Source organism: Vibrio sp. 10N.286.51.B11, from assembly GCF_041469245.1.
In the GTDB taxonomy this organism is placed as follows: Bacteria; Pseudomonadota; Gammaproteobacteria; order Enterobacterales; family Vibrionaceae; genus Vibrio; species Vibrio crassostreae_C.
In genome coordinates, this window is sequence record NZ_JBFRKI010000007.1 from 230,686 (window position 1) to 271,435 (window position 40,750).

Below are 40,750 nucleotides of genomic sequence, written 5' to 3' on the forward strand. Positions count from 1 at the left end.
ACGCTTTCGTCACAAAAAGTTGTACATTCATATTCAATTGAAAGGCGAATCCTAGAACCTGTAATATAGAATGAGAAACCCGCCGATGACGGCGCTGTGATAGAAGCAACACTATTACGAGTTCGGTTTGAAGTTTCAGTTTTGTCTTCTGGTAAAGGTCGGAGCAATCCAACATGGAATTGCTTGAGAGGATTTACCTTAAGCTTTTCACTTTTTGTTCTAACTAAATTATCTTCGACAAACTTTACAAAGCCAGCTCTTTCAGACGTAATATTCACAAGCTCCCCACTCCAAATACTAAAACCAAGCCACTAAACGCCTAAAAGATTAACTCCGGCACACCTTTTAGAACGGAAATATCATCATCCATACCTGAACCACTAAATATTTAATGAAGCAAGGTAAGTCGCACCCAACAAACTTCCTGATTATTGGGTTGTTTACTATTCGACTCGCCATTTATTCATCCATAATGACGATCGTTTGCATTTAGACAAAGCACTAGACAGCCTATGAAATACAACTTTAAAGCACAAAACATCAATAGCTTAGATAGTTAAAATACCATTCAAACATAATGAATTTATAGAGGTTGTCCGCTTACACTTAGAGAATACCATGCGATTAGTGTAAGATGTAGCTTGAGATATAAGAACTTGGTTGATTTGAAGCTGTTACATACAACCCTTTAATCGCACGAGTAGCCGCTACATGAAGTAGTGCCCTCTCATTAAAGTCATAATCACGCTTTTCAACAGGGTCTTCCGTCAACAGTCGTTTCAAAGGAATTACTCCATCGTTCACACCTGCAATAAAGATGTATTGAAACTCCAGCCCTTTAACACGGTGCATGGTTGCAACACGTAACCCAGGTTTATCACTGTCTGCGCTGTCAACGGAAAGAGCGTGATACTGAATACCTCTTGCCTCAAGCTCACGTGCATAGTTATCTCTCATCGCCTGTGTCCTTGCCACCAGGCAGATATCTTGCAAGGGTACTTCCACTGTTAACAGGCTATCAATTTGAGACTTAATAAAGTCAACCTCATCACCAAGAGTTTTACCCAAATGCACTACAGGAGCATCACCGTGGAACAGCGACATATAATCCGTAGACTTATCCTGCTCACCATCTAGGTTATCCACATCAACATTTTCAAGAACCCCGGTGGCAAATCTGCGCGTCTCTTCCGTTGTACGATAGTTGATTCTTAGCTTTTGAGAACGTCGCCCACGAACGTTGATTCCGCAACGTCCCAGAACCACTTTATTTCGATAAATCCGTTGATGGCCATCACCGACGATGAACAGATCATTCCCCTGCTCTGGAACGATAGCACGAAGTAATGTGAATGCCTGGCTACCGATATCCTGAGCCTCATCGACCACAATTGAACTGTAAGGGAGAGAAATTTTCTGCTCCTTGAGGATTTTAATAGCATCCATCATTGCGTCATTCATTTCGCGAATGCGCTTACGGTTCATTTGATTTCGAAACTCTTCAAATACAGGCCAGATTTTTGCTCTTTGAACTCGGCTTAATGCAGTACCGCGACCTACACGACTTACACGGAAGTATTCTGCTTTCGTTTTTACGTCATGACCTTGAATTATATGACGCCACTCTTCTTCATAAAATGACTCTGGCAAACCCAGCTCTACGGGAATCTGGTCACTCGCAATCTTCCAACACAGCTCACGATCCTTGTGGTTGTCATAAACCACCGTGTAATCATAGTTAAAGCGTTTGAGGAAACGTTTAATCCAACCATCAATATTTGCGACTTCAATTCGTTCCATTTGTTCTTCTGAAGCGATCTTCTTTAGATTTGCTTTAATATCAGCTGCAAGGTTGCGCGTGAAAGTAGTAAACAAGATTTTACCACTTGGGGTTGATTCGAGTTTTTCTGCCAACCAGACAGCCCTGTGCATAGCAACGACAGTTTTACCAGTACCTGCCCCTCCAAGTACACGTATTGGACCTTTAGCCTCTCGCGTGACTAATTTCCGTTGACTAGGGTGCAGGAAAACACGCCATTTTTCTAATGGCGCATTCATCATTTTCTGTAGCTCAAGGTCATCAGTAACAATACGGAAATTACGCTGAGATGAAGTTCTCTCCAAGGCGGCGGCAAAGTCATTGGTGTCTACAACTTCGTCCTCTTTAACCTCATTGTACGACGCCAATAGCTCATCGTAGTCCTCTCCAGCGGCTAGCAGATATAACGGTTCATACGCTTCGGGTGGTATGCGAGGCTCTAGTTTTTCAAGTTCAGCTTCTGATGTGACAGCAAGTACAGATTCAACAAAGCTTTCCGGTACACCTAACGCCATGATTTGTTTAGCGTTGTACACTTCAAACAGCGCCTTTCTAACCTCTGTCACGATAGCTTTCTGAACTGAAACTTCCTCGACGTGCTCTACATTAATAACCTGTATCGCACCTGTGGAGGGGTGAATCTGGCAATCATGCCTTCTGGCCCAATCATATGCATCATCATGATGCGCAACCCACATTAACATATACAAGTTGCCAGTTTCAGGTTTTAGAACAATACCTCTGTAAGTCTGATCAATTCGAACTGAATGGACATTCGCAGTTTTGGCGTCTCGGACTTTCTCATAGTTGATGCCAGAGCTCATTGGGTCTTGACGAAATTTACTAATAAACTCTTGAACTTTCTTTTGTTGCTTCTTGGGGATTTTGGCAAAAGCCGCTAAAAAATCACCGGCGATAGCCACTTTAGGCATTTCCATTACACTCATTCTCTACTTCCCCATTAAGTCTATTAAATTATTTATTGTCATTTCGTCTAGCTCACCAACTACAGTCTCCCAGCCTTGGCTTATAAACTCTGACTCAAAGCTATCCAACTCTGAAAGAATCAACGCCACTTTTCTATCCAGCCATGCAAATTCGGCTTCTGCGATGATCTCACCCATTGCATTTTTAATTTCCAAGCCTACTTCTGGAGCTGCTAAACCTTTAGATATCATTAACTCAACGAGTGTGTTCTCTACAAGCTCTAACTCAATAATTTCCTGCCAACCGTCAGAAATAGCATCCTCATCCCTCGTATTTTCTTTAAGTTTTGGCTTGGTTTTAACTACAGGTTCGTCAAGCAATGCTTTTCGCGAAGTGAAAGAGAAGTCAGACATAAACTGGCCAATATTCACTAACTTCCAATATCCGGCAAGCGCCTGCTCATAGCCGTCTTCATCGATGTAGCGATCATCGAAGCATAGGTGAAGCCTAGTAACTGACTCAGCATACTCCGCTGGTTCTAACCCTTTCACTTGCTGCTTCACTACAGAGATATAACACTGTGCTGGCATCACTGTTGCGACTTCAATCAGCCTTTGAGATGTGCTTGTTGCATCAAGTAAACCACCAAAAAAGAAAGGAGCATCCAAACACAGATCTTGCTGACGATATGTGTCACAGTTCTCTTTCATTTCATAAATGAACTTGTTTCTGGTAGCAGGATCTTTCGAACCTTTTATCGATAACCAGTAAAAGCTGTTCGCGAATGCGGCCTGCTTGAACAAAGTACCCATTTCTAATGGTTGGTGTATCCATTGTTTAAACAATAAAAAGTTGTTCTTACCATCATAAACATTACGTAACGTTTCGTAGTTTCGTTGATTGAACAGCGGATAGTGAGGCTCTTTTTGCTTAACTTCCATGCGATTCAGACCGAATACTTCCTTTAAGTGTTTCGAATCTGGGTTAACCAAATCATGCCAAGTAAGTGTCCAAACCTGATACTTCCCACTACTGATTACAGCAGTCCGTTTAAGTACGTCGTCATGCACACTATTTTGGTGGTGTTCGAAACCATCAAGATAAATCGCGGCAGGCTTTGCATTTAAGCTTTCTGATGCAGGATAAAGAACAAAATCAGGTCTTGTATCTACTGCAACTCCGTCTTTACTACTAAGGTGAACTTGCGGAACAAGATGCCAGCTCACTGTTTTGTTGAGTTTCGACAGTAACGACCAACCTGCCTTACCGTGAACGAAGTCTTTAGAAATAATGAACTCTGACGTCGATTGTTGCAGTGTATCGATAAACAGGCGTTCAAGCTCTGACTCCAACATTACATTAATCGAAATATCAGACAGCGATTTGATCGGTTTAAGTTCATTCTCATGATCCAAGATTGTAGTGAGCAGCTTTCTTGCATGATCACGAGAAATCGCCCTCATCTTTCCTCGATCACGATAGGCATAGACACACTTGTAACAGCCATCTTTCTCTTCAAAGTTACATTCACATTGATTGATGTGATCAAGTGCTTTCCTCAACAACTTCAGAAGGTTGCCTTCATCTTGCATCAGCTCTTTCAACGCACCTGTACCGCCCGGAACAGAATCATAGATCACCAAATAGTGACGATAGCTTTCGCCAGCATCTTCAGGTTCACGATAAATCGTACCTTTAATGTGATCTACACTACCCTTAAAGTATTCCTTCATGCCTAGCTGAAGCGCAGCACTTAACGATGCTTCAGTCACTTGGCCCATGCCATAATTACTCACAGGCAAGAGAATGCGAATGGCCTCTGACTCTAGTTGACGATAGAGATACAAGAAGTCTTCAAACTTTGTCTCTTTGGTACTACCTCTGTATTTACAACTAATGTCGTGCTTTTCTTCTGTGGTATATGGTTTTTGCACAAAACCACAATCCGAGCACACCTTAAATCCGGTTTTTTTCTTAATGTCACCCGCTACATAAAACTCTGTTGCGTCTTCCGCTACCGAACCAAAGTTAATATCCCTAAGAGATACTTTACTCAAATATTCAAATCCAAATGGTACTTCATCGTTGTCTACTTCATATGCGTATTGAACATCTTCAGGCTTATAGGAGACAAGCAGTTGACGCTGGAAGAACGATGGTGTGCGGCTGTCCGCATCATCGGTAATCCTTGCTTCTCGCGCATTGGAACGAGCATAAACCTGACGAAGCTTAAGCAACCTCATTTTTTGTTCTGCATCGCTCCAGCCTGGGTGACCACATTTAGGACAAGTTGAAAACTGATCAGCTTCTAGCAATTCACTGTGATTACAATGGCTACAAACACGCCAAGTTTCAGGCTCTGACACCTTCATATCAATTTGTTCGATCTCTACCTTATGTCCACCAGCATAGAAATGGTTTGTTGGTGCGAGCTCAGAGATCGCCGCAGCAGCTGGCCGCTCGTACTCAAAGGTTTTCGTAAGATACTGACTTTGACCGTCTTGTTGTTCTACATTTTCTTTCTTACGCCAAAGAACTGAGCGAAGAGTAATGCCAGCTTCGGGAAACGAATAATTGGGCAGTAAACCCTCATCCGTCATAAAATTGAGGGCATCTTTACCGTTGATTTCACGAATCAGAGCAAGTAACGCATTCCTCTCATTCTCAAGTTCATTTAAATCATCCTGATAGTTCTTATCTTTTACCGGTGATTCTTTTAGCTTATTGATGCTTCTTTTGAGCTTCTCAGCACGGCCTTGCAAAGACTTACGATCCTTTACCAGCATTTCCAAGCTTTGCTGGATTTTTGCTGCTAACCCATATTGTTCGTCGCTACCTATAATAAATTCGCGCAACTTGGCCATCGAGTGCTCGGATATGCTGTTAAAAACCAATACAAACTCATTAAACAGGTTATCTTTATTGGATTCGACGTAATTAATGAAGTTAAAAGGATAACGCTCAGTCTGGTTTCCCTCACTGGCATCAAGCATTTGTTTTACGCGCTTCGATATTTGATCGCTACCAATCCCTGTCTGTATCCAACAGTCCATACAAAACGCAGTGAGTTGCCTTTCTAAAATAGCGGAAGCGTCAAGGAAAACCCCCGGTGCTGAAACGCTACCCGACATCATATCTAATGGATCTTGGTAGAAATAGAGGTCATGTGGGTTACCCTCTGCTACCGTCATATTGAAAGCGTTGCCGTCTTTACGGCCAGCACGCCCGATACGCTGAAGATAGTTCGACTGCGCAGGAGGAACTGAACAAAGTAGTACTGATGAAAGATCACCAATATCAATCCCCATTTCCAAAGTCGGTGTTGCCGATAGCAAGTTCACCGACCAATTGGCCTCTCCTTTTATAAATGACTTCTCGGTATGTTCCCTAACGCTTCTCTCCAGAAGACCCGTATGTTCCTGTGCATTAACTCGATAAGCTTGGGAGTAAGACCACTCCTTGTCTTGCAAACGTTGTTCAACGACATAACGTCCTCTACAGTTTTCGTTGTGACAAGGCTGATTACGCCATACATTGACCGCCTCTTGTGCCACCGATACTGAGCTGGTGCAGCAATCGCAGCCAAGATTCGTAACTTGGTTAGTAATGAGGAGAGCACTGGGCTGAATACCCCATACCGATTGCCCCTTTGACTCAAATTCTTGAGTGACCCCCACTCTTCGCAGCGTCTTCATTAACAACGTGTATATGGTCACAGCGTGGCTACTAATCATGACATTACTGCCATTGTCGAAACAGCGTTCAACCCAGTTCTGATACCAGCTTTTTCTCGATTTTGAACCTATAAGTTCGTCGAAACGCTTATTTTTACCAAACGTCAAAAACGCCGGAGTGCGTGTTTTATTACTCCAGTTGGGCATGTACTTAGAAGTGTCTTTATCGATTTTAGTCAGGTAGTACGTTTCACCACCTTCTCGAATATAATGGCCCAGAGCTTCATGTGTAACTGCACCTTTGTGACGCATGCGATGCAATACGCCAAATGCGAAATGAATTACATCTGTATCCGTGACACCATGGAAATCCTCACCGAGCTCCTCGTGCAACTTGGTATGCAACTTAGATAGCTCGCTCATGAGATCACCAGAGCAGATATCAATGGTTGCCTCAGAGGTTTTTTCTAATGTTCGACCAATACTGGCACGCATCCCAAACTCCGCAAACACCTCCCAGCTGAGTCGCTTTCTGACCCAATCCGGTAGCTTGCTATTTGGTTTTAGCTTACCGTCATCACCCGCCTCTAACATGTCACGATATTCACCTAACCATTCCATGTTAGGAGCGATGAAATTAGCAACAAATGACTCCAAAGAACCGGACTGCATCTCAGCATTTTTAATTACTAGATCTGCATACTCGCCAAGACTAAAGCCTTGGGCGTTTTGCGCCACGCTACCTAGATGGCTTCGCACCATAAGGGGCCAAGTTCTCGCTGCAAAGAATCCAGCACGATGAGCTGCATCTTGAACGGAATCTGAAAAAGTAATCAGTTTCTTGTTTTCGTTGTAACGACTACCGTATATTTGATTGATTGCGACACTCGATAAGGTTGCAGACTGTGCCCCGATGATCGATAGCCCATTTTTACTGTTGCAATAAGGGCAACTACTATCGAAATGGGGACCTTTCTTCTCACTTGTTTTAATGAGATCAGGAATAAACACGCGAATCGGCTTCTCATAGCCACACTGATTGCACTCATCTTTATCGCTGTCTTTATTTGTTGCTAAGCAGCGAGAACAAATACGTCGGATTATCCCTTTCGCAGGTGGATCTTGTTCCTCCTCCAATGGAATCGCAATGCGTACACTTTGATGACGGGCGAAAAAAAGGCGATAAAATACGTCTAGTTCAGTTTCTAATTGCTCACTGTACCCATGTACGTATGCTCCCCAGCCTGTCACATGACAATCACGACAGTTCACAACAGGGAGGTATTTTTCAGAGTGTTCTCCTGAAATATCATCACCAAAACTGAGTTTTGGCACAGCATCAACACTAGCGACCAAACGTCTCAACTCACGTAGCCAAAGTTGGTTTCTTACCTGAAGAAATGGCAATACTGGTCTTGGCTTCCCTCGATCTAAACGTTTCTGTGTCTGTTCTTCATCTTCAATGATTTCTCGACGTGCAATAGAGACAAGCGATACAAAGCTTTGCACCACTCGCTCTGCTTGTTGCTCAGAAATAGAGAATGCAGGGCTTATTTCGGCAACCAAAGACGATAGAGGTTTAATTTTCCCATCAAGCATTTGTAATAAAGAATGGAAAAAGCGATGAGACATTAATCTCTTACCAAGTTCAATACGACACAAGCGCCCATCATCAGACTCGATGTCATCGGGTAGCGAGTATTCAAACTCGGTAAACCAGCATCTTATTTGTTGGTTTAGAAAGCTAACTTCTGACTCAAAGCCACTCGGGTTCAGAGGCTCAACTTCATCAAACGGAGGATAAGAATATTCAGAGATATCCGCTTTGGACAGGTACTCTTCATACAAGTATCTATCTTCTTTAACAACAGATTCCTCAATGAATTCAGCATCAAAGATGTTCTCGGCGTAATTCAAAAGAGGATCAAGTTCGTCACCGACCGTCGCTGAGGTACCAATACATGCAAACTTGTCAGATTCAACTTGCAGGTGATACTTCAAACGGCGTATCAAACACGCGAGATCTGACCCTTGAGCACCATCAAAAGTATGCAGTTCATCTACAACCAAATAGCGCAGCATACCAGGCTGATTATACAACCATAGAGCTTGGTCCTCAGGGCGCATCATTAAATAGTCGAGCATTTTGTAGTTGGTGAGTAAGATATCTGGTGGGTTATTGCGTAGATGATGCTTGCACGTTATCACTTGCTCAGCGCTCATCGCAGTATTAGCGCCCTCTTTTTCTTGTCCTCCCACGAATAGTCCAACTGTCACCTTGCCTTTTAAGCCTTCGTTGGTATAGATGGTTTCAGCAAAACGCTTAGCTTGATCTGTGGCCAAGGCATTCATAGGATAGATGACTATAGCCTTAACACCAGGCATGGGTTCACCAGCACAATGGTTAAGTAGCGGGTATAGAAAACACTCTGTTTTGCCCGAGCCAGTTCCAGTCGCGATCAAGGTAGATTCTGGCTGCGGTTTACCTAAACGCTGATATGCAATGGACTGATGCGTATAAGGAGGAAAAGGTAACTCAAAGTGCTCAAAAAACTGTTGAGACAGGTTACTTTGTCGAAATGGCAGTTGCACCGACAGATAAGGTCCTTTGATAAGGTTTTTTGTATCAGACAGAAATACATCTATCATCGAATGGTTCTTATCTTCAAACCTCGGGCTATTCATGTTGAATGCCGCCTTAACGTATTTTTTAAGGCTATTTACAACTTGATCACTCAATACTGACGGTAACATCGCAGAATTCCATACTTTTCTAATGTGTACTATTTTATGCAATCAGTGACGCAAGTTACACTCTAAAATCAAACTCTTGTTGAAAAATCAGATCATTAGGATGTTTTTTAGTCATACAGGATGCTTTAAAAGCATTTTTCGGCACCGTACGTTTACTGCGGCAGTATTTACAATGGCTCTGAATGCCCGTTGGATTGCAGCTATTGATGCGGGCCGTCGAACAACCAAACATCTCAGGTGCGGGATAGAAAACATGATATCCCGCGTCTTCTGAACAGCGTGGACACGACTTCATTAAGGACTCAGTTTCGTTGTCAAACTGGTATAGGCTTTGGTTTAGTGGCTTATCGCAAAATTGGCACATGATATTTACCTCACTTTAGTTATCTATACAGACTATTGCGAGACCTATGCCAATCACTAAGATACTGAAAATAAATGAATTTTACCATAAACAGCTTAGCTAAACGTAATAATAATTACCAAATGTAATAAGTATTACCCAAACACCGAGAGCAATAATATGTGCTCGGCGTTTGAGAAATTACTAGGGCTAAAGATATTTAAGCATCCAACCAACTTAGATCTTCTAGCACCTCTTCAACAGTTTTGAACTCCCAACCTTGAAACCAAGGTTTGTCATCCCCTGTATAGACCCCTTTTTTGTGCTTCGGCCAAGCTAGTTCGAGTTCACATATGACTTCATGATAGGGATCTTGTAGTTCAAATCCCACATCTGGCATACCAACTCCAACCTCAGCACATTTGAAGTACAAATCTTTATGCTTTTGACAGTAGAAAAAGTCTTCATCAATCATTTCTTCCCCATCATCGCACTCTGCAGAACGTTGTCTGCCTTCACTCGATGAATTTTCAAAAACAACAACTTGTTCCGCTATGTGCTTCCAATTTGAGTCAAAACAATAAGCGTCTATTTTTTCTGCTGGGTTTATTAGTTGATAAAGTTTAGGTTCATTGACCACGTTTTCTACCACTATTAACCAATAGTTATCAGCGTAGTCTCGGCACTTCTCCATTTGAGTGTTTGAAAGTGCAAAACCCATCAGGCTCCAGGTTCCGAGCATACCTTTTACTTCAACAAAATAAGTCTCACCTGTTTTAGTATCTGTTGCTCGAATATCAAAGCCTGGATTATTGCCACCTAAATGCTCAACATCAAAACCCTCTCTCTGTAGCCATTTCACTACAATAACTTCGGCTTTGTCGCCTACTTTCTTGGCACGCGCCTTTTTGTCCTTATCACTTACTGATTGATGCTCATTTTTCTCCACATAGCTGACCATACGGTAGCTTGGTGACCGAGAAGACGTGCCATTTACCTCGTTATCATTTTGCCAACCCTCGCCGGACGATGCTCTTCGGCCATTAGAGTGCTTTCTTCCAGCTGTTGAACCTTGTGAGCTTTCTTCCCGATTGGGCTTCTCTGATGTGTTAGAACCCGCTCCTCTTGAACCTTCGTCAGTACCTTGAGAGTCAAATCGATTCGAACCGTCATTACTAAAAGCGCCACCACCCATAGAGGTACGCGAACCACCGTTGGGTTCCCCCTTATTTTCAGAGTCTTCGTTAGGATCTTCAGCGGAAAACTCATTGAAATCCGAATTCTCCCTTTCTTTACGAGTCCTTGTTTGATCATCAGAGCTATTGTCGCTGGAATTAGTATAATCGACCGTATCCTCGACTTCGGTCTCGTTGTCTTTCGCCTTAGATGGATCGTCATCTTCCGTTTGACGTCTAAGTGATTTGATTATCTGAACTTCTTTTTTAGTTAAAACATTCTCCCAATGCTTCTTCTCAATTCGTTTATCAAACCGCCTACGACTGGTCACATTTAACAGAGGCCGAATGTGGTCTTGTTCCTCAATGAATGCTTTTGTCACAATCAACTTGCTAATCTCTTCGGCTAAATCATCCACGAGATCTTCGGTATCTTTACCTGCGACGTTGTAAAGCAATACCGCTTGCTCATCATCGAATAGAACTTCTACGGAGTCATAAGCAACACGATCGATCAGCTCATAGGAAACCGAAATATCTTCTGAAATACAGTATTCGTTGACTGTTAGCAGATCAAAAATCTCTGGTTTGTTGTACCAATCTTCCACTACCGAGCCAGACTTGGATAAATACTGTTTATAATAGTAAGCAAGCAACAGTCGGCTATGGCTAGTCAAAATAGGCTGAGGGGGCGAAGTTAACTCTGCTGTGTCTAAGTCAACTTCTCGATACACTTCTTCACTTACGCCCTTAAGGCGCAGTGCACTATACAAAAGATCAAAATCAGCGTGTGTTTTGCCTCGAGTCCGCCAAAAGAACTCAACCCTGCCTTCAAAGAGCTTGGCAACTCTCCTGTCATCACTAATGTATGTAGTGAGTCTGCTTTCCCATCGATAGTTCTGTGTAAAACAGCGAGCTTGACTAACAAACTCTTCAAACCACGGTTCAAGATTATTAATACCTGTTACTTTTATATAAGAAATCAGACGTTCATAGATAGCAGCCAACTTGTTTCGAACATTTCTGCTTTTATCTTTATCAATAACTGGCAAGGTTTGAAGATGAAGCCACGCATCTGCAAAACTCCGAGGCTTAGGGTGCTGAGAGACTTTTACGGTGTTCAACCAAAACTGCGTTTTGTAGTCTGGATAGACATCTGACAGCCAATGAAACAGCTGTCCTAGCACCTCTTTTTGCGATTTCCAAATCGCCTTTCCTGACTTACACCAATTCCGCTCTCCTGAAGGGCAGTAAATCAATGCTTCTTTTGCAAACAAATTTTCAAGGTCGGAGCCCGTGTCGGCAAGTCGGTCATAAAGCTTCATCACATCGTCAACATTGGCCTCATCATTATGGGCTGACCAGCTTCTCAACACTTTTAACACAGTTTTAGAGTTCACTTCAGAGGCCACTCCTAGCTTCTCGGCTAAGGGTTGGCTCAAGGTAAAGTCATCATCTAAAAAGTTGACAGCATTCCCATACAGCTCACGGCTCCCTTGAGTGGCGATGAAAGTTTCGTCCGGCCTTTTTAATCCATTTTGTGTCGGCAGCCATTTACTATCTTTGAGCCATTGATAAAGCTCACCATCTGCTCTCTGCGCGTAGCTGGTTCGATAGAAATACCTAATTAAAATGGGGCTCAACAATTTGTTTTCTAATGCAACTAACCATTGAACAAAAGCCTTCCCTAACGCTTTACTTGAAAAGGCATCTGGAGATAAGCAAACTGCAGGTAGTTTGTAGCAATCGGCCCTAATCACACCCGTAGAGTCTAATCCATCAATCTTATTTCTTAAGTAAGTTTCATAGTTGTCACTGAAGATACCTTCAGGTAGTTGTGTACGACCATAGCGGGAGGATTTCGTTACCGTAAAAGTCTTTGGGAGCGGAGTCGCAGATACTCCAACAGCGCCATAAAAATCACCCTTGTTTACTTTTTCGAACTTATCGAACAGTTCCAAATAGTCATTTGATAACACTAAAAAGTGCTCTTGCTCCTCTGAGTTAAAAAGAGTTTGCCAGACAAAAGAGCTTTCATCCCCCTCAGGCGTGACTAACTGCTTTTCTTCTTTTAACTCGAAGCTTCCTGCTCGGTTTTTGAAAGGTAAATTTTTATCAAGAGTTCTCTTGGTATGGTCATTGAGGCTAAACCAATGCTGAACAACAAAATAGTTCAAGTTCCAAAGAGATTCATGTTCTATTTCCTGCCAGTGATCCTCACAAAATGGCAACGCTACTTTTGCCAAGTACTCACTCTGGCTTAAAACTTCAATGTCGAAGTACTCTTTGACGAATGCCAACGTACCTGGTTGTTCTTGTAGTAACTTTTGGAAAGATGTCGAAATTAAACCGTGATTAGTCTTATGAGATGGTGTTGATAACACTGGATACTCGATATGAGTATTCGATGACAAAAATAGCGCTTGGTTATGGCTGGAAAACACTCCGTTTTCGGTAAGAAATAATGGTGCCTGATGCAAAAGCTCTAGCCCATTGTCATCGGTCTTGTAATGAAATTCGTCATCTTGACGTGATAACCAGTGGAGCATGGAAACAAACCAAGCTTCAGGCAGGGCGGTTAATTCAACTTGAGCCGCGTTTAGATAGCTTAATATCTCTTCTGCATCGAGTTGAAGCTCATGAAATTGTCTCAACAACCGCTCATAAGGTCTTACGGATTGAGACAAAACCCTAGCCGGTAGTATGTCTTCGTTACTATTTAATCGTGACAGTAAGTCAGTCACTTCTTCATCAGCAAAGCAGATATCATTTGGTAAGTTTCTCATCCCTGTAAGTGAAGGAATGAAAGAAGTTTGTTCAAGGGACTCAAGAATTTTTTTGAAAATCGGCCGCAAAAATTCTTCGGTGCAGTTGTCAAGATGTGGAATTTGAGAAAAGTAATCAGCTGTCTTACTTTCTACCAATAATCTGGATAGTGATTCTGAGGCAAAATCAGCCACCTCATCACGCATCCAATGGTTCCATAGCTTGTCCACTAACACGGATTCACGACTGGCAGGCAATAGAAAATCTGCGTTTACGAGAAATGGTAACCCTGTATGTAGCTCTGTTGGCAAATAGGCGTAAAGCTTATGATTTGGCCTCTCCTCTGGCTTAAGATCTTTTCTAAACGCAATACAAAGATCGCGCCTAACAACACCGTCACGCTTCTCTTCAGTTAGAGTAGAAGGAACATCAATCGACTTCTTGACTACCAAATAGTCGGTTGATTCGATAGCCTCCCCCTGCTGGTTTATCAAGGTTGTAACTGCACCATCTAACTGCTTCGAGTAACGACGTAGCTTGCCATCGACTCTTACCGTTAACTCATCAAGCTTATTGAGAAAAAGTAGTATCGACGCATCAAGATTGTTCAGTTCATGCTTGATCTTTTTCTGGATATCGCGCTCTTTATCTGCCCTTAGTGGCAATAGGATACAAGTGTTGTAATCCTGCAGTTTCTTTTGCACCAAGGCAGGAACGCCATCAACCCAATATGGGATGATGTAACCAAGTCCTGCGACATCATCTTTATCTTTAAACAGAAAGTGATAGCCATTAGAAAAGATATGGGGGCTTGGAGATACACTAAAGACCGACTTAAAGCCGATGCCCTTTTCACCAATATAACCCGCATCTTTGTTGCCTGCCTTAGTTGATTTACCAATGGAAGAAACGGCCTTGATGTTTTTGATATTGAAGCCAAGCTCATTGTTAAAGATAGCGAGACAACCGTTCGAACCATCAGTCCCAGTTGGATCATACTCCAACAGTTCAAAATGGAGTTTTGGTGCTACTCCCTCCTCGTAATGGTTGTCTTCGGCGTTTTGGATGAGCTCAAAAACAAAATGAACGTCTTTAGAGTAGAGCTGTTCGGAAATGATATTGACACTGTTATGCAGATCAGACTTCGCATCTTCTTGAAGCATGCTTTCGCCAGTCATCTCATTAAGCTGATATTTGTCTTTTCTAAACTGTTGCAACTCTGCTTTTTGCAAACTCATTAACACTTCTTCCTTAAAATGATTTCCACCACCGCATAAAGAATGAGCCCATCTATGGGCTCAAACTCATCGTGGGATACACAATATCTACTTTACCAACGTTTTTTCAGCAAACCGGCGCTCAAACTCTGCCCATACCATCTCGCAGTCCTGCTCTCGGTCGCATTTATCGAATGGTGCCACATACTCGATAGTGCGCTCGACTGGGCCACCTGGCTGAGTGTCATCCATATAGGTTTTATAAACCTTACCTGATTTCAGTTCTCGGATATCTTCCCAACCTAGCTGAAGGTTAGCGCCAGTCAACGGCTCGAGTTTTGAGCCTATACCTTGAAAACGGTCTGAATAGACCCCTTCTTTGATAGCTGTGGAAAAAGCATTCTTCTTGTTGAACTTACGATCTAGGCCAACACCAATTAAACCTTTGGACGAAGTAAACACGATGCGGCCGGTTTGGTCGTACCACGTATCCGCCTCGTACTGGCGCATTACTGGGAACTGAACACGGTAGATGGTTTTCAGCTCTTCTAAGGTCATACCCAGAGCCATTGCAACCAGCACGTCAATTTCGACCAACGCCTGACGACGAGCGTAATCTGTACGTAGCGCACAATCTCGATGCCATTCAGGGGTTAAGTTTTGGAAGAAACTATTAGGTAGGCGGGTGTCCTGTTTTGCCCACCGTTCCTTTGTAAAATTCTGCAATGAAAATACTTCATACCATAAATCCTTATAATCAAGAGTGAGAGCATTTAAACTCAGTGCGCGAGAGTAAAGCGCTGGCTTATAAATATCATCATTAAGAACCGGAAGCTGATTAATTAAAGAAATATTAGCGTGTCCTGAACCTGTACTTTTCACACGAAAGTCAACGGGTATTGATACTGTATTACAGTAAAAACTCATTAAATCATCAACTTCCTTAAATATAGTCGTTAAACATGTATGTATATGCCCAACTCCTTTCGGAATAATAGCTGAAATCATTGTTCGCTCAGAAGATGGTCCAATCATTTCACGATTCACAAAACGATAGTAATCCGTCACTGGACGCGGTTCCGGCTTACTTACAGGATCTGAACCCTCAGACTTCCATTTAGCCAAATCCTTTTCATCAACCCATGGAACCCTTGGCGTACGCTTCAGATACTCTTGCTCATCACATGCTGGGGCGTAGTTTGTACGCGGGAGATATTGATCACTAATGGTTGTTAGATCAATACCATCATAGTCACTACTCAAGTTACACTCTGCTCTAGGGGTTTTATAGAACGGAGTACCTACAAAGAAATGAGGACCAGACACCACCCACTGGTTAGATTTGTCTACAAAAGTAGTCAAACGATCTATCGTCCCATCCTTCTGAGCATTCGTTTCATGCCACATTTCTAAAGAAAGATAGTCATTAGACAAGTCAGACAACTTCATTGATTGGGAAGCGAACTTTTCAAGAACAGATAACAATTGCGAAGAATGCAATGCAGGTAGACGAGCTGACAAATAATGAGTACCTGTTTGGTCATAAAGCGAAGCAAACAACCTCAACTCATTTTCACCAACAGCGAGAATCCTAGATGAGTGAGCTTTTACGCTCCAATTGACACCTACTTTACCATCAATAGTTTCGATGTCTTTTAATCCAGGAACAGGCTCGTCACCCACATATTGATAACAAGTATCGATTGTGCTCGGGGTAAATAAATTTGCAATATGCTCAAAATGAACTTCATCTCGATGCGGACCATAAACGTTTATCGAGTACATCGTCGCATGATGTACTTCAGCAAATAGACTCATCTCATTATGAAACTGAAAATGCGCTTTAAGTCTTGGATAAATTAGTGATCTTAATTTACCCCCCTTAGGATCATCATACGTCCCCTCTGGATGCAAGAAGCCACTTACTCCGGTTTTATTACCGATACGCCATGCTTGTGGCAAGAAACATTTATATAGGTTAGTTTGAATCCCCTTTAACTCTGGATAATTTACCAATCCGTTCAGGAAGTTCTGAGTCGCAGAGGCTTCTTCAAACTCTCCATAATAGTTTTGCTCAAGCATTGGCAGTCTTTCAAAAGTCTCTGCTCTTAACGTGTTTAGCTTTGATGCGGAGAACTTACGCAGCACAAACTGAGGCTCGTAATCCCCCATCACGCCACCTTCTTGCCACTCAACTTTCAGCCATGGTGGGTTACCAAGGATCAAGTCAAAACCACCATTGTCTGCAAACAGATCTGCAAACTCGAGCTCCCAATGGAAAAACTTATAGCGTGTTGCCAGCGTATCGACTTTGCGTAAGCGAGGAAATACATTATATAGGAACGCCTTATCCACCACACCTTTACTGTCAGTTGTGAACAGGTCTTGCGTATTCTGGCTACCTTGTTCAAACATGGCCATTTGACCTGAGCTTTCTATGGTAACTGACTCTGTCTCAACATAGCCTTCAAGGACTTGTTCCAACTCACCAAAGTACTCAGCTCGACTTGGCAGGTCGTTGGCACCATCAATAGGCCAGAACCAAAGCGCACACCAGTAGTCCATCACCATTTTTAGACGTGGATAGACTGAGGCACTCGATTGTTGAGACTGAGATAGCAACCTATCTTTATCGCTGGTCGAGCTTTTTTGCGCAGAGTTGCTGGAATCTGGCCAAACTTTTAGCGCATCAGTAGTAATACCACGTTCTTTTCGACGTTGTTCTGTGTGCTGCTGCCATAAGTCATCAATTTTCGCTGAAATGCGCTTTAGCTGCGCGACTTCATCGAGTGTTAATGACTTCACAAAGCCTTTGCGCCATTCATTAATGGTTTTGATTTCGAACTCTTTCAACGCTTTGACGACTTTATCGTTGTAGTTCGCCATGCCATTGTCTGGCAGAAGGTAGTGATATATCTCTTGTTCATTACGTTGCTCACTATGAGCGAGGCGTTTAGGTTCACTATTAAGCCAACTTGGGTCTTTAGCTTTTTTGTAGCTTAGGTCACCCACCGAGAACACTTGACGACGCGCACCAATCAATGAGTTACCGTTATACAGCTGATATCCAAACCAAGGTACAAACGCCTCATCACTGATGGCGTTCAGCCAAAGTGACACCTCTGCCAGCTCGACCGCAACTGGGTTTAAGTCGACACCGTAAACGTTGTTGTCAGCAATAAACATTTTCACTCGTTGCAGTTCACGAGTGTAGTTTTCTTGAGGGATCCGAACGTCTTCCGCAAGTTGTTTAAGTTCTAGATATTTTTCTGCCAGTTGGTTGATCGCTTCGTTCAAGAACGCCGCACTACCCATTGCAGGCTCACATACCTTTAGCGACAAGATTTTATCGGCCTTGGCGTGCAAGCCCTCAATCGGCTCTATCTGTTCTTTGTACAGCTCTTTGAGCGCATATTTCACTAACGATTGAGTGAGTACTTCGGGAGTATAGTAAGAGGCCGATTTCTCGCGATCTCGCCCTGCCATACGGTAGATAAAACTGCCACGGGGGTGACATTTAAGCGTTCCATCTTTGTTGAAGACTTTTTCATCTTCTGTGTATTCTTCCAACTGCGCAGCTGAGACGAAATAGCCTGTCTCAAGTTCATTGACTTCTTCTTTGGCCTTTTTGACTTCATAAAGGTCAGTTTTCGCAAAGAAACCTCGATACGAAAGTAGTGCCTCATAAACTGCGCCTAATTGGTTAATACCCAATTGTGCGTAAGAAATTCGACCACGGCGTTTACCCTTGCCTTTTCCTTTGGCATTACTTGGGCGACTCAAGGACATGAGTTCAATGACACGCTGCAGTGTCTCGTTACGGAACACGACCTTACTCAAATTAGGCATTCGTTTGGAGTCAAACAGATGACTCTCTAGTTTGCGAATTGAAAAGCTATGAGTAATAACGTGTTTTGCATCGCTATCAAAGAAGTCGGTATCTTGCTCACCATACTTTTTCGCCTGACGAGCGTCTTTCTTTTGCTTGCCGCTGAACCCTTCCGATACTAGACGGAAAAGCATTTGAAGGCTGTCATGAATGTAACGACCATTACGCGACTCTTCCGTGGTCAAATCAACCATTTCGAGTTCGCGAAGCGCTTCTAAGCTGTAGCCTTTCAAATAGGTTTCTGAGTCCGTAGGTGCGTACTGTAACTCGGGCCGGGCTTCGATATAGAAAAGAAACAACATACGATACATATAGCGCAAACACTCAAGACTGAGTTGATTTGGGTCTATATTGTTTTGGCCATCGTACGTAAAGCCCTTTTCGATGAGCTGCTTCGCGGCCTCGTCACCCAGTAATTCAATGGACTCACGTAGTGCATATTTCAGGTCTTCCGAAACAGCAAACGCATGCTTGTGTGAGTTCTCATCTAAGCTATCGAGGAGGTTCTGACCTTGTTCAGGGCAAATCGAATCTTTATGCAACAGAGCAGCCGTTGCCTTTAATGTCTCTACTTCTTTTCTGCCCAGGATTTCCTCAAAATCAAAGCGCAGGAGTCGGTTTTGCGCCCATTTTGTTCGGTCTAACAACAAGCATTGTCTGTTGCCCAGCAATAGGACCCACCTTGGTGGCTCTTCTGCGCTAAACACTTTCTTGGAAATAAGATCCTGCCACGTTAGCGCATCTTCGTTATTGCCTAGTGAAATTTGCTTACGGTGTTCTTCATTTATTTCAGCGAGCTGACTCGGTAACAGCGGCAACGATAGTGGATCGGCACAATCATCATTAGACAAATCGTGTGCTTCCACTATCCAAAGTAATGGTGACCCATTGGTATCTTGATACGCCGACAGTACTGGCAACTCCCCGCCCTCAATTAATACTTGAGTCGGTTTTAGTGCATAGCCTAAGGCTTCAAGAATCGGTGTCCAACGACTACGCTGGTTGCTTAGCCGCTTCTGCTCTGCCTTGATCTCTTTGTGCTTGTTTAGTTCGCGGAAGTACTCTGTTGAATAACTATTTAACGCCACATGTGGCGCACGATAGCCGGTACTAGGGTTTCCACCCTTGTCACGCTCTTGGCGCTCCGCTTCTCTAGCTTGCGTTTCTTTTTGCTGCCATACATCCAATACACCACGGATATCGGTGACGAAAATCTCACTTAGATAATGGTGTGAGTAGAAGTCATTTTCGTTGTAAATACCTACAAGTGCCATTTTAATAACCCTCTGTGCCGGTTAGAACTGCCACTACCTGGACGTATGGCGTTGTTTCCGTTGTCATGGTGTCTTCAATCCAATGTAGATATTCATCAAAGACTTGCTCAATCTCTCTTTCACGCTGTGCTTTGCGATCCTGAACAACTTTCTGAGCTTGTTTGCTATCGTCAAGATCCAGTTCAAGTTGACGCAGCTGCTTACCCTTCAATGCTTCAAGTTTCTCTATTTGATCACTCAACTTCTGGTTAAGTTGCTGGTCAACGTCATCGCGCATTGCCTTAAATTGCGGAAGCGCATAGTCAATAGCTTTAGGCAGCAACTGAGCCTGGCGTTCACTATTACGCTCGCCCCCTGGGTTAGCCAATGAGCTAACGTGGAACGGGTACTTTTCTACAAAGCGTTCGAACGTTTCAATACCGCAAAGCTCACCCTCTTCAAAACTGACCACCAGCCATGGGTTAACCATTGGATGAGACTTACGATTTGGGAACAAGCCGGACAAAATAAAGTGGTCTTCATACGATTCGAACATCTGTGTCATACGCAACACTGGGGCCTGATGACGACCAAACACACTCATCATTTTGTCACCGAGCCATTGAGCAACCGGGTTGATCTGCCACAAATATTGGATCGCTGGCCAAGCCGTTTGCTCGCTTCGGCAACGAACGATCTCTTGATTGATAATATCGAGTTTATTACTCAACCTAAGCGTATATTTATTCTCTTCACGCGGTTGAATTTCGGGTGGTAAGAATTTGAACCGCTGACGAAGATCGCGGGGCGCAAACAGCTCTAAAACACCATTTTTGTCCACATCAAAGATTAGATTTTTATTGGAATCTGTATGTTTCAGATATTTTAGAGCGTTTTGGCAATAATCAAGGTCATCCTGATACAGACTGATCTCTTCATATTGACCCGTTTCATCCTCAGATACTGGTGAGTCATCAAAAAAGTCGGCAAAAATATCATCGTCATCATCGCTAACATTGCTGTCATAAAAGCTGTCGAGGTAGGCTGCGGAGTCGAACTCTACGTCACTGTTTAACATGACGTTAGCAACTTGATATTCTTCGTCCTCTTGAGAATAGGCTCTGGTAAACTCAGAACTATCACCGATGTTCTTTTGTGCCTGGTCGTCTTTTTCAATCAGAACCTCTAAAACACGCATATCACCACGGATGCGTTGGTTAGCACTCTCTGTAAGCATGTAACGGATTTGTGGTTGATGCTGTTGGCCATAACGGTCAATACGGCCATTACGCTGCTGGAATACCATAAGTGACCATGGCACATCAAAGTGAATCATTTTGTGACTTTGGTGATGAAGGTTGATACCTTCAGAGGCCACATCAGAACACACTAACAGCCGAATCTTCGCGCTTTCTTTTCCGAAGTCTTCAACGACGTCCATGATTTCTGTATCTGACATACCACCATGAAGTTGCTGAATAGCATCTTCTTTCAATCCGAGATCTTGTTTAAGGTTTTGGTAAAGAAAATCCAACGTTTTCAGGCTTTCAGTAAAGATAACCAAGCGATCATCGGCTTTGTTTTTCTTCCACTTCAAGTCTTTGTTAATTGTAGATAGCAATGCTTGGTATTTACTGAAACTGTGTTTATCTATATTCCGTAATGAGCTTGCCAATATTTCTAGTTCTGAAATATCTTCTTGGAGCGCCAAATCGTTCTTGCTTTCCAAACGTTTGATTCGATTTTCAACCGTAGACAAACACGCCATAGGGCTAGAAAACAAGGTCTTTTCCAGTGTCACTTTGAAAAGGCGGCTGCTCTTGCGCTCGCCATCCATACCTTTCAAATGACTTTCAACCAATCGACGGTAAACTTCTTCCTCTTCGATACTTGCTTGCGCGTGAATGCGCTCGATATTTCGGTCAGGAAACTCACCCGCCATTTGATCTTTAACGTCTTTTTTAAAGCGACGAACGATAAGGTTTTTATCTTTGAAATCGTCATAGCTATATTCGCTCGGGTTCGCGATCGCCGTCGCATCGAGCATATTCATCAAGCTCGCGAAACTCTCTGGTTTACCATCGTGTGGTGTTGCAGAGAGCATAACCAAAGTATCGCTACGACGGGACAACAACTTCGCTAGTTTACTACGCTGAGATTGACTTCCGCGCTCCGCAACATTATGAGCTTCATCAATGATGATGATGTCCCAATAGGCACTCTCTAGATAGTGTCGGTATTCCACATCTTGCTTGATTGTATCGATGGATATAATCGACTTATCATAATAGTGGAACGGGTTGTGATTCGTTGGGATACGATTGCGAACCTTCTGCAAGCCAGCGGAATCTAAACGAGTTAGCGGAATCGAAAAACGGCTCCAAAATTCTTTCTGGAATTGAGTCAGCATTGATTTGACAGCAAGCACGAGTATACGTTTACCCTTACCGCGCCTGATGAGCTCAGACACCAAGATACCCGCTTCGAGTGTTTTACCTAAACCTACGGCATCGGCAATAAGAATACGTTGTCTCGGTTGGCTCAATGCCATTTTTACAGGGTCTAATTGAAATGGAAGTGGATCCATTGCGGCTTTATGACCAAGGTGTACATTTTCATCAGTCGGAACACGCTGCCTTAGCATGCTTTCAATGTACAGTTTGGAAGCACTATAGGCTGAAGAGTCATCTTCAACCAATTTAGTGCTTTTGGGATCAAGAATTTCGACATCACCTTCTAGCACGGTTAGAAATCGCCCTTCTTTACCACGAACTAATTCGGATATGCCCTCACAGGTGATCAAGTGACCACCATCCGAGCTGTGATCCACTTTTTGAATTACCCATTCTGCATCGCGAATGACAATTCGCATTCCCGGTGCATAATTAATTTGTTTTTGTGCCATTGCTTTCTCTTTTTAGGCTAGCCATAGACGCTACTGACGTTGTCGTCATATTATGAGATTTTGAACACTGCCTCTATGGCAGAGGCAGTGAAAACGAATCAAACGGTGATTAATGCAGCAGAATGTATTGAATTATCCGTTAACTCCGATCACCAAATAGCTTGAAAGAAAATTTGGCGCCACGAGTTTGTAGTTCATTGCCGCCAACCGCTCAGCTTGGGTCTCGGTGTCGACAAAGAAGTCAAACTTTGCATAGCCATCGATCTTCCAAAAACCCAACCCATAATCGAACAAAATATAGCCAACGGTTCCATCAATAAACTCAATCGAAAGCTCTCTGGCATGACCGATTTCCTTTTTACGAGGGTCACCTGCACGGAGTGTTACGGTTCCTTCCCAGCTAGCACCAAGATATCCTTCGGATAACAAGCTGCTAATCACACCTTTTCGATCGCTATCTTCACACCAATCATTGAACACTAGTTGCTGGTTGCTTGTACCGCTTTCGACGCTGTTTGCTGATACAAACAACTCAGCGTTGTAGCAACCTGTTATCTCGTTGAGTTTGGTGATGATTTCACCCAAGATTCGTACCGTAGATGGACTTTTCAAGAAACGGTCGTTATAGCTGACTTTTTTGATAGCCACACCACTTTTGATTTTGTGCATCAACGGTGGATGATTTTTTTCAATGAAGCCCCAAAATACAGTTCCGAATTCATCAATGTTACTGTCCAGTTGATCTTGAAAGTCGACACGCACATCTGCAGATCCATTCAAAATTTGAAATGATTCAAACTCAACCGATTGTCCAAGGTTTGCCATTGCACACTCTACCTGTCTTGCAGATACAACAATGCCTTGATGTGTGCTTCCCCAGCTCTCGTTGAGTGCTGTATAGGAGGTTTTATCGGTCGCCCAAACCTTGTATTCAGCCCCCTTGTCAAACCAAACAATACGTTTACCTTTATCAGTGTCTAGGTGTTTCTCATCAATGAGTTTTAACTCAATCGGGTTTCCCGGAAGATTCTGGTAGCTAGAGAGTTGAGCTTTAACTGTGTCATCTAAAGCCTTCATGTCTTTTTCCGTGAAGATGAGCTGCACCTTGCCATTAAAGTTCATTGCATAGCGAATAAGATCCTCTGCTAGCGACCATCGGTCAAGTTGCCATGCCTCTGTGTTACCGGAGATAAGAACACCACAGCGCTGTACATTCCCCTTACCCAATTCCAGTCTTACACGATCAACCAAAGGAAGCGTTTCGAACTGACTCTCATCACCTAGATACATGTGTTCATTCGAGAGTTCAAATCGATTGAGCATCAATGGACTTACCCACTTCTGCGCCGCACCATGGTCTAATTTATCAACGAAAAATTGAGTGTCATAGCTAAGGAGGCAATGGTGACAGGCTGCATCACAACCGCAAGAGAGAACATCTTTCGCTAAACCGAAGACTGATTTCCAACTCTCAGCCAATTGAATCGAATAACCTGCACCACCAGCTGTTTTATCAAAAATAAACAGTGAATAGGTAAATTCACCAAACTCATCTTGTGCTTGCTGAACAGACAAACCTAATTCTGAGGTTTCAACACCCAAATGTCTTGCCAATCCCTCACGAAGCGCTACGGCAAGAGACCAAGCTTCTGTCTCGTTTGTTAATGGCGTACCATCAATATCACGGAGCTGAACCTCCATAACATCAGTTTGAGCACTGTAACCCAACTGAAGATCGACCATTACCGAACCATGACACAGCTTGGCTTCTCTACCCTCGCCATCATTAACACTCTTACCACCACGGAGGCGATAATGTGTATTTTCTAACTCTGGCTTAACTAAAGACTTGGCTTTTCTACCTTTAATTGTTTGGGAATCGGCTCTACCACAGCTCAAACATACTGAGTATCCCTGACCAAACTCACCATCTGAATAATGGTAAAGCTCTCCTTTACTACTAAAGCGATAACGCCCCATAGTTGGATCAGGCAGCGGTAACCACTGGGAAGCAGGTAATAGCACTCGTGGCTGTTTGTAAGGCATTTGACGCGGTTGGTTCACATCATTATGGGATTGGTAACGAATGTCCGTTGCAAACCCAACCGGTTGTAAGTATCGGTGAATGTCATCTTGCTTCAGCTTGGTACCACAATGGCTACACGCGGTAGGCCAGGTTTGCTGAGTTGAACCAGCACCACAACTTGAACAATGCCAAAAGTATGGTAGATGTTGCGAATCACCAGACAGCTCTTGTCCAGACGCTAATACCTTTCCTAGCATCACCCCACCACTTCGATATACCTTACCTCCAAGCACTACATCAGAGCCGGGAGCATACTCTCGCAATGCCGTCGGTAAATCTCGGCTAGGTAAACTGGCGAAAGTTCTTGATGATTTCTGTTCCGTGTCTTTACCAGAAATGTCTTTGGTGTCTTTGGCCGTAATTTTGCTCTTGCTAAACTCAAGGTCTTCGATGGTTTTGTAGTTAAAGTCGACAACGCCAACCGGGAATCCATGCCCAGGCAAGAACGCTTTCGTTGCCAGTGTAGAAATCAAGTACGCTCCACGGAAATCCCTCAACTGAAACAACACTGACTTACCTGCTGGCGACTTCTCCCAGTTTTTGTCATCATTTTTCAGCTGCTCTGCATTGTCTAGCATGATACTAAGTTGTTCTTCCCAGCTATTTTCTACGAAAGTAATCGCATCCAATACTCTGGAAATCAGCGCTTTTACAGACAGGTGTGCAAGAGATGTGCCCTTGATGATTCGTTTCACATCTTTTGCCCAACGACTTGAATCCCCTTGAACAGATAAGTCTTTTAACCACAAGATGAAGCGGTTGCACTGGCTGACATCACCTTCAAAGAACCACTCACAGTTAAGGCGCGTTGCATCTTTAGTTTTTTGATGTAAAAAACTCCCCAAGGCAAACGCATTCACATGGCGTTGTACAATAGACTCACTTTCCAGTCTCACTTGAGGAGGCTGACAACTCATAGTGAAAGGCCAAAGGGTATTGTGAAAGACCTCCATGCCATGAGCTGAATTTTTACACAAGGTCACCGCTGCTGCCGCTGTTTCCCCACGACGACCAGCCCGACCAGCTCTTTGAAGATAATTGGCAGGCGCAGGCGGAACATTATTCATCGCAACCAATGACATGCCACCAATATCAACCCCCATCTCCATCGTTGTAGAGCAGTTCAGTACGTTTACTTTTCCTTCTTTGAAAAGCCCTTCGTTATTTTTGTTTACCTCGGCATTTTGTTGAGCCGAATGTTCTTCCAGTCGATACCATGACTCTTTCATCGCGATACGGTCACTTCGGTTTGGCCACATATTCGCGCTGCGAGCCGAGAGCACCTTGCTATCACTCTCTAGCCAATCCTGACGAGCTGATTTGGGAACAAGAGAATCGTCGTCATTGCGCCAGTACTTTTTAGGCAGTAAAGGCATGTCTACTTGATGTGCTTTGAACACATCCCGTAAGTCTTTATTTGGTAGATATGGTGAATAGCCACACAGTGTTACATCCAGCGCTTTCCTAGTATATGGACAAATCCATACTTTTTTGGGTGCAGCGAAGGTCACTTGCGATTTCAAATCAAGTTGATAACCAGTTTCCAATGGATGCAGAAGTGGTTTGAGGTCGTTCCAGGCACTCTTCATTAGCGAGTTAACCAAGTCTTCCCAGTACTTGTCTCCCTTCTGAATTGCTGGAAATGCAGCCATTAACAGCTTAATGATGCGGTTTAAGGCAACAGCCCGAACCATAGGCCATAGTAGATCACGTTGTTGTTCTTTTGCTTCGACACCCGGCCCTTTAAGAATTTTCCGTGGGAATTTGGCGCCCATCCAGCGTTGATAGTGCTCGTTATCAAAAAACACTGCGCTATTTTCACGAATGTAAAAGTCCAAAATTATCTTGAGTAGGTTACGCCACTCAGAGACCTGCTCTTTTGGTTCTGTCACCAAAGCCTTCCATTCCGTTGGCACCTTCAAGACCTTTTCTAGTGCTGGATATTGCACAGATACTAGGCCTAAGCTTTCAAGCGACCAAGTTTTCTTCGGGCGTCGTCCAAATTCTGTATACAAACTAAAGTCTGCATACTGTTGTTTACTCAAGTTTAATCCCGACAAAGCATTTAGTTGCCCGCGCATGGTATCAACTTCTGCGCCGCTATTAGCTAACTGCTGTGCCATATTCTCCCATGAAAGCACCGCTGCTGATGTTTTCCCTGTTCCGGATAGTAGCCCTTGCAACGCATCAATGTACTCAGGTTTACCCATCATATTTAATATTGGGGCTAAGCCTTCTATAGCAGTTCGCTCTTCAGCTGGAAGATCTTCTCCAGATAATAACTTTCGAATAGGTGACGCAGTGGGTGCCATCATTGGATTAGCTTCAAGTTCCGCACATAACTGATCAACGAGGGTAGTATCTTCAGGAGATTGCCCAGCGTCACCATCTGTTAACTCATGATATGTCAGCGTTCTCATGGTATTTCTATCGGCATCTTGCTGTAACCGAGAAGAGATTCGCGCTGTACCTTGTCGAGAGTCAGTAAATGTCAATAAGCGCTTCCCATTGCTTGGATTCATTTGCTCAGCTTTTTTTGCGGGTGTTGGTGAAAACTCAAGCATTGTAGGTATCATGTCGCCGAGGAAAAAAGGCGCACCAAGCCGTGCATAGCGAAATAAGCCGCCGTTCTTTGACTCTTTCTCGCCACAGCAGCCACAACGAAAATGCGACCTGGTATCCCCATCTTTTTCGGATTGAACTGGCGCAATAAGAGAGATGCTGATCGCATCACCTTCATCTGGGTTTAACTTATTTAAGTTGCTCTGGCTAATTCCAAGATTCCAATGGTCGCCGCCTTCGCCGATTAGGCGTTCAAAGCCTGTGCCTCTGGTTTCTTCATCGTCGGCCTCATCCTCTGGCTGTTCGAGATCAAGTACAAACTCATCTTCATCCAAGTCCATAATTCTTGCACGAAGGTAGTTATTGCCATTGTGAAGGGTCTCCTCACACGCTAAATAAGAAGTGCCACAACCATGACAACTCACGAGCTCGAACACAGGAGCACCGCAAGCGCAGGTATTGCGATGTTCACTATAAACTTGACCAAAATACCAGTCCTCAGAATCGAGTGTCGGATGCTTTACGGAACAATGTTTATTGCTACAAGCCCAGAGCCCAGAGGTGGTTCTTTGGTAAGCGTGCATGCGCAATGGTACAAACGCATCTTCCGCCTTGGCAAAGGTCATCAGATCAAGCACTTTCAGTAACTGCGATATTGTTATTTCAGGTTCCAACGTTTTAGCAACACTATGTAATGTCGATAGTTGGTATGCTGGCATAGGCTTAATCGACATCTGGTCCAGCACCTTTTGATCATTAGCGAAAACCTGTCGCAGTAATCGAGTCAAAGAGTATTTGTTCAACTCTAGGTAGAGTTCTTCACGGCTTTTTGTCGCCAAGCTTTCCATATCATTCAAAGGAAACGTTGGGATGGCGATATCAATATCCGGCAACTGAGGAATATCTCGATATCCTCTGATGACTTTTACTTTTTCATCAAGCTGTGACTCCGATACGCCAGCCAAATCCCCCAGATAACGAGCTAGTTGTCGATTCCCTTTTTCTGTGTCTTCACCAATTGTCGCCGAAGTAGCGATAATTTGAACTTCATTTTCTGTGCCTGGGCCGACTCCAAATGCCTGCATTACGCGACGAAGTAAGAGTGCGAGCTCTGCGGCTTGAGAGCCAACGTAAGTATGCGCTTCGTCCAAGACTATGTACTTCAGCATACCTTTTGATTGCTGTAGGACAGGCTCATCTTCTTTCCTAACCAACATGTATTCCAGCATGGTAGCGTTTGTGACAAGAACAGAAGGCGGATTATCCCAAAGTTCTTCACGGCTGAAAATTTGCTCTGGATTTGTTTGTTGGTCCTCTTTTACCTTAGAGCGATAGCGTTCCGTTTCACTGTTAAACAATGCAAAACGAATATCCCCGCCGAACGCTTGTGTCCACTCAGATAGCCTCTCTTTTTGACTATTGATTAGGGCGTTTAATGGATACAAAAACAAAGCTTGCGTGCCCACCAACTTAGATTTTTTCTCATTACGTTGCCTAACCAAGTCTTCCAGAATCGGTACCATGAAACTTTCGGTTTTACCCGAACCGGTACCACTACTGACCAGCACGGATTTTGACTCATTCAAGACAGCATCCCACGCGGTTAACTGATGCTTAAACGGCGCTTCTATACCTTTCAGAACATCAACAAGGTGCTCTGAAAGCAAATCCCCTTTAAGACTAGACATCGACTTTGCAGCTTGCTGCCATGGAAACATGGCTTCAAACACAGGGTCAGCCATCAACGCGCCATCACTACCTGGCTCTGAAGACAAACTTTGGCGAAGAAATGATGTTAGCGCTTTGCTTCTAAATGCATATTGACTCACGACAGAGCGCTCAGCCCTTGTCTGAAGCTGTTCCAATAGCGGTGCGAATTCAAGATGTGTTCTTTGTTCCATTTACTTCACCAAGTTTTTTTGAAAATAGTTAAACAGCGGTCCAAGATGCTCAGGAGCCTGCTGATGGACCAAGTTTAAAAGTGGCTGTACGAGCTTAAAATTCTGTTCTGATTCTGAATCTAAAAGCGTCAATGCGGCAGCGACTAAGGTATGGTTGACCAAAAATTCTACTCGTTTGTCATAGTTCTTAGTTGACCAGTGCTTCATCACCGCCTGTTTAATTTCAGGAGTGCCATCAAAAGCACTGAAATAGGCCGACTTTGGAAACCCCTCCATACGCGGTAGCTTATCAACCAAACGAATTAAGTCCTGCCACGCTTGTTTTGCCTCTTGCTCTGATACCATATCGATACTTACAAGCGGGTGGTTGTTCGTTGATGATATATAACGTATTACTTTTTCTATGCCGATCCGGACTCTCCAATCCCTAACAGATAGGGCCCTCAATGGAGTGTCCATCATTAACAACATTTGCGGAGCGAGGCCAAGGCTATTAGTACAGTCCTTCTCGAACGCGACAATGGCTTTTGACCAAGCTTCTAGAGGAATACTTCCCCAGCAAAAACCAAGCTTATTTTCTAGATCCCAAATTCGATCTTGTATTCCCTTAAATATTGAATGGAAAAGAGTCCCTAACAACAGGTGGTCTTGTTTCGATAACACAGCCAAGATTGGGAAGCAGCGTGGATCAAATGTTGCGACTTCATTCAATAGACTCGCAAACTCCAACCAACTTTTGGAAGCCATTGAATTACCAAACTCTCGAATTAACTCTAATGCTGCACGCTCGTCAATAAAGGCTTTCTGCACAGGTGTGAGAGCTAACTGCTCATCACTACCGGATGAATGCAACAACTGATTTGTTACTATTTTTCCATCTCGTTTTCCACATACCAACCAAGCACCTGGTGCACGTCTTAAGACATCATTATCAATGACACCTTGTTGGCTTATTTCTAAAGAGAGTGGCTCTTTGCCGTGGTTAAACAACGCATATGCCTTAAAGGTAATACCATCTTCTAGTGAGTTAAGGCAGTCAGGTGATAAACAAATCGTGTTTTCTTGGGCGTATATTTGAAGCGGGTATGGACAAGCTTTAACTACTAAATCACTGCACCCAACACCATAAACTCTCAAGTCTACAGATTCATTCTGCTCAACACTTGACAACAGCGTCTTTAATGGTTCTTGTAACGCACTTAGGTTGAATGATTTGATTGACTCACTCGGCTCGGCGAGCATCTCAAATTTCGCCTTAACGAGCTTCTGATTAGAGTGGATTAGCTTAGATGTCGGATCTTCGATCTCAACAAAAAACCGGTTATCTCCTCCTTCAATCTGCACGCCTTCAGCCCTTAATCCAAATAGCTCATTAACCGTAAGAGATTTTCTTAACCGATCCGCCATTCCTGTTATTCTGCAGCCTTGTGCAGGAAAAGGGATTGTCAAATCGGTAGGCTCCATGCCAGGCCAACTTAAACTAAGATTTAATGGCTGATGATTCGGCACTTTAGATGTAACCGATAACAACAACACGGAGTTGTCATATTCAGTTGAAGTAAACGCGAACTGTCCTGCATTTAAGTCAGCCACTGTTACATCGCCAAAGCCTAAAAATTTAACACACCCAGACTTTTCAGAGTTCGCAATCAGCTGAATTTGAGCTTGCTCGGGAAGTACCATACAACGAGTACTATGTAGTACTTCGTTATTTACAACTTGCCGGATCTCCAATTTCCCCATGGGCGTTGCTTCTGAAAAAGAAAGCCAGCTCGCTACTCCGCCACGTAATTTTCGCCAATATAGCTCTGCTTCATTTACACGAACATACTCATTGCCGCTTACCTTGTAGATTATTGGCGTTCCTCTAAAGATAGGGTATTTGCTTGTAATATTTTTGAACGACGCGCGACCAAATAGATAGTGAGGAGCATATTCTTGCTCCTGACCAGTTTTAATGACACAGCACTGACCATCCTCTAAACGAACGGTATAGTTTCCAGTTATCGGGACAAGAAAGCGGTCGCTTCCATCTAGTATCTCGGGTATGCCGAGCTCTCCATCAGGATCAAGCATTAACATGCTGTTGGACATTGGCATCGCTAGATAAACACTTTCAGCCGTAGTCGAAAGACTACCTACACCGATAAACCTAAGTTCATTAGCATACTCATTTGTCGCTTCTAGTACCCATGGTAACTCGTCTGATAACTCGACCCCTCCAGATGGAACATATGTGCCTACGTGGCTGGTGCCATCAAATAGTTCAAAACTTATTTGTTTTAGTGCACTAGTTCCCGTTAAGACATTTCTCCACGCAGGGTATTTTTCAACAGTCCACTCTTGCTCTTTCCCTTTCGACAACAAAGCAATCACTTCACTATCTCGCTCAGAAACTCCTCGCAATGTCAGCCTTGTTGCCTTACTAGCAGGATCAAGATTAAAGAATTGCTCTAGTGAGCCATGTTTGAGATGTAGAGGTAGCTTATAGCTAGCTTCACAATACCAACATTCATCATCATCATTGAGCCATTCTCGCTGTACTTTTAATGTGGGCTGATGACTATGGCTGCGTTCAGACCCTGAATATACCGCACGAGCCAATACTTCAGCTCCCAGCTCATCCATCACAACTGGTAGCTGCTTAAACCAATCAGGCTTGAATTTTCTGATCTCGTTGACGGTATCTGTACGATAAGCGTCAGCTTCAGAAGCAAGCTCGTGAAGCGCACCACAGAATTCTCCTGCTAAAGCAAATACTGTTTTGTTTCTCAGAGACGTAGGCAACAGGTCTTCATAGTTTTCTGCAATCTCGTTACTCTGCACATAATGGTTTGTGTTTTGCCGGATACCCGTAAGTACTTTTTTAAAGTAATTGACTAGTGCGCCCTGGTTGTCTTCCATCATCCTTAGTGGAAGACCACCTTCCAAAACTAGGGTCAAAAGGTATGCAGGTTTGTTTCCTTTGGTTCGTAATGGACGGTTCCAATACTTAAGTCCGCTTTCAGTAAGGTAAGATAAAGTCGAATTGGTTAATTGAGGCCAGTTCAAAGAGTCTAAGACATCACACCAACGCACATGCCCTGTTTTATGGTTTCTACGAACCCACTCGGATACGTACAAGCAAAAGGCTTCATGTACAAAAACAGGCGCTTTTTTACCATGCCCCATTTCATCCGACTTTTGTCGTAGAAACGATTGAATTTTTTCATAATTTTCATTGCTACAGCGATAACTGTATAAGGGTCTACCTGGAGGTGTTTCAAAGCCCCCACCCCCGAATACATTCATCAGAACACTATGCAGTGAATTAACAGCCATTTAACTACCCTAACCTTATATTTCTAAACCGACTTTTTTTGCCCAATTCGACAATGTTTGGTGATTGCCTAGACCAAGTAACTCAGCTGCTTCTTTTTTTCTAAACTTAGTCTGAACTAGTGCTTGTTCGATATGCTTTTTCTTCACTTCAGCGAGATGATTGTTTAAATCAAACCCCTCAGCAATATATGAGACATCATCGCTAGTCGTATTGCTGTCTCTCCATATAATGGCCTGCCTTATGTGTTGATCCTCAATAAGGTCAATTTCAGACCATATTGACGCCCTTAACAGGGTGGTTCTCAACTCTCGCACATTTCCTGGCCAGTCATATGTATAAATAAGTTGCTTCGCCCCCTCAGATAAAGTCTTCGGGCTGAATCCAGGTTGCGTTGATGCATCTTGATTGATTTCCTTTAATAAGGCTTCTGACAAAGGCAGAATATCTTCTTTTCGCTCAGAGAGGCGCGGCACCTGCAATACACCTACAGCTAAGCGATAAAACAAATCTTCTCTAAAAAGACCATCGTCGACCATTGCCAACAAGTTTTTATGGGTAGCGGCAATAATTCTGACATTCACTTTGGTCGAAGTATCGTCCCCTACACGTTGTATTTCGCCTTGCTGTATTGCCCTCAATAGCTGAACTTGAGCTGATAAAGAAAGCTCACCAACTTCATCCAGAAACAAAGTGCCACCATCAGCTTCCGCAAAAAATCCTTTTTTGTCGGACACTGCGCCAGTGAATGCACCTTTTTTGTGTCCAAACAACGCTGACTCGATAAGGCTTTCTGGTATAGAACCGCAGTTTACGATTACAAGCTTCTCTTGCGATCTGCTGCTTGCTTGGTGAATCGCATTTGCCAATACTTCTTTACCCGTTCCCGTTGGGCCCTGAATGACAACAGGTACATCTCTGATGGCGACTCGAGCGGCAAGTTGAATCAAGCTATTCATCTCTGAAGAGTGACTCGTAATCCCCGAAAATGAAGCCACTGTATTATCCGACATCAACTTGCTCAGATGACTATCTTGAGTTTGCAAATAGTGCAAAGATAGATCTACAGGTAAGCTTATCTCCTCAACGCCATTTTCTCGTGATGCTTGAATGCATTTGCAACCAAATACACCTTTTGCTAGTAGCATCCAAACCGTTGACATTGCGGGCGTTCCTGAACTCAACCCTATCGTGATCAGGCGCGTCTGCTGAGACAAGTACTCTAGAACCTCTCTTGCTTGTTCATAGATTGAATAATAATCGATAGGCGTTTTAACAGCTCTTTCAACCGTTTCGATAGAGGTATCGTTATAACGTTTTTGAGATGAAAGTGAACTTCTTAGCCACGACATGTAGTTGGAGACTTGAGATGACTTCTCCGTTGTAAGTAACACGACTGAGTCGTAGGCAACATCGGCTTCCAGAAGGCAAGTGAGTATTGCACCTTGCTGCTTATCATCTTTGGCTTTCAAATCGTTGAAGCCAATCCAACTTACGAAAATTCTGTTCATATAATTACATTCTTTAAACAATAACCAATTTATTACATCAATAGACGTGCCAATATCGATAACAAATAAAATCAACAAGTTACAGTATATCGATGAATTATTATGTGATTTAAATTACGAAATGTAATGAATCTTACGCACTTTAATTACTATTTTTCTAGTTGACAGTAACGATAACGCTTCTGGCAAGTAGACCATATAAAAATTTTATTACACGCTTTTGGTATTTGCTGTAACTAGATTGTTTACACATGGTAGGCCTCTCAAACTAAGTCGTTTCGTTGAGAAGCATAATATTTGAAGGGGTTTCGAAATGAGGTTTATTAGCTTGTGAAAAACGTGTCTACTAAAAGGAGGTTCATAAATGTGGCTAAAACCGAAGCCTTAGTTAGCTTTGATTATCGTGGTATTCAATATCCACGTTCATAACTAAACCTTTTACCATCGCATCCCATAACGCAGGAGCATATGTTTTAAGAATAACTACAGCTGAGTTTCGCTGATTACTGGAATCAGAGGCTCTATCAATTTCCAACCATTCTTCAATAGAATATGTCTGCACCTTGATAAAGCCAATCTCCAACGTTGCGTCGAATAGAGTCTTCAGTTCCGATTTTTATATAGATATGTCGACCTTCTCCTGTCGCTATATAATCGATCACTCCAACTTTAAGCATATTAATCCCTTTAAAATCTCATTTATTTTTTAGTGACAACCGAAACGAACATTCGTGCAGAAGTAACAATAATATTTTAGCCCCTAGATTAACGCGAACATCGACGTTCTAGGAGCTATGAGCAATAAAGCTAAGCATTCAATTTACATATCGTTTTATTGACTTATCAATTGATGCTTCAATAACTTCAAGTACCCAATCAGAATCCCGCTTTATAGGCTCATTCAAGCAGTGATGAAGCACCGTTACTACAACTTCCGCCACCTCACTCACAAACTTATGCTCTCTTACATAATGCATTGGGTGTAATGACGTTCTTTCTCTTACCAAACAATAGACTTCTTGATAGCTTTCATCGATATCCTGATGTGACATGGCTTTGAAATGTTGCCCTTGAATCACATCGAAGCACAAACTAGTGCAATGGATTGCCAAAGGAGAATACTTCATTTATCCCCTCCTAACCCACCACTATTAGCTTTTTTCAATAGACGTTCAAATGCACTTCCATCATTCCGCGTTAAATTAGGAACGAAACGGCTGTATGTCTGAAAAAGCATCTTGGTCGTCGTATGCCCCATTTGCCTAGCTATCCACTCAGGGGCTTCACCAGCGGCCAGCATCAGAGTGGCATAAGTATGACGCGTTTCGTACGGACGACGATACTTTAACCCCATCTCTTTTAGCGCAGGCTTCCAAATTCGATCTCGGACATTCCCTTTATCCAAAGGGTTCCCTGAAGCATTAGTAAAAACGAACTCTCCTTTCCCTGTTAACTTGAATTGCTTTTCCAAAGCCTCATAAACATGAGAGTTCATTTGAATATCTCTAGCAGAACCTGTCGTCTTAACTGTATCCATTCGCCCATGCACATAAGTTTCACGAACAGAAATTGTTTTCAAATTAAAATCTACGTATTGCCACTTCAAACCATCAATCTCTGAAGTCCGCATACCAGTGAAGAAGCGTGTGGTGAAATACGTCTTGTAGTCATCCCTAATTTTGTCGAGAAAATGCATTACTTCCTCAAGACTAAACGGCTGAACGTCTCTTTTATCAATTCTCAACGCTTTAATATTTTCAAAAGGAGTTCTAAATTCATAACGATCTGCAGCTTCTGACAGCATCATCCTTAATGGCGTCATCACGTGATTAATAAACTCTGCTGATAGTTTCTTACCCGATTTTGGTTTAGCTAATTCGGCTCTGAACTTCAAAATATCTGGCCTAGAGATCTGATCAATAGAAGTACTTCCAAAGTGTGGAACAAGGTATCTGTAAAGGTATAAACGAATACTCTCCTTATAGCTTTCTTTCCATCGACTCTCGTTTTCTTCATACCACTCAACGGCAAAGTCTTCTAATGAAATAAGAGAAGTACCTTGTGCTTCGTGTATTGCACTTTTATAACTTCCCAACATTTCCTGCTTTACCTTTTCGGCCTTACAGTCCTCCTCAAGAAATCGAACAGCTCTGCTTGAGCTTGGAAAGTAATCTCTATAGACGAAAGACCCCAGTCTTATGTCGGCATCTATCTGATTGAGCAGCTTTTGCAACTTCCTGGTATTTTGAATGGTATTAGGTAAGGCTGTCTGTTCTCTGCATCGGATATCGTTGTACCTAAAATCCAAAAATAGTTTTCCATTTCGTTCTCGTACTTTACCCATAACAGATACGCCCTCCTGCCATTGGAATTATATTTTGATTTCGAGATGCAGATTGATACAAATCCCGCTCAATAGCTTCCCAAATGTAGAGAATTTTGCGACCATTGAAAGGTCGGATGTAATGCTTACCTTCGATGAAAAGAGAGTCTCGCAATGTCGCGTTAATATAGTTGGCGCTAAATTTGATACGACTTGCGAGCTCTTTTGCAGTCAATAATGTTTGGTCCATAATGACCTCCTTATTTGCTAGCCAAGAATAACCTTCGTCCTGACAAGACAAACTATAGAGTCATTAATTCGTCCTATCAAGACGATTTATATACCAAATAATTATATAGAAATGATTAAATATAATATTAAAGAATTACTAGAGATTAAATCGTTACGCGAAAAACGTAAGATTACTTTATCTGAAGTTGCCGAAGCCGTTGGAGTTCAAAGCTCCGCAATGTCAAAGCTTGCTAATAACAAAGGTTATACAACCACAACGACCACTTTGAATGAATTGTGTAAATTCTTCGAATGTAAGATCGAAGAGCTTATAGAGTACATACCAGAATAAGAGCCAGTTAGATACGTATCTAGATCATAGCGATCTCTCAACTATCCCACTTCAATTTCCCCTTCCAGATGATCTATTGTTTGGAACAAGGACTTTATCTTAGGTTAATAAGCCCTCTCCTAATAGTACAGTTACTGCTAGTTTATTGAGCAAAGCAAGTCGCTAGCTTAGTTTTGCCCGTGCGACCTGAAGTCGTATGAAGCGTTGTTCACCACGACAAGAGTGAACCATCTGTATCACCAGATGACCCTAAGATCCTGAATAAAGTAGCGGATCTGACAATGTAACGAAACTTGGCCGTTAGGCTGAGTGGGAACAAAATCGTGAGAGGATGTTCCTCCTGAAACCACAATTCGGGTAAGTGCTAGGGAGTCAATATGATGAACGTATGTGAATCCATTAAAGGTGCGTCATATGATGAAGCAGCGGAAGTGGTTAATACGCTGTGGCCAAAACGGCAACGAGAGTCGGAAAGGAGTTGGGTAAGCCTGTATCGCTCCCTATGGGAAAGCCCTTGTGGCCGATAGTGATGCGGGTAAAGGAGGTCGGAGAAAGCGAAGGCTGCATTGTAACGATGCAGATACAGACTCGTGTCTGGTCACGAAAGTGAGCCCACTTCCGACTGGTCTTTCGTTGCGAGAGAGTTTGAAGAACTTTATTTAAGGAGAAACGCAAATGATGATTTCTAAAGAGATTAGTGCCTCTCCTGACAGTGCTCAATGGCAGTCTATCGACTGGAAATCTATTGAGTCGCATGTATTAAAGCTTCAGATGCGTATCGCAAAGGCAACTAGAGAAGGTAAACACGGTAAAGCGAAAGCCTTGCAGTGGATACTAACTCATTCTCGCTCAGCCAAGCTTCTTGCAGTAAGGCGAGTATCTCAAAATAAAGGTAGTAAAACGTCTGGAATAGATGGTGTCATCTGGAACACAGATGCACGCCGCATAAAAGCAGTTAATCAATTGAGTCGAAAGGCGTACAAAGCCCAACCGCTTAAGCGTATCTACATCCCTAAAAAGAACGGCAAGCTCAGACCATTAGGCATTCCATGCATGATTGACAGAGCGCAACAAGCCCTCCATCTTCTTGCATTAGAGCCTATATCGGAAATGCTTGCTGACCCTAATAGTTATGGATTTAGGCCAAATCGCAGTACTGCCGATGCAGTTGGGCAGTGTTTCAAATGTTTGGCATTAAAGAAATCAGCTAAATGGGTACTTGAAGGGGATATTAAAGCTTGTTTCGACAAGATCGGCCATCAATGGCTTCTTGATAACATCGTTATTGATAAGAGAATGTTGGAACAATGGCTAAAATCTGGCTTTATGGACAAAGGCCTGTTTTATCGCACCGATGAGGGAACACCGCAAGGTGGGATAATATCACCAACCTTGATGCTAATGACTCTTGCTGGACTTGAGCAGCATATTAAGTCTACGGCCCTCAAAAAGGGTAGTAGAGCCAATTTCATTGGATACGCCGACGATTTCGTCGTCACCTGCGCTTCAAAGGAAGTGTTGGAGAACGATATCAAACCGTTGATCGCTGAATTTTTAGCGGAAAGAGGCTTAACATTATCCGAAGAGAAAACGCACATTACACACATCGATAACGGCTTTAACTTTCTAGGGTTCAATCACAGAAAGTACAAAGGGAAATTGCTCATTAAACCGAGTAAATCTAACACATTGCTGTTCTTGAGTAATCTGCGCGAACTCATCAAAAAGCATGCAACAACCTCTGTAAACGATCTTATCAAACTGATAAATCCGAAATTAAGGGGTTGGGCTAATTATTATCGCCATTGCGTGGCTAAACAGGTATTCGGATATGTAGGTCATAAGCTATTTCTTGCATTATGGTACTGGGCAGTGAGGCGTCATCCGACAAAATCCAAAACTTGGGTGGCCCTTAAATACTTCGTCAACCGAAAAGGCCAATGGCATTTTCATGGTTGGCAGAAGATCATGGATATGGATTGCCAGTTCAATCTCTTCCAAATAGCCAAAGTACCGATCGAGAGACATGTAAAAATCCGAAGTGCAGCGACACCATATGACCCTCAACACCAAGAATACTTGGCTAAGAGAAAGTCAAAAAGGCAAGCTCGCAACTCTTGGAAGGAGCCTACTCTCGCTGCTTTATAAGTTGCTGGGTATCAAACGATGCCTTCGTGAAGGCTTGAGCCTAGTGCAGTGAAAGTTGCACGCTGGGTTCTTAGGGGGACGGCACTTGGTAACAAGTGTCGTCTACCCGACCATTGTTTGCTGATTGAGAACTTAATGTAAAACTTTGTTTCTGTTCATTGATCTATTTTTTCTAATCCCGGACTATCTTCCTTAAATAAGTACTAGGTGCTCGAAAACAGCTCACAAATAGAGAGCTAGAATGCAGCTGTACAACGGATTATGAGGTTTGGATATGAATAATTTTGTTTGGAATGATTTTGGTACATTAACTTCCGCTAGAAAGTCTGGCTCTATAGTGCTTATCGAAAATAGTACTGGTGATGTTCGTAAGATGAGTATTAACAAGTATAAAGAGACTGCTATTGAAGTCTTTGAGAAAGCACAAACGCTTATTGGTCAGACGGTATCAATCCGAACGAGCCAAAACACAAGTGATTGGAGTACAAACGAATGGTTTAGCGAGATTGAAGCTCGATGAGCTCTATGGAAATAGAATTGATCGCAGCGATCGTTTTAGGGTCATTAATCGCACCTGCTATTTATGCCTTCAAATCACATAAAAAGGTCTCGAAGAAGTTAGAGGCAGCAGAAAAAGAGGTTCAGCGTTTACGGCTCTTATATCAGAAACAAAATGGAGAGGTTATCCCACTTAAAGAAAATCTCGAAAATAGTGAAAAGAGTATTGATTTACTTGGTCACGTTATCAGGCAAAAAGATCGAGAGTTACTGAAACTTAAAACAAGTGAGCGTAGCAATGCTTCTGTTGCAGTAAAAGTTTCACCTCAACCTAGCGTAAAAAGCAAATCCAAACCAATAGGAAAACCTCAAAGTACTGTTGTTAAACGGATGTTAGAGCGTATGGATGATATTGATAACGGTAAGAGCATCCGACGAAAGGCCAGCTATGTCCCTAGCCCGTTAGAATTTAACGAAGAACCAACGCCTAGAACTGTGCCAACTTACAACAAAAATGTCTGGATAGAAGTAGATGGCAAGCTTGTTCTACGCGACAAGTCAAAAGAGGCAGAGACTCGTAGGAGAGACTCAGTTCGGAGTTCTCAAACTGATTCAAATGAGAAGCCGAAAGAGAGATTAACGTATCACCCGTTTGCGGTGAATAGTGACTAGTTCTAAATTAAAAAAACCATACGTATAGAAACACAAGCGGTACTAATGTAAGACCTGTCACAGCCCTCAGCTGAATCTATGCATTGACTCAAGGTGAATGATACAGCCCTTTAGTTATTTTCAATAGTAGACGTAGTCCGAAGACCATTAGTTGGAAGATTAAAAGTAAGCTGAGATTTAAGTTCTTAGTGGTGAGAGCGTAGCGACAGCCTAAACTTGCCGTGTTAGTTGAACGTGGGCACTGCATGGGCACGAAAGGAACTAATTGTGCCTAACCAGACAAGAGTCTGCTGAAACTAAACTATTGAGGCTGAAACGAAATGAATAACTATGTAAATATGACAGGCACAAAAAAGCCCACGCTAGGTGGGCTTTTTTGCTTGTTCATAAAGAACGAATTTGGTGCCCGCTACTGGACTCGAACC

At 42.9% G+C, this 40,750-nt stretch carries 16 protein-coding genes (1 of these 16 cut by a window edge); 4 read left to right on the forward strand and 12 right to left on the reverse strand.

Annotated features, from left to right (window positions below):
- The 12 genes from AB4154_RS03760 to AB4154_RS03815 form a co-directional block, all read right to left on the reverse strand.
- Positions 1-278: the beginning of a helicase-related protein gene (locus AB4154_RS03760; RefSeq protein WP_108020472.1), read on the reverse strand. Its footprint begins 2,857 nt before the window's first position; only the first 278 of its 3,135 coding nucleotides appear in the window; the start codon lies at positions 276-278; the stop codon falls past the left edge of the window.
- Positions 279-624: 346 nt separating this feature from the next.
- On the reverse strand, positions 625-2,766 hold the full coding sequence (locus AB4154_RS03765; RefSeq protein ID WP_219909163.1) for a UvrD-helicase domain-containing protein: 2,142 nt from the start codon (positions 2,764-2,766) through the stop codon (positions 625-627).
- A 3-nt stretch (positions 2,767-2,769) separates the two neighbouring features.
- On the reverse strand, positions 2,770-9,174 hold the full coding sequence (locus AB4154_RS03770; protein WP_372122232.1) for a DEAD/DEAH box helicase: 6,405 nt from the start codon (positions 9,172-9,174) through the stop codon (positions 2,770-2,772).
- A 563-nt stretch (positions 9,175-9,737) separates the two neighbouring features.
- The gene (locus tag AB4154_RS03775) at positions 9,738-14,696 is read right to left on the reverse strand and encodes a sacsin N-terminal ATP-binding-like domain-containing protein (RefSeq protein WP_372122234.1); all 4,959 of its coding nucleotides are present in this window, start codon (positions 14,694-14,696) and stop codon (positions 9,738-9,740) included.
- An 87-nt stretch (positions 14,697-14,783) separates the two neighbouring features.
- Entirely contained in the window at positions 14,784-19,838 is a 5,055-nt protein-coding gene (locus AB4154_RS03780; RefSeq protein ID WP_372122236.1) for an Eco57I restriction-modification methylase domain-containing protein, read from the reverse strand.
- Position 19,839: 1 nt separating this feature from the next.
- Positions 19,840-22,722, reverse strand: coding sequence for a DEAD/DEAH box helicase (locus tag AB4154_RS03785; protein WP_372122237.1), 2,883 nt, complete (start codon positions 22,720-22,722; stop codon positions 19,840-19,842).
- A gap of 132 nt (positions 22,723-22,854) precedes the next feature.
- Positions 22,855-29,271 (reverse strand): DEAD/DEAH box helicase, encoded by a 6,417-nt coding sequence (locus AB4154_RS03790; protein ID WP_372122239.1) that lies wholly within the window; start codon positions 29,269-29,271, stop codon positions 22,855-22,857.
- Entirely contained in the window at positions 29,272-32,592 is a 3,321-nt protein-coding gene (locus tag AB4154_RS03795; RefSeq protein WP_372122240.1) for an STY4851/ECs_5259 family protein, read from the reverse strand.
- Between the two features lie 15 nt (positions 32,593-32,607).
- Positions 32,608-34,101 (reverse strand): sigma-54 dependent transcriptional regulator, encoded by a 1,494-nt coding sequence (locus AB4154_RS03800; RefSeq protein WP_108020464.1) that lies wholly within the window; start codon positions 34,099-34,101, stop codon positions 32,608-32,610.
- An 815-nt stretch (positions 34,102-34,916) separates the two neighbouring features.
- Positions 34,917-35,228, reverse strand: coding sequence for a hypothetical protein (locus AB4154_RS03805; RefSeq protein ID WP_372122242.1), 312 nt, complete (start codon positions 35,226-35,228; stop codon positions 34,917-34,919).
- Positions 35,225-36,445, reverse strand: coding sequence for an Arm DNA-binding domain-containing protein (locus AB4154_RS03810; RefSeq protein ID WP_372122244.1), 1,221 nt, complete (start codon positions 36,443-36,445; stop codon positions 35,225-35,227). Before AB4154_RS03810 ends, AB4154_RS03805 begins: the two co-directional genes overlap by 4 nt.
- On the reverse strand, positions 36,438-36,674 hold the full coding sequence (locus AB4154_RS03815; protein WP_017070423.1) for a hypothetical protein: 237 nt from the start codon (positions 36,672-36,674) through the stop codon (positions 36,438-36,440). The genes AB4154_RS03810 and AB4154_RS03815 overlap by 8 nt, the downstream gene beginning before the upstream one ends.
- Positions 36,675-36,785: 111 nt before the next feature.
- Between AB4154_RS03815 and AB4154_RS03820 the strand changes: the two genes are divergently transcribed.
- The 4 genes from AB4154_RS03820 to AB4154_RS03835 all read left to right on the forward strand — a co-directional run bounded on the left by AB4154_RS03820 (position 36,786) and on the right by AB4154_RS03835 (position 40,325).
- Positions 36,786-37,007 (forward strand): helix-turn-helix domain-containing protein, encoded by a 222-nt coding sequence (locus AB4154_RS03820; protein WP_372122245.1) that lies wholly within the window; start codon positions 36,786-36,788, stop codon positions 37,005-37,007.
- Positions 37,008-37,682: 675 nt separating this feature from the next.
- Complete coding sequence (ltrA, locus tag AB4154_RS03825; protein ID WP_372122247.1) at positions 37,683-39,155, forward strand: group II intron reverse transcriptase/maturase; 1,473 nt, start codon at positions 37,683-37,685, stop codon at positions 39,153-39,155.
- Positions 39,156-39,429: 274 nt separating this feature from the next.
- Positions 39,430-39,675 carry a hypothetical protein gene (locus tag AB4154_RS03830; protein ID WP_258185320.1) on the forward strand — a complete coding sequence of 82 codons (246 nt, stop codon included), beginning with the start codon at positions 39,430-39,432 and terminating at the stop codon, positions 39,673-39,675.
- Positions 39,676-39,680: 5 nt separating this feature from the next.
- A complete protein-coding gene (locus tag AB4154_RS03835) occupies positions 39,681-40,325 on the forward strand; it encodes a hypothetical protein (RefSeq protein ID WP_372122249.1) in 645 nt (214 codons plus the stop codon).
- Positions 40,326-40,750 lie beyond the last annotated feature (425 nt).

What these genes read in the sequence shown, in the direction of transcription:
- AB4154_RS03765 (WP_219909163.1), bottom strand. Translation starts at nt 2,766, where the DNA reads ATGAGTGTAATGGAAATGCCTAAAGTGGCTATCGCCGGTGATTTTTTA.
- AB4154_RS03770 (WP_372122232.1), bottom strand. Translation starts at nt 9,174, where the DNA reads ATGTTACCGTCAGTATTGAGTGATCAAGTTGTAAATAGCCTTAAAAAA.
- AB4154_RS03775 (WP_372122234.1), bottom strand. Translation starts at nt 14,696, where the DNA reads ATGAGTTTGCAAAAAGCAGAGTTGCAACAGTTTAGAAAAGACAAATAT.
- AB4154_RS03780 (WP_372122236.1), bottom strand. Translation starts at nt 19,838, where the DNA reads ATGGCACTTGTAGGTATTTACAACGAAAATGACTTCTACTCACACCAT.
- AB4154_RS03785 (WP_372122237.1), bottom strand. Translation starts at nt 22,722, where the DNA reads ATGGCACAAAAACAAATTAATTATGCACCGGGAATGCGAATTGTCATT.
- AB4154_RS03790 (WP_372122239.1), bottom strand. Translation starts at nt 29,271, where the DNA reads ATGGAACAAAGAACACATCTTGAATTCGCACCGCTATTGGAACAGCTT.
- AB4154_RS03795 (WP_372122240.1), bottom strand. Translation starts at nt 32,592, where the DNA reads ATGGCTGTTAATTCACTGCATAGTGTTCTGATGAATGTATTCGGGGGT.
- AB4154_RS03800 (WP_108020464.1), bottom strand. Translation starts at nt 34,101, where the DNA reads ATGAACAGAATTTTCGTAAGTTGGATTGGCTTCAACGATTTGAAAGCC.
- AB4154_RS03805 (WP_372122242.1), bottom strand. Translation starts at nt 35,228, where the DNA reads ATGAAGTATTCTCCTTTGGCAATCCATTGCACTAGTTTGTGCTTCGAT.
- AB4154_RS03810 (WP_372122244.1), bottom strand. Translation starts at nt 36,445, where the DNA reads ATGGGTAAAGTACGAGAACGAAATGGAAAACTATTTTTGGATTTTAGG.
- AB4154_RS03815 (WP_017070423.1), bottom strand. Translation starts at nt 36,674, where the DNA reads ATGGACCAAACATTATTGACTGCAAAAGAGCTCGCAAGTCGTATCAAA.
- AB4154_RS03820 (WP_372122245.1), top strand. Translation starts at nt 36,786, where the DNA reads ATGATTAAATATAATATTAAAGAATTACTAGAGATTAAATCGTTACGC.
- ltrA (WP_372122247.1), top strand. Translation starts at nt 37,683, where the DNA reads ATGATGATTTCTAAAGAGATTAGTGCCTCTCCTGACAGTGCTCAATGG.
- AB4154_RS03830 (WP_258185320.1), top strand. Translation starts at nt 39,430, where the DNA reads ATGAATAATTTTGTTTGGAATGATTTTGGTACATTAACTTCCGCTAGA.
- AB4154_RS03835 (WP_372122249.1), top strand. Translation starts at nt 39,681, where the DNA reads ATGGAAATAGAATTGATCGCAGCGATCGTTTTAGGGTCATTAATCGCA.